Annotated in this window: 41 protein-coding genes and 1 tRNA gene (1 of these 42 running past the window's edge); 26 read left to right on the top strand and 16 right to left on the bottom strand. The window is 69.1% G+C overall.

Features of this window, described 5'->3' with window-relative positions; translation table 11 throughout:
• The first annotated feature begins 38 nt into the window (after positions 1–38).
• The 13 genes from E1161_RS13960 to E1161_RS13900 all read left to right on the top strand — a co-directional run bounded on the left by E1161_RS13960 (position 39) and on the right by E1161_RS13900 (position 14546).
• Positions 39–500, top strand: a complete 462-nt coding sequence (locus E1161_RS13960) for a DUF3180 domain-containing protein (RefSeq protein WP_132623431.1) — start codon at positions 39–41, stop codon at positions 498–500.
• A 118-nt stretch (positions 501–618) separates the two neighbouring features.
• Positions 619–1440: a DUF6779 domain-containing protein gene (locus E1161_RS13955; protein ID WP_235875013.1), complete on the top strand. Its 822-nt coding sequence runs from the start codon at positions 619–621 to the stop codon at positions 1438–1440.
• A gap of 81 nt (positions 1441–1521) precedes the next feature.
• Positions 1522–2754: a PrsW family intramembrane metalloprotease gene (locus E1161_RS13950; protein WP_132623397.1), complete on the top strand. Its 1233-nt coding sequence runs from the start codon at positions 1522–1524 to the stop codon at positions 2752–2754.
• 328 nt (positions 2755–3082) lie between these two features.
• Positions 3083–3976 carry a Rossmann-like and DUF2520 domain-containing protein gene (locus E1161_RS13945; RefSeq protein WP_132623395.1) on the top strand — a complete coding sequence of 298 codons (894 nt, stop codon included), beginning with the start codon at positions 3083–3085 and terminating at the stop codon, positions 3974–3976.
• 35 nt (positions 3977–4011) lie between these two features.
• Positions 4012–4884: a pantoate--beta-alanine ligase gene (gene panC / locus E1161_RS13940; RefSeq protein ID WP_132623393.1), complete on the top strand. Its 873-nt coding sequence runs from the start codon at positions 4012–4014 to the stop codon at positions 4882–4884.
• Positions 4885–4906: 22 nt separating this feature from the next.
• A complete protein-coding gene (panD, locus tag E1161_RS13935; RefSeq protein ID WP_132623391.1) occupies positions 4907–5371 on the top strand; it encodes an aspartate 1-decarboxylase in 465 nt (154 codons plus the stop codon).
• Positions 5372–5476: 105 nt separating this feature from the next.
• Positions 5477–6274 (top strand): type III pantothenate kinase, encoded by a 798-nt coding sequence (locus tag E1161_RS13930; RefSeq protein ID WP_132623389.1) that lies wholly within the window; start codon positions 5477–5479, stop codon positions 6272–6274.
• A 141-nt stretch (positions 6275–6415) separates the two neighbouring features.
• Entirely contained in the window at positions 6416–7870 is a 1455-nt protein-coding gene (lysS, locus tag E1161_RS13925) for a lysine--tRNA ligase (protein WP_132623429.1), read from the top strand.
• A gap of 208 nt (positions 7871–8078) precedes the next feature.
• A complete protein-coding gene (locus E1161_RS13920) occupies positions 8079–8432 on the top strand; it encodes a histone-like nucleoid-structuring protein Lsr2 (RefSeq protein WP_132623387.1) in 354 nt (117 codons plus the stop codon).
• 399 nt (positions 8433–8831) lie between these two features.
• Positions 8832–9797: a FecCD family ABC transporter permease gene (locus tag E1161_RS13915; protein WP_132623427.1), complete on the top strand. Its 966-nt coding sequence runs from the start codon at positions 8832–8834 to the stop codon at positions 9795–9797.
• Complete coding sequence (locus tag E1161_RS13910) at positions 9794–10888, top strand: FecCD family ABC transporter permease (protein WP_132623385.1); 1095 nt, start codon at positions 9794–9796, stop codon at positions 10886–10888. The genes E1161_RS13915 and E1161_RS13910 overlap by 4 nt, the downstream gene beginning before the upstream one ends.
• Positions 10885–11748 carry an ABC transporter ATP-binding protein gene (locus E1161_RS13905; protein ID WP_132623383.1) on the top strand — a complete coding sequence of 288 codons (864 nt, stop codon included), beginning with the start codon at positions 10885–10887 and terminating at the stop codon, positions 11746–11748. Before E1161_RS13910 ends, E1161_RS13905 begins: the two co-directional genes overlap by 4 nt.
• A 248-nt stretch (positions 11749–11996) precedes the next feature.
• A complete protein-coding gene (locus tag E1161_RS13900) occupies positions 11997–14546 on the top strand; it encodes an ATP-dependent Clp protease ATP-binding subunit (RefSeq protein ID WP_132623381.1) in 2550 nt (849 codons plus the stop codon).
• A gap of 146 nt (positions 14547–14692) precedes the next feature.
• Here E1161_RS13900 and E1161_RS13895 read toward each other — a convergent pair whose 3' ends face one another.
• A complete protein-coding gene (locus E1161_RS13895; RefSeq protein ID WP_132623379.1) occupies positions 14693–15418 on the bottom strand; it encodes a DedA family protein in 726 nt (241 codons plus the stop codon).
• Between the two features lie 190 nt (positions 15419–15608).
• Between E1161_RS13895 and E1161_RS13890 the strand changes: the two genes are divergently transcribed.
• A complete protein-coding gene (locus tag E1161_RS13890; protein WP_132623377.1) occupies positions 15609–16610 on the top strand; it encodes an endonuclease/exonuclease/phosphatase family protein in 1002 nt (333 codons plus the stop codon).
• A 1-nt stretch (position 16611) separates the two neighbouring features.
• Here the strand turns inward: E1161_RS13890 and E1161_RS13885 are convergent, their stop codons facing one another.
• The 5 genes from E1161_RS13885 to E1161_RS13865 all read right to left on the bottom strand — a co-directional run bounded on the left by E1161_RS13885 (position 16612) and on the right by E1161_RS13865 (position 21299).
• Complete coding sequence (locus tag E1161_RS13885) at positions 16612–16920, bottom strand: antibiotic biosynthesis monooxygenase family protein (protein ID WP_132623375.1); 309 nt, start codon at positions 16918–16920, stop codon at positions 16612–16614.
• Between the two features lie 78 nt (positions 16921–16998).
• Positions 16999–18939 (bottom strand): YhgE/Pip family protein, encoded by a 1941-nt coding sequence (locus E1161_RS13880; RefSeq protein WP_132623373.1) that lies wholly within the window; start codon positions 18937–18939, stop codon positions 16999–17001.
• A complete protein-coding gene (locus E1161_RS13875; protein ID WP_132623371.1) occupies positions 18936–19616 on the bottom strand; it encodes an ATP-binding cassette domain-containing protein in 681 nt (226 codons plus the stop codon). The genes E1161_RS13880 and E1161_RS13875 overlap by 4 nt, the downstream gene beginning before the upstream one ends.
• 268 nt (positions 19617–19884) lie before the next feature.
• Positions 19885–20397 carry a 2'-5' RNA ligase family protein gene (locus E1161_RS13870; protein WP_132623369.1) on the bottom strand — a complete coding sequence of 171 codons (513 nt, stop codon included), beginning with the start codon at positions 20395–20397 and terminating at the stop codon, positions 19885–19887.
• Entirely contained in the window at positions 20397–21299 is a 903-nt protein-coding gene (locus tag E1161_RS13865; protein ID WP_132623367.1) for an HhH-GPD family protein, read from the bottom strand. Before E1161_RS13865 ends, E1161_RS13870 begins: the two co-directional genes overlap by 1 nt.
• A gap of 135 nt (positions 21300–21434) precedes the next feature.
• Here E1161_RS13865 and E1161_RS13860 point away from each other — a divergent pair, with 135 nt between their 5' ends.
• Entirely contained in the window at positions 21435–22031 is a 597-nt protein-coding gene (locus tag E1161_RS13860; RefSeq protein WP_132623365.1) for a hypothetical protein, read from the top strand.
• Here E1161_RS13860 and radA read toward each other — a convergent pair.
• Positions 22028–23416 carry a DNA repair protein RadA gene (radA, locus tag E1161_RS13855; protein WP_132623363.1) on the bottom strand — a complete coding sequence of 463 codons (1389 nt, stop codon included), beginning with the start codon at positions 23414–23416 and terminating at the stop codon, positions 22028–22030. The two genes, E1161_RS13860 and radA, sit on opposite strands and share 4 nt — an antisense overlap.
• Positions 23417–23815: 399 nt before the next feature.
• Positions 23816–24397 (bottom strand): copper chaperone PCu(A)C, encoded by a 582-nt coding sequence (locus E1161_RS13850; protein ID WP_235875011.1) that lies wholly within the window; start codon positions 24395–24397, stop codon positions 23816–23818.
• A gap of 299 nt (positions 24398–24696) precedes the next feature.
• Here E1161_RS13850 and E1161_RS13845 point away from each other — a divergent pair, with 299 nt between their 5' ends.
• The 9 genes from E1161_RS13845 (at position 24697) to E1161_RS13805 (ending at position 32988) form a co-directional block, all read left to right on the top strand.
• Entirely contained in the window at positions 24697–25185 is a 489-nt protein-coding gene (locus E1161_RS13845) for a CarD family transcriptional regulator (RefSeq protein ID WP_132623361.1), read from the top strand.
• Positions 25186–25204: 19 nt separating this feature from the next.
• Complete coding sequence (gene ispD, locus E1161_RS13840; RefSeq protein WP_132623359.1) at positions 25205–25897, top strand: 2-C-methyl-D-erythritol 4-phosphate cytidylyltransferase; 693 nt, start codon at positions 25205–25207, stop codon at positions 25895–25897.
• On the top strand, positions 25894–26370 hold the full coding sequence (gene ispF / locus E1161_RS13835; RefSeq protein ID WP_207920237.1) for a 2-C-methyl-D-erythritol 2,4-cyclodiphosphate synthase: 477 nt from the start codon (positions 25894–25896) through the stop codon (positions 26368–26370). Before ispD ends, ispF begins: the two co-directional genes overlap by 4 nt.
• Positions 26371–26470: 100 nt before the next feature.
• Positions 26471–26707: a hypothetical protein gene (locus E1161_RS13830; RefSeq protein WP_132623357.1), complete on the top strand. Its 237-nt coding sequence runs from the start codon at positions 26471–26473 to the stop codon at positions 26705–26707.
• Positions 26708–26857: 150 nt separating this feature from the next.
• A complete protein-coding gene (locus E1161_RS13825; RefSeq protein WP_132623355.1) occupies positions 26858–27538 on the top strand; it encodes an HAD family hydrolase in 681 nt (226 codons plus the stop codon).
• Between the two features lie 82 nt (positions 27539–27620).
• Positions 27621–29009: a cysteine--tRNA ligase gene (gene cysS / locus E1161_RS13820; RefSeq protein WP_132623353.1), complete on the top strand. Its 1389-nt coding sequence runs from the start codon at positions 27621–27623 to the stop codon at positions 29007–29009.
• Positions 29010–29012: 3 nt separating this feature from the next.
• Positions 29013–29969: a 23S rRNA (guanosine(2251)-2'-O)-methyltransferase RlmB gene (gene rlmB / locus E1161_RS13815; RefSeq protein WP_132623351.1), complete on the top strand. Its 957-nt coding sequence runs from the start codon at positions 29013–29015 to the stop codon at positions 29967–29969.
• Positions 29970–30076: 107 nt separating this feature from the next.
• A complete protein-coding gene (locus E1161_RS13810) occupies positions 30077–31513 on the top strand; it encodes an MBOAT family O-acyltransferase (RefSeq protein WP_132623421.1) in 1437 nt (478 codons plus the stop codon).
• Positions 31514–31716: 203 nt separating this feature from the next.
• Positions 31717–32988 carry an alginate O-acetyltransferase AlgX-related protein gene (locus tag E1161_RS13805; RefSeq protein WP_235875010.1) on the top strand — a complete coding sequence of 424 codons (1272 nt, stop codon included), beginning with the start codon at positions 31717–31719 and terminating at the stop codon, positions 32986–32988.
• Positions 32989–33244: 256 nt separating this feature from the next.
• On the opposite strand, the gene thpD is transcribed toward E1161_RS13805, so the two are convergent.
• The 8 genes from thpD to E1161_RS13765 form a co-directional block, all read right to left on the bottom strand.
• Entirely contained in the window at positions 33245–34144 is a 900-nt protein-coding gene (thpD, locus tag E1161_RS13800) for an ectoine hydroxylase (RefSeq protein WP_132623349.1), read from the bottom strand.
• Positions 34145–34348: 204 nt separating this feature from the next.
• Complete coding sequence (locus tag E1161_RS13795; RefSeq protein WP_132623347.1) at positions 34349–34750, bottom strand: ectoine synthase; 402 nt, start codon at positions 34748–34750, stop codon at positions 34349–34351.
• Between the two features lie 147 nt (positions 34751–34897).
• Positions 34898–36145, bottom strand: coding sequence for a diaminobutyrate--2-oxoglutarate transaminase (ectB, locus tag E1161_RS13790; protein ID WP_132623345.1), 1248 nt, complete (start codon positions 36143–36145; stop codon positions 34898–34900).
• A gap of 67 nt (positions 36146–36212) precedes the next feature.
• A complete protein-coding gene (gene ectA, locus E1161_RS13785) occupies positions 36213–36692 on the bottom strand; it encodes a diaminobutyrate acetyltransferase (protein WP_235875009.1) in 480 nt (159 codons plus the stop codon).
• 434 nt (positions 36693–37126) lie between these two features.
• The gene (locus E1161_RS13780; RefSeq protein WP_132623341.1) at positions 37127–37864 is read right to left on the bottom strand and encodes a S1 family peptidase; all 738 of its coding nucleotides are present in this window, start codon (positions 37862–37864) and stop codon (positions 37127–37129) included.
• Positions 37865–38047: 183 nt separating this feature from the next.
• Positions 38048–38524, bottom strand: a complete 477-nt coding sequence (locus tag E1161_RS13775) for a DUF2127 domain-containing protein (RefSeq protein WP_132623339.1) — start codon at positions 38522–38524, stop codon at positions 38048–38050.
• Between the two features lie 107 nt (positions 38525–38631).
• Positions 38632–39087, bottom strand: coding sequence for a GNAT family N-acetyltransferase (locus E1161_RS13770; protein WP_132623337.1), 456 nt, complete (start codon positions 39085–39087; stop codon positions 38632–38634).
• 241 nt (positions 39088–39328) lie between these two features.
• A tRNA-Thr gene (locus tag E1161_RS13765) sits at positions 39329–39401 on the bottom strand.
• 200 nt (positions 39402–39601) lie between these two features.
• Between E1161_RS13765 and E1161_RS13760 the strand changes: the two genes are divergently transcribed.
• Both E1161_RS13760 and E1161_RS13755 read left to right on the top strand, forming a co-directional pair.
• Positions 39602–41050 carry a threonine/serine exporter family protein gene (locus E1161_RS13760; RefSeq protein ID WP_132623335.1) on the top strand — a complete coding sequence of 483 codons (1449 nt, stop codon included), beginning with the start codon at positions 39602–39604 and terminating at the stop codon, positions 41048–41050.
• 153 nt (positions 41051–41203) lie between these two features.
• On the top strand, positions 41204–41847 hold the 5' portion of the coding sequence (locus tag E1161_RS13755; protein ID WP_235875008.1) for an alpha,alpha-trehalose-phosphate synthase (UDP-forming). 808 nt of this gene lie beyond the right edge of the window; 644 of the gene's 1452 nt are visible here — the first part of the coding sequence; the start codon lies at positions 41204–41206; the stop codon falls past the right edge of the window.

The following is a 41847-nucleotide window of genomic DNA, read 5'->3' as shown; positions in this document are numbered from 1 at the left end:
GGGATGCTGGTGGGGTGTCGCCGCGAAGTACTGAGCAGATGACCTTCACCAAGCCCGGGCAGTTGGTGGCTGCGGGGTTGGTGGCGGCCGTAGTGGTGTACCTGCTTTCCCGGCTGATGTACGGGGAGCTGCCGCCGTTGCCGTTGCTGGCGGGGGCGACGTTGTCGCTGATCGCCGTGGTCGACGTGGTGCTGGCGGCGGTGTTGCGGCCTCGCGTGCAGCGCAAGCCCGGGGTGGAGCCCGTCGAGGCGTTGACGGCGGCGCGGGCCGTGGCGTTGGCGAAGGCGTCATCGCTGGCCGGGGCGATCATGGCAGGCGTCTGGATCGGACTCCTGGCCCACCTGCTGCCGATGATGAGCTCGGTGGAGGCCGCGCGGTCGGACACCTTCGCCGCAGTCGTCGGGATGATCAGCGCCGCAGCCCTGATCGGTGCGGGACTGTGGCTGGAGCACTGCCTGCGCAATCCCGATGAGCCGGATGATCCTCACGAGGACGAGTGAATCCGGCCACCCCATGGGCTGTTCGGAGCAGTGTCCGTACCGCTGTTGCGAGCAATGTGCGAACTGTTCGGCGCACCTTCAGGTCTCGAACTGATAACCGCCTTGTACGGTGGGCGCCATGTCCGAGCGCGGCACTACCGAAACCGACCCCGGCAACGGGCGATCCACCCTCCTGTGGGGCGGTGCGCTCGTGCTCGCGGCGGCCGCCACGTCGCTGCTGGTCCTCAGCAACGACGCCCGGATGCTCCGCCTCGGCCTGATCGCCGCGCTGTGGGCCGCGCTGCTGGGCGCGTTCGCGGTGGCGCGGTTGCGGCACCGGGTCCTGGAGGGCGAGCAGGCCGCCGCCGATCGGCAGCGGATCTACGAGCTGGAGCTGGAGCGCGAGATCGCCGCGCGGCGCGAGTACGAGCTGGAAGCCGAGGCGGAGGCCCGGCGTCAGGCCACTGAGGACTCCAACGGTCAGATCCGCGCGTTGCAGGCCGAGCTGGCGAAGTTGCGCACGACGCTGGAGCAGGTGATCGGCGGTGACGTGCTCTTCGAGCGGGTCGCGTTGCGCGCGGAGTCCACTCGGGTGCGTTCGCTGGGCGAGCGCCCGCAGGGCGAGGCTCAGCTCGTGCAGCACCGCCCGCAGCGGCCGAAGACGATCCAGCAGCCGGTCCAGCAGCAGCCCGCCCCAGCTCCGGCCGCGGCCAAGACGGAGGTGATGGCCCGGCTGTCCGGCGAGGTCCCGCTCGACCAGCCGAAGCAGCAGGCGCCGAAACCGCAGATGGCCCAGTCGTTCCCGAGCCGACCGGGACCCCAGCGCCCGGATCGCACGGCCTACGAGAAGCCGAGTCCCGACCCGGCGGGCGCGCACACGGCGGGCACTTCGGTCAACGACCTCCTCGCCGCCTACGGCGGCAGCGCCGACGCCCCGCCCCGCCGCCGTCGCCGTTCGTGAGTTCCGCGACGGACAACGGTCAGGAGAACAAAAGCAGAACCATCCGGTCAGTCGCGGATCGGGTTCTCTAGGGTCTGGGGCGTGTCGAGTCATGATCACGCGGAGCCGGTCGCTGACGTCTCCCGCGCGCGCCGGTTGCAGAGCCGCAAGCACCACGCCGTCGGTTGGCCGATCGCCGGCTTGATCCTGCTCGGGATGATCGGACTGGTCATGATCGGGATCACGACGTCGAAAGTCGGTGCGCTGCCCGCCGTGTTCGGCGCGGTGGCCGCGCTGCTGCCGGTCGGTGTCGTGGTTGCCGCGACGGTCTGGATCGACCGCTGGGAACCCGAGCCGCCGATGCTGATGGTCGGCGCGTTCCTGTGGGGCGCGGGCGGTGCGACGGCCTGCTCGCTGCTGCTCAACAACACCTCGCAGTCGGTGGCGAACCTGTTGCTGGGCCAGGCCGATCACAAGTTCTTCCTGACCGCGGTGATCGGGCCGCTGGTGGAGGAGGCTGCCAAGGCCGTGTTCGTGGTGGGCCTGTGGATGCGCCGCCGCGCAGAGTTCAACGGCCTGGTCGACGGCATCGTCTACGCGTCGCTGACCGCCGCCGGTTTCGCCTTCACCGAGAACATCCTGTACTTCGGCAAGGCATTCGCCGACGGCGGTGTGACCGGTGGAGCGGTCGTGGCCCTGTTCGTGCTGCGCGGTGTGCTGGCGCCGTTCTCGCACCCGCTGTTCACCGCGATGTTCGGCATCGCCGTCGGTTTCGCTTGGGGCGCTCGCACCCGGCTCAAGCAGCTGAGCTGGCTGATCGCCGGCTACCTGGTGGCGGTGCTGCTGCACGCGGTGTGGAACTCGGCGACGTTCCTCGGCGGGGCCGGTTTCATCAACGTCTACTTCTTGATCATGGTGCCGGTCTTCCTCGGCACGTTCGCGCTGATCGTGTGGCAGCGAAGGCGGGAGCAGCGCATCGTCATCGCGCAGCTGCCGAAGCTGGAGCGGGCCGGGCTGGTCGCGCACAGCGAGATCGACCTGCTGGCGAGCCTGACCGGAAGGCAGGGCTGGCTGCGCAAGGTCAAGCGGCACGCGGGCCCCCAGGCCGCGAAGTCGGTGCACGACTACCAGATCGCGGTCACCGAGCTGGCGTTCCTGCAGCACCGCTCGGAGGCGGGCCGCACCACCAGCGCCGCCCGCCGCGCTCGCCGGGAGAAGCTGATCGCCGACCTCAAGCATTCCCGACGCTCGGCGGCAGGGCGCCAGGAGGCCATCCAGACCGCCAGGATCAACATCGACGAGCTCACCCGCCGAGTCCCGAAGCCGCGCGGGTGAGCACCAGCAAGCGGCGAAGCCGCATCCGCAGTTCCCACCTGAGCACTCGGCACCGCCACGGGTTCTGAGCGCTCTCGTGGCGAGGACGCCGTGACGCCGTGACGCCGTGCAGTTGGCGTACCTCGGGAGCGGCGCCCGGAGTACGCGGAAGCGCTCAGGTCCGCTGCTGGCGCGCTTCGCGAGGTGATCGAACCGGGTATTGAAAGGGTGGTTCTCGCCACCTTTCGCGGTCGCGGAGTAGCCCCGGCACCGGGTGTTGGCGCTACTCTCGCGGCGCTGTCTGGTACCCGGTAGCGGGACTGGAACGGTATGGGAGGAACACGTGGCGATGTCTGCTGAACCCACGGGCCCACGGCTGCGCGTAGGGGTGATCTCCGCTGGTCGGGTCGGCGCCGTGCTGGGCGCCGCGCTGCAGCGGGTCGGGCACGAGGTCGTCGCGGTCTCCGCGGTCTCGGACGCGTCGCTGCGTCGCGCGGAAGAGCTGCTGCCCGGTGTGCCGGTCGAGCCGCCGGACGCGGTCGCGGGCACGGCCGAGCTGCTGGTCCTGGCGATCCCGGACGACGCGATCCCGGGCATGGTGCAGGGCCTGGTGACCGCCGACGCGCTGCACGGATCGCAGCTGGTCATGCACACCTCGGGCTCGCAGGGCGTGACCGCGCTGGAGCCGGCCGCCGCCATCGGCGCGTTGCCGATGGCCATGCACCCCGCGATGACCTTCACCGGACGTCCCGAGGACGTCGACCGGCTCTCCGACGCATGCATGGTCATCACCGCCGACGAGCTCACCGGCTGGAGCGTCGCGGAGAGCATCGCGATCGAGCTGGGCATGGAGCCGGTGCGCCTGCCCGAAGAGGCCCGTCCGCTCTACCACGCGGCCCTCACGCACGGTGCGAACCACCTGATCACGCTGGTCAACGAGTGCCAGCAGCTGCTGCGCGACGGCGGGGTGGAGGTCCCGGGCCGGGTGATGGCGCCGCTGCTGTCGGCCTCGCTGGACAACGCGCTGCGTCTCGGTGACCGGGCTTACACGGGTCCGGTGGTGCGCGGTGATTCGGGAACCGTTCGCGGGCACCTGCGCGCGTTGTCCGACGCCGACCCGGACGTCGTTCCCGGCTACCGGGAACTGGCTCGCCGCACGGCGGTCCGGGCCGAGCGGAGCGGCCTGCTGCGGCGTGACGTCGCCGCGCGGGTCCACGAGGCCCTCGACGAAGAACAGGCTTGATCCGCGATCTTCGCGGCGGAGACATGGAGTCGACGATGACCAACAACCCCGGCTACCAGCGCGGTGAGCTGACCGTGCACGCCGACCCGGCGGAGCTCGCGCGCGTCACCCGCGCCCTGCGGGCGACCGGACGCAAGGTGCACCTGGTGCCCACGATGGGCGCGCTGCACCGCGGTCACCTGGAGCTGATCAAGCGGGCGAAGCAGGACATCAACGCCGTCGTGGTGGTGTCGATCTTCGTGAACCCGCTCCAGTTCGGCCCGAACGAGGACTTCGACCGCTACCCGCGCACCTTCGACGCCGACGTCGAGGCGTGCCGCGAGGCCGGCGTGGGCCTGGTCTTCGCACCGACCGTGGACGCGATGTACGGCGGCGGACGTGAGCTGTCGGTGCACGCCGGGCCGCTGGGCGATGAGCTGGAGGGCGCGACCCGCAAGGGGCACTTCGACGGGATGCTGACCGTGGTGCTCAAGCTGCTCAACATCGTGCGCCCGGACCTGGCGTTCTTCGGCGAGAAGGACTACCAGCAGCTGGTCCTGATCCGGAAGATGGCGCGGCAGTTCGACCTGGATCCCGAGATCCAGGGCATCCCCACCGTCCGCGAGTCCGACGGCCTGGCCCTGTCCAGCCGCAACGTCTACCTCGACGAGGACCAGCGGCGTGCCGCTCTGGCCATCTCGGCGTCGCTGACCGCGGGCGCGCACGCGGCCGTCGGCGGCCCGGAGGCGGTGCTCAAGGCCGCGCAAGAGGTGCTGGACACCGAGCCCCTGGTGCGGCCGGACTACCTGGAGCTGCGGGATCCCGAGCTGGGTCCGGCCCCGGCCTCGGGTGAGGCACGACTGCTGGTGGCCGCGAAGGTCGGCGCCACCAGGCTGATCGACAACGCGATGGTCCTGCTCGGTGAGTGAACCGGCCCCTAGGAGGTCAGCGATGTTCCGCACGATGTTGAAGTCCAAGATCCACCGGGCGACCGTCACCCGAGCCGACCTGCACTACGTCGGCTCGGTGACCGTCGACGAGGACCTGATGGAGGCCGCCGACCTGCTCGAAGGGGAGCAGGTCGCGATCGTCGACGTCACCAACGGTGCCCGGCTGGAGACCTACGTGATCACCGGCGAGCGGGGTTCCGGGGTGATCGGGATCAACGGCGCCGCCGCGCACCTGGTCGAGCCCGGTGACATCGTCATCCTCATCGCCTACGGCGTGATGGACGAGCTCGAAGCCCGGAACTTCAAACCCAAGGTGATCTTCGTCGACGCCGACAACAAGCCGGTTGATCTGGGGGTCGATCCCGGTCGTGCGCCGGAGGGCTCTGGCCTCCTCTCCTCCCAGGCCGACGCTGAGACCGACGACGCCGCCAAGCTGGACGCCCTGCTCCAGCAGCCGGAGAACTGATCGAGGACGCCGCGTCCCCGTGCTCGGCGGTGCCCGAAGCGGAACCCGGGACGTCCTCCGGCTCCGGGAGTTGTGCATGTCTTCTGTGTGAAGGGATCCTTTTCCGTGCTGCTGGCCGTTGACGTCGGGAACACCAACATCGTCCTCGGGCTCTACGACGACGTCGATGACCCGCCGGATCTCGCCGCGACGCTGGTCCGGGACTGGCGGATGCGCACCGAGCCCCGGATGACGGCGGACGAGATGGCGCTGACCATGCGGGGCCTGATCGGGGGCTACGCCGAGCGGATCACCGGCATCGCCGCGCTCTCCACGGTCCCGGCGCTGCTGCGCGAGCTGCGGGTGATGCTGGAGCGCTACTGGACCGACGTGCCGCGCGTGGTGGTCGAGCCGGGCGTGCGCACTGGCGTGCCGCTGCTGGTGGACAACCCGAAGGAGGTCGGTGCGGACCGGGTGATCAACACCTTGGCCGCGCACCACTTGCACGCCACCAACTGCGTGGTCGTGGACTTCGGCACCTCGACGAACATCGACGTCATCTCGGCCAAGGGTGAGTTCCTCGGCGGCGCCTTCGCCCCAGGTGTGGAGATCTCGCTCGACGCGTTGGCCTCCCGGGCAGCGCAGCTGCGCAAGGTCGAGTTGGTCCGGCCGCGCTCGGTCATCGGGAAGAACACCGTTGAATGCCTCCAGTCCGGGATCCTCTTCGGATTCGCGGGTCAAGTCGACGGGCTCGTCCGCCGAATCGTGGACGAACTCGAAGCCACCCACGGCGGCCCCACCACGGTGCTGGCCACCGGAGGCCTCGCCCCGCTGGTGTTCTCCGAATCCACCACGATCACCCACCACGTCCCGGACCTCACCCTCCTGGGCCTGCGCCTCGTCTACGACCGGAACTTCCGCTGATCACCAGGAGCACCCACCGCACCGCAAAGCAGGCCGCCGGAAGCGGAAAGCACACCACTACGTACCCTGTTTCGCGTGACTGACCAGGACACTTCCAATCCTCCGGCAAGCGCTGACGGCGTCGAAGACCTGCCGGAACAGATGCGGATCCGGCGGGAGAAGCGGGAGCGCCTGCTCGACGCCGGAGTCGATCCGTACCCGGTGACGCTGCCCATCACGCACGGGCTGGCCGAGATCCGCTCCGCCCACGAGGGCCTGGAGCCGGACACCGCGACCGGCGAGCAGGTCGGCGTGGCAGGCCGCGTGATGTTCTTGCGCAACACCGGCAAGCTCTGCTTCGCCACGCTGCGCGCCGGCGACGGGACCGAACTGCAGGCGATGCTGAGCCTCAAGCAGGTCGGTGAGGAGTCGCTGACGTCCTGGAAGGGCGAAGTGGACCTCGGCGACCACGTCTTCGTGCATGGCGAGGTCATCACCTCCCGCCGAGGTGAGCTTTCGGTGATGGCCGATGAATGGCGGATGGCGGCGAAGTCGCTGCGCCCGCTCCCGGTCATGCACAAGGAGCTCGGCGAGGAAATGCGAGTCCGCCAGCGCTACGTCGACCTGATCGTGCGCAAGCAGGCCGCTGAAACGGTGCGCACCCGGGCCGCCGTGCAGCGCTCGCTGCGCGATTCGTTCGAACAGCGCGGATACATCGAGGTGGAAACCCCGATGCTGCAGACGTTGCAGGGCGGTGCCGCCGCGCGTCCGTTCACCACGCATTCCAACGCCTTCGACATCGACTTGTTCCTGCGCATCGCGCCGGAGTTGTACCTGAAGCGCTGCGTTGTCGGTGGGATCGAGAGGGTTTTCGAGATCAACCGGAACTTCAGGAACGAAGGCAGTGATTCTTCCCACTCGCCCGAGTTCGCAATGCTGGAGTTCTACCAGGCGTACGCCGATTACAACGACATGGCCGATCTGACCAGGTCGCTCATCCAGGAAGCGGCTGAACGGGTCTCCGGTTCCCAGGTCGTCACGTGGTTCGACGGAACCGAGTACGACCTCTCCGGCGAGTGGGCGACGCTGACGATGTACGAGTCGTTGTCGGAAGCGCTGGAATCCGAGGTGACACCGGAAACTCCGGTTGAAGCGCTGCGCAAGCACGCGGACGCGCTCGGTGTGCAGGTTGATCCGAAGATGGGTCACGGCAAGCTGGTTGAAGAGCTGTGGGAGCACACCGTCGGTGACCATTTGACGGCTCCCACCTTCGTCCGCGACTTCCCGGTGGAAACCTCACCGTTGACCCGTCAGCACCGCGAGAAGGCGGGTGTTGCGGAAAAGTGGGATCTCTACGTTCGTGGGTTCGAGCTGGCGACCGGTTACTCGGAACTCGTTGATCCGGTTGTGGAACGGCAGCGGCTGGAGGAGCAGGCCGAGCTCGCGGCGGCCGGAGATGACGAGGCCATGCCGGTCGACGAGGACTTCTTGCGCGCTCTGGAGTACGGAATGCCTCCCAGCGGTGGCGTGGGAATGGGTATCGACAGGTTGTTGATGGCGTTGACCGGTCTCGGTATCCGGGAGACGATCCTGTTCCCGTTGGTCCGCCCGGAATGACCCGATCAGGGTGGCTCAACAGAATTTTGTGGACCGGATGAGTGCATTATCGGAGTCCCTGCGCTAACCTGACCCCAGAATGTGTCGGCGACGGCTTTTGGCGTACTTGCCCAAGTGCGGCTGGCGTTCTGGCGAGGGGGTTTCCGCTCCCGGCAGATGGTTGCTGTCCCGCTAAAGCACAATTTTTTGCTCGGGGAGGACTTCGAAGATGGCGCAGAAGGTCACTGTCACCCTTGTCGACGATCTGGATGGTGGGCAGGCCGACGAAACCGTTGAGTTCGGATTGGACGGCGTGTCGTACCAGATCGACCTTTCCGCCGACAATGCCGGCGATCTGCGGGAGGCGCTGGCCAACTACGTCTCCAACGCGCGGCGCGCCGGTGGTCGGAAGAAGCCGGGTCCGCGCCCGGGTGCGGCCGCGCGTTCCACTGGTGGTTCCACCAGTGCGGACCGCGAGCAGAACCAGGCCATTCGCGAATGGGCGCGCAAGCGCGGCCTGAAGGTCTCGGACCGCGGTCGTATCCCGGCCGACATCGTGGAGCAGTACCACCAGGCGAACTGAAAGTCGCGTTCAAGAGGCGTTTGCCGGGTCGTCGGGGCCCGGTGAACGCCTTTTGTTGCGTTCGGATAACTCAATCGCGCGGTTCTCCGCGTTTGATCGAGCTTCCGGGAACCCACTGGCACAACGGCCCGGTGGCACGTGCGCAACAGCTCATCAACTCATCGTCCGAGGAGTCGAACAACTCCCTCCGCTCGCGGTTGTGATGGCGAACATCCGAACCCGCTCTGTCGGTGCGGCTTAGGTTGTCCTAACCTAGGCGACGTCCGGGTGAACACCGAAGGGGAGTGGGACGTGGCTCGAACGGAGGCTCTCACCGAGCCGCCCACGTCGGAAACCGCGTCCGCCACACCTGGTGAGCGCCTGAAGCGCAGACGCTCCCGCCGCCTCACCGGCATCGGGATGCTGCTGCTGGTGCTGCTGGCCAGCGTCGTGCTGAGCATCGCGGTCGGCGCCAAGACGATCCCGCTCGCCGAGGTCTGGAGCGGTCTGGCCGCGCCCGGCGGCACCGAGAACGACTTGATCATCCAGGAGCTGCGGGTTCCGCGCACCATCGCCGGCGTGCTGACCGGTGCCGCGCTCGGTCTGGCCGGTGCGCTGATGCAGGGCCACACGCGCAACCCGCTCGCCGACCCCGGCATCCTCGGCATCACCCAGGGCGCGGGGCTCGGCGTCGTGCTCGCCGTCTACACCTTCGGCATCACCACGCTGTTCGGCTTCATCTGGTTCGGCTTCGCCGGCTCGCTGGTCGGCGCGCTGGCGGTGTTCGCGATCGGCTCGATGGGCCGCGGCGGCGCGACTCCGGTGACGCTGGCACTGGCGGGCATGGCGATCAGCTCGCTGCTGCACGCGATCACCTCGGCCCTGGTGCTCACCGACCAGCAGACGATGGACACCTACCGGTTCTGGAAGGTCGGCTCGATCGCCATCACCGATCCCTCGGTGCTGCCGCAGGTCGCGCCCTTCCTGGTGGTCGGGCTCGTGCTGGGACTGGCCAACGCGACCAGCCTCAACGCGCTGTCGCTGGGCGAGGACGTGGCCAGCTCGCTGGGCCACCGGGTGGTCTGGGCGCGCCGCGCCGGGATCGCCGCGGTGAGCGTCCTGGTCGGAGGGGCGGTCGCGATCTGCGGGCCGATCGGTTTCGTCGGCCTGGTCGTGCCGCACGTCGCCCGCTACTTCACCGGCGCCGACTACCGCTGGCTGCTGCCCTTCGCCGCGCTGCTCGGCTCCTCGCTGGTGCTGCTGACCGACGTGCTCGGCCGCATCGTCGCCCGTCCGGCCGAGGTGCAGGTGGGCGTGATGCTGGCGGTGGTCGGCGCCCCGTTCTTCATCGCTCTCGTGCGACGCCGGAAGTTGGTGCGGCTATGACGGCGACCGTTCAGGACCGGCCGGTCGAGGAGGTCACCGGGCGGCGGCCGCTGCGCGTCGGCCCGTTCTCAGGCGTGTTCCGGCTCCGGCCGCTGCTGGCGTTGGTCGGCGGGCTCGTGGTGCTGCTGGCGGTGTTCGTCCTCGACGTCGGGATCGGCGAGTACCAGATCAGCCCGGCCGAGGTGCTCAGCACGCTGTTCGGCGGTGGTGACCGCGCGCAGTCGATCATCATCTGGGAGCTGCGGATGCCGCGCGGCCTGACCGCGCTGCTCGTGGGTGCCGCGCTGGGCCTGGCGGGCGCGATCATGCAGGCGCTGGCCCGCAACCCGCTGGCCAGCCCGGACATGCTCGGCATCACCTGGGGCGCCGGGTGCGCGGCCGTCGGGGTGATCGTGTTCGCGGGGACGGCGGGCAGCCTGTCCGGTGCGCTGTCCGACTACGGGCTGCCGGTGGTGGCGCTGGTCGGCGGACTGGTCACCGGCGTCGCGGTGTACCTGCTGGCCTATCGGCGAGGAGTGGATTCCTACCGGTTGGTGCTCGTCGGCGTGGGGGTCAGCGCGCTGGCGAGCAACGCCGTCTACTGGCTGCTGACCGTCGGCGACGTCAACGACGCCGGTCGCGCCATGGTGTGGCTGACCGGCAGCCTCAACGCTCGCGGCTGGGAGCACGTGGTGCCGTCCGGCATCGCGCTGGCCGTGCTGGTCCCGCTGGCCCTCGTCGGCGCCCACGTGCTGGGCGCGCTGCAGTTCGACGACGACACGGTGCGCGGCCTCGGCGTTCGGATGGACCTGGCGCGCGGCTTCCTGCTGTTCGCCTCGGTGGTGCTGGCCTCCATCGCGACCGCGGCGGCCGGTCCGATCCAGTTCGTCGCGCTCGCCACCCCGCAGATCGCGCTGCGGGTTTCGCGCACCTCCCGCCCACCGCTGCTGACCTCGGGCGTGCTCGGCGCGGCGTTGGTGGTCGGTTCGGACGTGATCGCCCGGACCGCGTTCGGCACCCTGGAACTGCCGGTCGGCATCGTGACCGCGATCCTGGGCGCCCCGTACCTGATCTACCTGCTCATCCGTCGGTACCGGGAGGTCCGAGCATGACCGCGTCCGCCTCTACCCGCCTCGAGCAGGACCAGGCCCAGGTCGTCACCGACCGCCTCCGGGCTCGAGACCTGAAGTTGGCCTACGGCGAGCGCGTCGTCGTCGACGGCCTCGACTTCGAGGTCGCGAGCGGCACGATCACGGCGGTGATCGGCCCCAACGGCTGCGGCAAGTCGACGCTGCTGCGCGCCCTCGGCCGCCTGCTGCAGCCGCAGCGCGGCGAAGTGCTGCTGGACGGCAAGAAGATCCACAAGATGTCGACCAAGGAGGTCGCCCGGGTCCTCGGCGTGCTGCCGCAGTCGCCTGCGGCGCCGGAGGGCCTGACGGTGGCCGACCTGGTCGCGCGCGGTCGTCACCCGCACCAGTCCTGGTACCGGCAGTGGTCCAGCGACGACGAGTCGGCGGTGGCCGAGGCGCTGGCCATGACCGGCATCGGCGACCTCGCCGAACGCACCCTCGACGAGCTCTCCGGCGGTCAGCGGCAGCGCGCCTGGCTGTCCATGGCGCTGGCGCAGGGCACCGACCTGCTGCTGCTCGACGAGCCCACCACCTACCTCGACCTCTCGCACCAGGTGGACGTGCTGGAGCTGGTCGGCAGGCTGCACGACGAGAGCGGCCGGACCGTGGTGATGGTGCTGCACGACCTCAACCTCGCCGCCCGCTACGCCGACCGGCTGGTCGCGATGAAGGACGGCGTGGTCGTCGCGTCGGGCGAACCCGGCGAGGTGCTCACCGAGGCGCTCCTGGCCGACGTCTTCGACCTCCGGGCCCGTGTGATTCCGGATCCCGTGGCGGGTACCCCCATGGTGGTCCCGATCGGCGGAAGGCGGATTGGAGAAGGGTTCGGCGCTCAGGCGTGAACACGGTGCGTCACGATTCGACGCGCGCTGTTCGCGCTCAGCGGAACGGTGCTGAGATCAGGAATCCTGCAGGCCAACGCGCCGTTGGGCACAGTGCCGGGCAAGAATGTGGCGTAGCGGGCACGGACCGCGACCGGGGTTGGCTACTAGAGTGGTCCCCAAGAGTGCTGAACCCGTCGTGGATCGCGGCGTAGCGCTAAAGCCGTGTCCCGGAACTAGACCGCCGGCGCAGCAGTCAGGGAGTGCGAATGTTCGAGAGGTTCACCGACCGCGCGAGGCGGGTGGTTGTCCTGGCCCAAGAAGAGGCCCGGATGCTCAACCACAACTACATCGGCACCGAGCACATTCTCCTGGGCTTGATCCACGAGGGTGAGGGTGTCGCCGCCAAGGCGCTGGAGTCGCTGGGTATCGCGCTTGAGGGCGTGCGCCAGCAGGTCGAGGAGATCATCGGCCAGGGGCAGCAGGCCCCCAGCGGACACATCCCGTTCACCCCACGGGCCAAGAAGGTGCTGGAGCTGTCGCTGCGGGAGGCGCTGCAGCTCGGCCACAACTACATCGGCACCGAGCACATCCTGCTTGGGCTGATCCGCGAGGGCGAGGGCGTCGCCGCCCAGGTGCTCGTCAAGCTCGGTGCGGACCTCAACCGGGTGCGCCAGCAGGTGCTGCAGCTGCTGTCCGGTTACCAGGGCAAGGAGCCGGCGGAGGCCGGTGGCCGCGGCGAAGGCACGCCGTCGTCGTCGCTGGTGCTGGACCAGTTCGGCCGCAACCTGACGCAGGCAGCGCGCGAGGGCAAGCTCGACCCGGTCATCGGCCGGGACAAGGAGATCGAGCGGATCATGCAGGTCCTCTCGCGCCGCACCAAGAACAACCCGGTGCTCATCGGTGAAGCCGGTGTCGGCAAGACCGCGGTCGTGGAGGGCCTCGCGTCGCAGGTCGTCAAGGGCGAGGTGCCCGAGACCCTCAAGGACAAGCAGCTCTACACCCTGGACCTGGGTTCGCTGGTCGCCGGTTCCCGCTACCGCGGTGACTTCGAGGAGCGCCTGAAGAAGGTGCTCAAGGAGATCAAGACCCGCGGCGACATCATCCTGTTCATCGACGAGATCCACACGCTCGTCGGTGCCGGTGCCGCCGAGGGCGCGATCGACGCCGCGAGCATCCTCAAGCCGATGCTGGCCCGTGGTGAGCTGCAGACCATCGGTGCCACCACGCTGGAGGAGTACCGCAAGTACGTCGAGAAGGACCCGGCTCTGGAGCGCCGCTTCCAGCCGATCCAGGTCGGCGAGCCGTCGCTGGAGCACACCGTGGAGATCCTCAAGGGTCTGCGGGACCGCTACGAGGCGCACCACCGCGTGTCGATCACCGATGGCGCCCTGGTGTCGGCGGCGAACCTGGCCGACCGCTACATCAACGACCGGTACCTGCCGGACAAGGCGATCGACCTGATCGACGAGGCCGGCGCACGGATGCGCATCCGACGCATGACCGCTCCGCCGGACCTGCGCGAGTTCGACGAGAAGATCGCCGAGGTCCGCCGCGAGAAGGAGTCCGCGATCGACGCGCAGGACTTCGAGCGGGCGGCCCGCCTGCGGGACGAGGAGAAGCAGCTCCTCGGCCAGAAGGAGGAGCGCGAGAAGCAGTGGAAGGCCGGTGACCTGGACGTCGTCGCGGAGGTCGACGACGAGCAGATCGCCGAGGTGCTGGCCAACTGGACCGGCATCCCCGTCTTCAAGCTCACCGAGGAGGAGACCACCCGTCTGCTCCGCATGGAGGACGAGCTGCACAAGCGGATCATCGGCCAGAACGATGCGGTCAAGGCCGTGTCCCAGGCGATCCGCCGCACTCGCGCCGGCCTGAAGGACCCGAAGCGCCCGTCCGGTTCGTTCATCTTCGCCGGCCCGTCCGGTGTCGGTAAGACCGAGCTGTCCAAGGCGCTCGCGGAGTTCCTCTTCGGCGACGACGACGCGCTCGTGCAGATCGACATGGGTGAGTTCCACGACCGCTACACCGCCTCGCGGCTGTTCGGCGCCCCGCCCGGGTACGTCGGCTACGAGGAGGGCGGCCAGCTCACCGAGAAGGTCCGCCGCAAGCCGTTCTCCGTGGTCTTGTTCGACGAGATCGAGAAGGCCCACCAGGAGATCTACAACACGCTGCTGCAGGTGTTGGAGGACGGCCGTCTCACCGACGGCCAGGGCCGCACGGTGGACTTCAAGAACACGGTGCTGATCTTCACCTCCAACCTCGGCACGCAGGACATCTCCAAGGCCGTCGGCCTGGGCTTCTCCAGTGGTCAGGGCGCTGAGTCCAACTACGAGCGGATGAAGTCCAAGGTCAACGAGGAGATGAAGAAGCACTTCCGACCGGAGTTCCTCAACCGGATCGACGACGTGATCGTCTTCCACCAGCTCACGGAGTCCGAGATCGTCCAGATGGTCGACCTGCTCTCCAACCGCGTGGAGAAGGCGCTCAAGGGCAAGGACATGGCCCTGGAGCTCACCGACACGGCGAAGAAGCTGCTGGCCAAGCGCGGGTTCGACCCGGTGCTGGGTGCGCGGCCGCTGCGCCGGACGATCCAGCGGGAGATCGAGGACAAGCTGTCCGAGAAGATCCTGTTCGGCGAGATCGAGCCGGGTCAGATCGTCATCGTCGACGTCGAGGGCTGGGAAGGCGAAGGGCCGGACGACAAGGCCCAGTTCACCTTCCGCGGTGAGCCCAAGCCGTCCGCGGTGCCGGACGCCCCGCCGGTCGGCGTCTCCGCCCACGGCGAGGACAAGCAGGACAACGGCAACACCGAGTCCTGATCAGGACGCGGCACGGCCCCCGCACCCACTCGGTGCGGGGGCCGTTCGCCGTCTCGGGCAAAGTTCCAGCGGTGTTCGGCGGCGGTGCTGACCGGGCCAGCAGACACCGGTCATGGACGGTTCGGACCGGAACCGCCGCGCGCAGATCAGCGGATCCGGCGGATCTCCTCGGTGGGGTGGTCGGTCTGGACGCGAGCGAACTGGACCGTGGGGGCCTCCGCGATCGCCTGGTCCCGGCGGTTGTTGCGGATCCGGAGGGCCACGAACACCACGACGGTCAGCACCGAGGTGATCACCACGGCCCGGGACAGCAGTCCCGCGTACTGCTCGACGAGGTACCAGTGCTGGCCGAGCAGGTAGCCGGCGAGCACGAAGATCGTGTTCCAGACCAGGCTGCCCAACGTCGTGAACAGCGCGAACGTGCTCAGCCGCATCTGCTCGACCCCGGCGGGCAGCGAGATGAAGCTGCGGAACAGCGGGATCATCCGGCCGAAGAACACGGCCTTCACGCCGTGCTTGGCGAACCACGCCTCGGTCTTGTCGACGTCGGAGAGCTTCACCAGCGGCAGCTTCGCCGCGATCGCGCGCGTCCGCTCCCGGCCCAGCTTCGCTCCGAGCCAGTGGAGCGCGAGAGCACCGACCAACGAGCCCAGCGTGGTCCACAGGATCGCCCCGATCAGCGACATGTCGCCGCGGCTCGCGGTGAACCCGGCCAGCGGCAGGATCAGCTCGGACGGGATCGGCGGGAACAGGTTCTCGAGCGCGATGATCATTCCAGCGCCGGGACCCCCGAGGGTTTCCATCACCCCGATCACCCAGGCCGTGAAGCCGGTGGGCTGGGCGGACGTGGCGGCTGTCGTCGTCAGATCCATGCGGGGCGAGCTCCGGGGGTCGTTTGTCCGTTCACCCCATGATTCCAGCGGATGTCGGCGTTTCTCCCCGAGCCCGTGTGACCTGTGGCACTCATCGGCGTGTCCGGTGATCTTTGGCAGGCTGGGGAGCAACCATCCTGGGGCGTCGGACGTCCGGATGGCCGGGGCCGGGGAGCAGACGGAGGCAGGGATGACGCGCACGGCGCGCGAGGTGGTCGACGAGCCGGTGGACGATGAGGTCGCCCGCAAACCCGGCGGTGGCTGCGCGACGGCGCTGCTGTCGCTGCTCACGCTGGCCTTCCTGGGGTGGGCGGCGCTGCCGATCGTCGAGCTCGACGTCGAGCGCTACACCGTGGCGCTGACCGCGCTGACCCCGTACGCGGTGGTCGCCGGATCGGTGCTGGTGCTGCTCGGTTCGCTGTTGCGGCGCTGGCTGAGCGTGCTCTTCGCACTGCTGGCGACGGCCGCGCTGATCTACACCGTCGTCCCGCGCGTGCTGCCGGACCAGGTGGCCGCCGAGGGCGAGCCGCTGCGCGTGCTGTCGGTGAACACCTACTTCGGCGGCGCCGACGCCGCCAAGATCGTCGAGGAGGTCCGGGGCAGGCGCGTGGACGTGCTCAGCCTCCAGGAGCTGACCCCGGAGGTGGTCGCCGAGCTGGATCGGGCGGGCCTGTTCGCGGAGCTGCCGAACCGGGTCCTGCAGCCGGGCCCGAAGGCCGACGGCACCGGGATCGTCTCCCGCTACCCGCTGCGCGAGCTCGCGCTGGTGCCGAGGACGACACTGGCGCAACCGTCAGCGCTGGTGGACGTGCCGGTGGGCCGGGACGTGGAGTTCGTCGCGGTGCACCCGCTCTACCCGATGGGGGCCGACACCGCGAAGATCTGGGCGCACGACCTGGTCGCGCTGCCCGAGCCCTCGCTGACCGGGCAGCCGCGGGTGATGGCGGGCGATTTCAACGCGACCCTCGACCACACGCGGCTCAAGGACCTCATCGGCCGGGGTTATCTCGACGCCGCCGCCACGGTGGGCGCGGGTCTGACGCCGACGTGGCCTGCGGGCTGGACCGCGCCACCGGTGACCATCGACCACGTGCTGTCCTCGGGCGGCGTTCGCGCGGAGGACTACGAGGTCATCGACATCCCAGGCAGCGACCACAGGGCCGTGTTCACGACCCTGCGCGTCGCCGGCTGATTCACTTCTCCGGGTGCGAGCCCAGCACGACCTCGAACTCGAGAAGGCTGGAGCCGGAGGCGACGGGGTTCTTCCGCTCGCCCGCGTGGGCTTCCTTGGCCGGGCCGTTGGCCCAGTTCTGGAAGTCCTCCTCGGTCTCCCACTTCGTGTAGACGAAGTACCGGTTGTCGCCCTTGACCGGGCGCAGCAGCTCGAATCCCAGGAAGCCAGGTGCGTCGTCGACCGAGCCGTGGCGGGAGGCGAAGCGCTTCTCCAGCTCCGGGCCGGAACCTTCGGGGACCTCGATCGCATTGATCTTCACAACAGCCATGGCTCAACCCTACGAGCGTTTCGCGCAGAGCACCGTGTCTCGTCGATCTCACTCCCGGTCGACCGCCCAGAGAACGGCTCACAGCTCGAACTGCGGGTGCAGGCGCCCCAGCGTCCACGTGCGCTGCCGGTGCAGCACGAGCGTCGTCAGCAGCACCACCACCAGCAGCACGCCTCCCAGCACGGCCACGTCCCGGTGCAGGTGCATCGCCAGACCGCCGGAGATCGTCACCCGCAACCCGTCGACCAGGTAGGTCATCGGCAGGAACGGGTGGATCGCCTGGAACGGGGCCGGTGTCGTCTCCATCGGGTACAGGCCGCCGCACGCGGTGACCTGCACGATCAGCAGCACCAGCGACAGCAGGTAGCCGATCGCGCCGAGCGCGGTGCGCAGCAGGTGGTCGATGGCCACGAACGTCACGGCCGCCAGCGACAGGATCCCGAGCGTCCAGGGCACGTGCACCGGATCGAGCCCGAGCCCGAAGTTGACCACCGCGAACAGCACCAGGCCGCCGATCACGCCCAGCACCGCAGCGGGCAGCAATCCGGCGACGGCGATCGAGAACGGGTTGATCCTGTCCGCCAGCGCCCGCAGGTTCACCGGCTTGAGCAGCAGGTACGCGAGCAGCCCGAACACCCACAGCGCGATCGCGAAGAAGAGCGGAGCCAGACCGCGCCCGTAGACGTGGGCGGGGTTGACGTTGGCGGTGTGGATCTCGGTCGGCGAACCCAGGACGTCGGCGGCGCGCGCGACCTGGGTCGGGTTGGTCGGCGGAATCCGCCCCAGCGTGTCGTTGATCATCATCTGCAGCTCCTTCGACCCGCCGTTGAGCTGACCCGCGCCCGTCTGGAGCACGTTGCTGCCCGCCACCAGCGAGTTCAAACCGCCGGTGATGCCCTGCGAGCCCGCCGCCACCTGCGTCGTCCCGGAGTGCAGGGTGTCCACCGGCGCGGTGATCGACCGGACGCGCTCTTGCAGCGGCCCCATGCTGGCCTGCAGCGCCTGCGCCCGGCGGCTGGCCTCCTCCGCGGTCCGCAGCGACTCCCGCGCCCGAGCGTCGGCCGCCGACGCGCCACCGGCGAGTCGGCGGGAGGTGTCCAGGGCCTGCTGGTAGGCCGGATCGCCGCGCAGCTCGGGGTGCGCAGAACCGAGCCTCTGCACGGCGGAGAGCCCGTCGGCGGCCTGCTGCTCCAGCATCCCCGTCGCGGTCGAGATCGACGTCAGCCCGCTGACCGCGACACCGCTGGCGTTGACGAGCGCGTTGACCGCACCGGGAAGCTCATCGGCGGTGAAGCCGGCGACGCTGTTGAGCTGCCTGTCCAGCTGCCCCGTCGCCTCCGAGATGTCCCGCACGCCGTTGGAGACCAGGCTCGTGCCGTCCCGCACCCCACCGAGCCCGCGGGTGAGCGCGGCCGCGCCCTGCTTGCTCAACTCGGTGCCGTCGACGAGCTTCTTCGACGCCTCCGAGGCGGCGTGCAGCTCCTCCCGCATCTGGCCGAGCTCACCGTAGAGGGCGCGGGCGTAGCTGGCGTGCGCGGCGGCGTTGATCTGGTTCTGCAGCTCGGTCTTGACGGTGTCGGCCATGATCCCAGCGATGTAGCCGTTGGCGTCGTTCTTCGTCAGCCTCACCGCCGCCCGCTTCGGGTTGCCGTCAGCGGCTGCCGCCAGCTTGGCGCTGAAATCGGACGGGACCTCGATGACGAAGTAGTAGCGTCCCTCGGCGAGCCCGCGCCGAGCCTCGGTGCCCCGGACGAACCGCCAGTCGAAGACGTCGTCGACCTTGAGCTGCTTGATGAACTGCACGCCGGCGTCGAGGTGCTCCCCCTCGCGGTCCACCGCCCGGTCGTTGTTGACCACCGCGACCGGAACCCGGTTGAGCTTGCCGTAGGGGTTCCAGTTCGACCACAGGTACAGCGCCCCGTACAGCAGCGGAACCAGGACCAGGACCAGCGGCACCAGCCGGAGCAGCCGGCCGCGAAAGCGCCGCAACTCCAGCCAGGCGAGCCGAACGGCCCTCACCTGCCGGCCTTTTCCGCCAGCTCGATCTCCGCGGTCGGCTCGTAGAACCGGCCCACGGGCAGGCGGACCACGTTGACGTCCCCGGGAGGGCGGTCGGTGGAGCTGGCGATCACCGTCATCCCGATCCGGGTGACCTCGCGCAGCGCCGCCCACACCCGCGCCCGGCCGGACTGGGTGAGTCCTGCGTCGACGTCGTCCACCACGATCCCGGCGGGCGCGGGGGCGGCGGCGAGAGCGACCGCGAGCAGCAGCTGCTCCTCCGCGGGCAGCTCGCCGATCAGCATCGACCGGTCCACGTCCAACCCGACGAGTTCCAAGCCCAGTTCGAGGGAAGCTTTGTTGGTGCCGCTGATCAGCCTGCGCTCGGTGATCGCCTCCCGGACCCGGTGCCGCTGCTCCAGCTCGCAGCCCGGTCGCAGCCGGGCCGGCCGGATCAGCTTGCGCACCTTGCGGGCCTTGCGCGGCAACGGGAACCCGTCGACCTCCAGCTCACCGGTGATGATCCGCAGCCGCCCGCACAGCACCAGCAGCAGCGACGTGCGCCCGGAGCCGCTCGGCCCGGTCACCACGGTCAGCGAACCGGGCTCGACGCGAAGATCCAGGTTGGCGAACACGACGCCTTCCGGTCCCTTCGCGGCGATCCCGTGCGCGAGGATTCCCGCGCCGAGGACGTACATGAACTCTCCTCCTGCAGTAGTGGAGGTCCTGCACGTCCAAAGTGGCCGTTCAGCCCAAGGTCGGCAACTTCAGCGGAGAGATCGTGGTCGGCTTGCTCAGCGGTGCGGGTGGGGGGTACCGCGGACGCCCTCTGGCTCCGGGATCGCGACTGGAGTGCGTCGATGCGCGGCGCTGCGGCTGTCCTCACCGGACAACGTCTGAGGCCCCCGGCGGTGCGAGTTGCTCAGGTGGGGCAAGGAGGAGGTGACTTCGTCGCTCACCCGACGGCTACCTGGTCGTCAGGAGGGTTTCCGCGTCTCCGGTGCGGGTGTCGACGACGCTGATCTCGCGAACCGCTGCTCGCACGGGTTCGGGTGGGAGCAGCGCGGAGAAGGCGGCGGCCAGCTGGTCGGTGTCGAGGCCCTTGGCGAGCGCGCAACAGGGGACCCAGGCACCTGGGAAGTAGTAGGCCGACGGGTCTTTCACCTTTCCCGCCAGCACGTCGTGCACGGCGGAGTGCACCGCCAGCAGCTCGGTGTCGACGACCGCGCCCAACAGCAGCATCCGCTCGTCACCGGGCAGCGTGCCCAGGGTGTTCAGCCACAGATCCGGTATCGACAGCAGCTCCAGCTCGCAGCGCAACGCCGTGCGCGCTGGGGGAGGGATGCTGCCCGCAACGGCGAGCGTCACCCTCGGACGGTCGCCCGCGCCGGGGATTCCGGCTTCGCCGAGCCGTTTCCGCAGGCCGCGAATGCGCGCCTGGGTCTCGTCGGCGAAGTGGAACACCAGCGCGTCGGCCATCAGCGCTCTCCGGGGAGCGAGAAGCGGCCGTCGTCGGTCTGCTCGACGAGCCCGTCCACCAGCAGGGAGTCCAGGCATCGATCGCGCTGACCGGCCTCGTTCCACGCCGCGTCGAGCTGATCGCGGGTGACCGGGCCGGTCGAACCGCGCAGCACGTCCAGCAGCCTGCCGCGCACCTGGCGGTCGGTTCCCGCGAACTTCTGAACCTTCTTCGGCGGGCCCGCGTAGGCCGGTCGGCCGTTGTGCTGCCAGGCGCAGTCGGCGGCGATCGGGCACCGCTCGCAGCTCGGCGAGCGGACCGTGCACACGACCTGCCCGAGCTCCATGAACGCCGCCGACAGCGTCGCCGCAGGCGCGTCCTCGGCGGGCAGCAGGGCGTCCACGTCGGCGAGGTCGCGGTTGGTCGACGGCGGTCCCGCGTCACCGGCGCCGTGCACCGCGCGGGCCACGACCCGGCGGACGTTGGTGTCGACGACCGGAGCGCGCCTGCCGTAGGCGAAGGCCGCCACGGCGCGGGCCGTGTAGGCGCCGATGCCGGGCAGCGCGAGCAGGGTTTCCACGTCGGAGGGCACCACGTCGCCGTGCTCGGCGGCGATCGTCGCGGCGGCCTCGTGCAGGCGCAGCGCGCGACGCGGGTAGCCGAGCTTGCCCCACGCGCGCAGCACCTCGCCCTGCGACTCGGCGGCCAGGTCGGAGGGACGCGGCCAACGGCGCATCCACTCCTCCCAGATCGGCTGCACGCGGTTGACCGGTGTCTGCTGCAGCATCGTCTCGCTGACCAGCACACCCCAGCCCGTCACGCCCGGGGCGCGCCAGGGCAGCGGGCGGGCGGTGGCGGTGAACCAGTCGGCCAGGGCGTCGAGGTCGAGCCGGGTGTCGGCTCCGGTGGCGGGAGTGTTCATGGCGTCTTCAGATACTGCCAGGCGATCGGTGATCGCCCGAAAGACGCCCTTTGGTCACTCGCCAGCAGCGGATACGCCCCATCGGGCGATCGTTGGGTGGATCATTCAGCGCAGCCTCCGGGTTACGGTCGGTTCGTGCTTGATCCGAACGGTCCGTTGCCCCCTGCGGTGTACTGGCGTCGCCGCGCCGTGGCGATGTCCGTCTCCGTGCTCGTGGCACTGCTCGGGTGGGGCTTGGTCGCCCTGTTCACCGGTACCGGAGAACGGGGCGCCACGACGCAGCAGCACGTGGCCAGACCGCCAGGACAGCCCGTGGCGGTCGCCGCCGACCACGGGCCGGAAGCATGCCCGGACCAGACGCTGCGCGTGGGCTCCGAAGTCGGGCGGCCCACGTTCCGGACGGGCGAGCGGATCGGACTGGCCGTCGTTGTCACCAACATCGGTCCCCGACCGTGCCTGCGCGACCTCAACCGGATGCTCCGCGAGATCGAGGTGACCACCCCGGCCGGACGCCAAGTGTGGTCCAGCAACGACTGCTACGCGGAATCGACCAACGAGCGGCCGGTCCTCGAACCCGGCAAACCCGTCCGCAACGACGTGCTGTGGCAGGGCCTGACCTCGGCCCCGGGCTGCGCCGCCCGTCAGGAAAGGGTGCCGCCCGGCGACTACTTGGCGGTCGCCCGGCTCACCTCGATCGCCAGCGCGCCCACCCCGTTCCGGGTGCTCCCCTAGTCCGAATCCTGCTTGCGGCGGCGGACCAGCTTCAGCGCGTCCTTGATGGTCGCGACCTCGGTGACCTTGATCCCCTTGGGGAGCGGTCCCGGATCCGGTGGCACCAGCGCCCGATCGAAACCGAGCCTCGCGGCCTCCGCCAAGCGCCGACCCACGCCGTTGACCCGGCGGATCTCGCCCGCCAGCCCGACCTCGCCGATCACCACCAGGTTCGGCGGCAGCGGACGACCCGTCTGGGAGGACGCGACGGCCATCGCGATCGCCAGATCGGCGGCCGGCTCACCGATCTTGGTGCCGCCCACCGTCGCGGCGAACACGTCGTGCGAGCCGGTCGGGATGTGCCCGTGCTTGCCCAGCACCGCCAGCATCATCGACACCCGCGCCGAGTCCAGCCCGCTCACCGACCGGCGCGGCATGGCCATCTCGGTCTTCATCAGCAGGGCCTGGATCTCCACCAGCAGCGGGCGCTTGCCCTCGACCATGACGGTCACCGCCGTTCCGTCCACGGCGGCTTCCTGCCGGTTGATGAACAGGCCCGACGGGTCCAGCACCTCGGCGATGCCGTCGTCGCGCTGCTCGAAGCAACCGACCTCGTCCGACGGGCCGAAGCGGTTCTTCACGCCGCGCAGCATCCGCAGCGAGGAGTGCCGGTCGCCCTCGAACTGCAGCACCACGTCCACCAGGTGCTCCAGCACGCGAGGCCCGGCGACCGCGCCGTCCTTGGTGACGTGCCCGACCAGCACGACCGGAAGCCCGCGCTCCTTGGCCAGCGCCACCAGCGCCGTGGTCACCGCGCGCACCTGCGTCACGCCGCCCGGACTGCCGTCGGCGTCGGGCGACTGGACGGTCTGCACGGAGTCGACGATGAGCAGTCCGGGCTTGACCGCGTCGACGTGCCCCAGGACGGCTGACAGGTCGCTCTCGGCACCCAGGAACAGCTCGGGGTGCACCGAGTCGGTTCGCTCGGCCCGGAGCCGGACCTGCCCCGCGGATTCCTCGCCGGTGACGTACAGGGACGCGCCGGGCGAGGACCCGGAGGCCCATCGGTGCGCGACCTCCAGCAGGAGAGTGCTCTTACCCACACCTGGCTCTCCGGCGAGCAGCACGACGGCTCCGGGCACGATCCCGCCGCCCAGCACCCGGTCCAGCTCGCCGATGCCGGTCGACACCGACCGCGCCGAGTCCAGGTCGACTTCGGCGATCGGCCGTGCCGGGGTGCTCGGCGCCCCGGCCGAAACCTTCGCCAGCGCAGGCCGGGCGGGCGCGGCCTCCTCGATGGTTCCCCACGCTTGGCACCCGGGGCACCGGCCGACCCACTTGGCGACCTCATGGCCGCAATCAGCGCAGCGGAACGCAGGGCGAGGAGAACGAGTCTTGGGCGGCACGCGCCGAGGCTATCCACCCACCCCGACCATCGCCCCGCCGACTCGCGAACACGAACCTCCCACGAGCGCGGACCCAGGTTGCCCCGGAACACCGGTGATCGGGGGTCCGATCACGGCGGTGAGCCGGGTCCAGGCTCGGGTGAACGGGTCACGGCGTGACAGGGCGATCGGGTCCTCGGCTCCCGGGCTCCTGGGGTGACCGAGGCAACCACGGTGATCTAGGTCACGTGGTCGCGGCGTGGTCGTGGCGGCTTGCCGCCGTGATCGGGTGCCGGGATGCGGCGGTGATCGGGGGTCTGATCACGGCAGGTCCGGGGCCTCGGGTGGCGGTCAGGAGCGGTGTGAACGCACTGAAGCCCGGGGCGTCCGAGGGCGCTCCGGGCTTCGTGGGGTTCTGGGTCAGTGACCGCCGCCGGACTGGTGGCCTCCTGGGACGGGGCTGCCGTGCTCCGGGCGCGGGTTGTGGTCCTCGCCGATCGGCACCTGCACGGTGATCTGACCGGCCTGCGCGAACACGAACGTCACCGGGATGGTCACACCGGGCGTGATGTCCTGCTTGAGCCCGTTCAGCGTGATCTGCACCGTGCGCTGGCCGGCGCTCGCCGACTGCGCCGACGGTCCGGTCGCGTGCACAGCGGTGTGGCTAGGCAGGTCGCTGGTGCCGCTGACCTGCGCCGATGCCGCGTACGGACTCGTGACCTGCACGAGCTTGTCGTTCGGTCCTTCGTTGCTCAGGACGAGCTCCAGCGGCGCCGACGAGCCGGCGCGGTAGAACGCGCCCCCGGTCGGGAAGGAGAGCGTGGCGTTGCGGACGGCGACCTGCTTCGCTTCACCGCTACCGCCGTTGACTGCGGCGACCTGCGTGTCGGTCTCGGTGATCTGACCGGCACTGCAGCCAGCGAGGGCGACGACGGCGCCGAGTCCGAGTGCGGCCGGGATCAACCGCAGGCGGACGGCCTTGAGGTGCTGAGGGCGGCTCACGGTTGCAGCGTCCCTTCCTGATTGCCGGACAACCACGTGGAGCTTAATCCCCACCCCCCGGTGGGCGTGCAGGGGCTTGCCGAACTACGTATCGCGGGGCTCCGACAGGCCCGGGGGACCACCCGACTGGGCGGTCCACAGTGGATGGTTTCACAGGGCCGAAAGGGGCTGCCTTGCACGTCGGAGCGGGTCTTGTCAAGTCCCACCCATGCTCTGACCTGCAAATACGGTTGGTGAGGTGGTCGAGGCCCAGTTGCCCTACGTGTTAAAGTGGGGGTAGCGAAAGGGGCAGAGGACACATGGTTTTCAAGGTCGGAGAGACCGTCGTCTACCCGCACCACGGTGCCGCGCTCATCGAAGCAATCGAGACTCGTGTGATCAAGGGCGAGGAGAAGCAGTACCTCGTCCTCAAGGTCGCGCAGGGCGACCTGACGGTGCGCGTTCCCGCTGACAACGCCGAGATCGTCGGTGTTCGGGACGTCGTCGGTCAAGAGGGTCTGGATCGAGTCTTCGACGTGTTGCGGGCCCCGCACACCGAAGAGCCCACGAACTGGTCTCGTCGGTACAAGGCCAACCTCGAGAAACTCGCCTCCGGCGATGTCAACAAGGTGGCTGAAGTGGTGCGCGACCTCTGGCGACGCGAGAAGGATCGTGGCCTGTCCGCAGGCGAGAAGCGAATGCTGGCGAAAGCCCGTCAGATCCTGGTCAGCGAATTGGCGCTGGCGGAGGGCACTGACGAAGGCAAGGCGGAAACACTGCTGGACGAAGTCCTCGCCGCCGCGGTTTGATCATCGGAACGGCTGAAGCGTGAGCGTTGTCGCGCTGGTCCCCGCAGCTGGTCGCGGGGTGCGCCTGGGGATGAACCGGCCCAAGGCGCTGGTTCCGGTGAAGGGTGAGTCCCTGCTGCTGCGCGCGGTTCGGGGCCTGCTGGGCTCGGGCTGCGTGCAGCACGTCGTGGTGGCTTCGCCGCCCGACCAGGTCGAGGTCGTGGCGGCCGAGCTCGCCACGCTGCCGAACGCGCACGTGGTGCCAGGCGGCGCCGAGCGAACCGACTCGGTGCGCCTGGCGCTGGGCGCTGTCGCGGAGGTGGCTCCGGATGCACGGGTCGTGCTGGTGCACGACGCCGCACGGTGCTTCACCCCGGCGACCATGATTCGCGATGTCGTGTCCGCGGTGGAGGCCGGTGCGCCCGCCGTGATCCCAGTGCTCCCCGTGACGGACACGATCAAGAGGGTCGACGAGTCGGGAACGGTCGTGGAGACCGTCGACCGCGCACCGCTGCGTGCGGTGCAAACTCCTCAGGGCTTCAACATCGACGTGCTGCGGCAGGCCTACGCCGCCGCGGGCGACATCGCCACCGACGACGCCGGGCTGGTCGAGCGCGTCGGGGGCAAGGTGCGCACCGTCGACGGACATCCCGACGCCCTGAAGATCACGACCGCTTTCGACCTGGCGATCGCCGAGGCCGTGCTGGCCACCGAGGAGAGTTCCCCCAAGTGACTGATCGTCTGCCGTTCGTCGGGCAGGGTGTCGACGTGCACCCGATCGAGGCCGGGCGCGAGTGCTGGATCGCCGGGTTGCAGTGGCCGGGTGTGGACGGCTGCGCCGGGCACTCGGACGGTGACGTGGCCTCGCACGCGTTGTGCGACGCGCTGCTGTCGGCGTCGGGCCTGGGTGACCTGGGCGCGGTGTTCGGGACCGGCGACGATCGCTGGGCCGGTGCGCACGGCGCGGAGCTGCTGGAGGAGGTCCGCGCCCGGATCGACGCCGCCGGTCATGCGATCGGCAACGCGGCGGTTCAGGTGATCGGCAACGCGCCGCGGATCGGCAAGCGTCGCGAGGAGGCGCAGCAGGTGCTGTCGAAGGCGGTCGGAGCTCCGGTGTCGGTCGCGGGCACGACCTCGGACGGATTGGGCCTGACCGGTCGTGGCGAGGGCATCGCGGCGGTGGCGACCGCGTTGGTTTTCCGCTGAGTAACGGGCAGGTACCCCGGTGTGTCGGGCAGTTGGAGTCGGGGAAAACTCAGGGGGCGCGCTCTTCTGATCAGGGGTCCGGGCGCGCGATGCTCGAACCATGTTGATCGAGCGGAACCGGTGGGTGCGTCGGCTGCTCGTTGTGCAGCCCTCGGTGATGTGGCCGGTGTCGGTCGTGCTCTGGTCGCTGGGCGACGAGCTCGACCTCGCGCTGGCAGTCGTGCTGCTGTGGCTGAGCGCCTCGGCGAGCGTTGCGGCCATAGTCCTCCCGATGAAGAACGACCAGAGCCGTCATTTCCACAATCCGGAATCTCGCGTCCGGTGCGGGCAGTTCTAGCCTGGCGAGGACGTCGATCCCGGGCGGTGTCGGGCCGGAACCGCCCGCTCCCGGAGCGCGACGCGGCGAACGGGGGAAATCCTCGCTCCTGGTCGTGAGGTTGGCCGCATGTTCATGTCGGGTTCGCCGAACCCGCATACCGTTGCCGGTGTGACTCTGCGAGCGGTGATCTTCGACTTCTCCGGCACCCTGTTCCGCCTGGAGGAGAACCCGTCCTGGTACTCCGACCTCACCGACGCCGACGGCAGCCCCTTCGACCTCTCCGCGCAGGCCGAGATCATGCGCCGGATGACCGCTCCGACAGGGCGGATCACCGAGCTCGGTGACGAGTTCATCGAAGCCTGGGAGAACCGCGACCTCGACCCCGCGCTGCACCGCAAGGTCTACGTCGAGGTGCTGCGCAGCTCCGGGATCCAGGACGCGCAGGCCCAGAGCCTCTACGCGCGGCTGATCGACCCCGATCAGTGGACCCCGTACCCGGACACCGCCGAGGTGCTGCGCCGACTGCACGAGCAGGGCGTGAAGGTCGGTGTGATCAGCAACATCGCCTTCGACATCCGCCCCGCCTTCGACCGCCTCGACGTCAGCAAGCACGTCGACGAGTTCCTGCTGTCCTACCTCGAAGAGGTGATCAAGCCGGACCCGAAGATCTTCCTGCGGGCCTGCGAACGCCTCGGCGTCGCGCCGGAGGAGGCGCTGATGGTCGGCGACAGCGAGGAAGCCGACGGCGGCGCGGCCGGTGTCGGGTGCCAGGTCGCGATCGTCGACCCCGCTCCCACCGCCGAGCGCCCGACCGGCTTGATCGACGCGGTCCGAGATCTGCTGAGCTGACCGGTCCCACGTTCAAGAGCGGCCTTGACGACAAACGGCCTGTCGTGATTGAGCCGGAGTGCTTCCCCGTACCATCGGGGGCGTGAGCCTGCACCTGCACGACACAGCGACCCGCACGACGCGCGAGTTCCACCCGCGCTGCGACGGAGTGGCGTCGATCTATGTCTGTGGTGCCACCGTGCAAGGCGTTCCGCACGTCGGTCACGTTCGCAGCGGGTTGAACTTCGACGTGCTGCGGCGCTGGTTGCAGCACTCCGGCTACGACGTGCGCCTGGTGCGCAACGTCACCGACATCGACGACAAGATCCTCACCAAGGCCGCCGACGCCGGTCGGCCATGGTGGGAGTGGGCGTCCACGCACGAGCGCGCTTTCGAGTCGGCCTACGACCGGCTGGGCTGCCTACCGCCGTCGGTGCTGCCGCGCGCCACCGGGCACGTCACGCAGATGATCGACCTGATCCAGCGTCTGATCGACAAGGGGCACGCCTACGCATCCGGCGGTGACGTCTACTTCGACGTCGCCTCCTACGGCGACGAGTACGGTCGGCTGTCCGGGCAGCGCCTCGACGAGGTGCAGCAGGGCGAGTCGCTGGCCTCCGGCAAGCGCGACCCGCGTGACTTCACCCTGTGGAAGGGCGCCAAGCCGGGTGAGCCGAGCTGGCCGACGCCGTGGGGTCACGGGCGTCCGGGCTGGCACTTGGAGTGCTCGGCGATGGCGACCTTCTACCTGGGCGGCGAGTTCGACATCCACGGCGGCGGCCTGGACCTGGTCTTCCCGCACCACGAGAACGAGCTGGCGCAGTCCCACGCGGCGGGCGATGGGTTCGCGCAGTACTGGATGCACAACGCGTGGGTCACCATGAGCGGCGAGAAGATGTCGAAGTCGCTCGGCAACGTGCTGTCCATCCCGGCGGTGCTGGAGCGCGCCCGCGCCGTCGAGCTGCGCTACTACCTGGTGACGCCGCACTACCGGTCGACGATCGAGTTCTCCGAAGCGGGCCTGAAGGAAGCGGCTTCGGCGTTCGGCCGGATCGAGAACTTCGTCCGCAAGGTCGTCGACCGAACCGGTTCGGTCGAGCCGAGCGAGGTCTCCGAGGACTTCGCCCAGGCCCTCGACGACGACCTGGGCACACCGCAGGCCACCGCCGCCGTGCACGCGGCGGTCCGCGAGGGCAACGCCGCGCTGGACCGCGGTGACGACGAGGCGGCTCGCGCCGCCGCCTCCGCGGTGCGCGCGATGACCGGCGTGCTCGGCCTGGATCCGCTGTCGCCGCAGTGGGCCGAGGACGGCGGCAACGCCGCTCACGAGGCGCTCGGCGAAGCCGTGCGGTTGGTGCTCGAACAGCGCCAGAAGGCGCGTGCGGAGCGCGACTTCGCCACCGCCGACCTGCTGCGGGACCGGTTGCAGGAGGGCGGGATCGCCGTCGAGGACACCCCCGACGGTCCGACGTGGACATTGAAAGACGGGTAACTCGTGGCCGGCAACGACAAACGCCGCGGCGGTGTGCGCAAGACCAACAAGAAGGGCATGGTCGTCGGCTCCGGTGGGCAGCGACGCCGCGGACTCAAGGGCAAGGGCCCGACGCCGAAGGCCGAGGAACGCGTCACGCACCCGGCCAAGAAGCGCGCCGACCAGCGCGCCAAGGCCGACCAGCAGCGCGCGAAGCGCCAGGCGTCGGCCGAGAACGCGCCTGAACTGGTCGCCGGGCGGAACCCGGTCGTGGAGTGCGTCCGCGCCGGTGTCCCGGCCACCGGCCTGTACGTGGCGCAGGGCATCGACGTCGACGATCGGGTCACCGAGGCGGTCCGCGAGGCCAAGGACCGGGGCATCCCGGTGCTCGACGTGCCGCGCGTGGAGCTCGACCGCCTGACCAGCAACGCGATGCACCAGGGCCTGGCCCTGCAGGTGCCGCCGTTCGAGTACGCGCACCCCGGTGAGGTGTTGACCGCCGCGCAGGACACCGGTCTGCCGCCGCTGATCGTGGCGTTGGACGGGGTCACCGACCCGCGCAACCTGGGCGCGGTGATCCGCTCGGCGTCCGCGTTCGGCGCGCACGGCGTGGTCGTGCCGCAGCGCCGGAGTGCGGGCATCACGGCGGTGGCGTGGCGGACCAGCGCGGGCACGGCGGCGAAGCTCCCGGTCGCCAAGGCCGTCAACTTGACGCGCACGCTCAAGGACTACAAGGAAGCCGGGCTGATGGTGATCGGCTTGGACGCCGATTCCGACATCACCTCCGACGAGCTGGAGCTGGCCACCGGTCCGCTGGTGGTCGTCGTCGGTTCGGAGGGCCGGGGCTTGTCCCGCCTGGTGCGGGAGACCTGCGACCAGACGGTGTCGATCCCGATGGCCGCTGGTGTCGAGTCGCTCAACGCCTCGGTCGCGGCCGGTGTGGTGCTGTCCGAGGTGGCAAGGCGGCGCCGGATCAGGTGACGGTGAAAGCCCGGTCCATTCCGGGCATGCGGCGTGCGGACCTCGGTTAGGCTCCTTCTCCGGTAACCGACCGAGGAGGCGTGGGCCTCCCGCAGCCGAGGCCCTTCATGTCGTTCGCTTCACCGCTGTTCCTGTGGTACTTCCTGCCGGCCGTGCTCGCGGTCGTGCTGGTGGCACCTCGAAGCGGGCGCAACGTCGTCATCGCGGTCGCCAGCCTCGTGTTCTACGCCAGCGGCGCGGGCGGCACGACGTTGTTGCTGCTGGCGTGCATCGCGGTGAACTTCCTGGCGGGGCGTCGCCTGGAACCGGGTGCCGAGTGGCCGGGCCAGCGGGAACGCCGCAGGTGGCTGCTGGTCGGCGTGGTCGCGATCAACCTGACCGTCCTGCTGATCTGGAAGTACGCGGGTTTCGCCACCGAGCAGCTGGCGGTGCTGGCGCACTGGTTCGGTGGCGACTACCCGGTGCTGCAGCTGGCGCTGCCGATCGGGATCTCGTTCTACACGTTCCACCACATCTCCTACGTGGTGGACATCTACCGGGGCGAGCGGCCCGCGCTGCGCGACCCGGTCTCGTTCATCACCTACATCGCGATGTTCCCGCAGTTGGTGGCGGGCCCGATCGTGCGCTACCGGGAGATCGCCGACCAGCTCCCGCAGCGCCGCACGCACCGGCTCGACGACATCGCGGCCGGTTTCCCGCGCTTCGCTTGGGGTCTGACGAAGAAGGTCGTCATCGCCGACACGTTGGCGCCGATGGTCGACGCCTGCTTCGCCACTCCCGCCCAGGACATGACGTTCGCGATCGCCTGGCTGGGCGCGATCGGCTACACGGTGCAGCTGTACTTCGACTTCTCCGGCTACTCGGACATGGCGATCGGGCTGGGTCGGATGCTGGGGTTCCGGCTGCCGGAGAACTTCGCGCGGCCCTACTCCTCGGTGACGATCACCGAGTTCTGGCGGCGCTGGCACATGTCGCTGTCGCGCTGGTTCCGCGACTACGTCTACATCCCGCTCGGCGGCAACCGGCTGGGCACCAGGAGGACCTACCGGAACCTGACGATCATATTCGTGCTCACCGGTTTTTGGCACGGCGCGGCCTGGACGTACCTGGTGTGGGGGCTCTTCCACGGTTCGCTGCTGGTGCTGGAACGCCGTTTCGGCTGGTCGACGGCACCCTCGGACTGGCGCTTGCGGCTGGTGCGGAGGGCGTCGACGATGCTGCTGGTGGTGATCGGCTGGGTGTTCTTCCGCGCCCCGGACCTGGGCAGCGCGCTGGGGGTGCTGGGGCACATGCTGGTGCCGGACCTGGCGGGGCTGACCGACATCGTCTCGGCGTCGGTGACCCACCAGCGGCTGTTCTTCCTGCTGGTCGCGCTGATCGTGGTGCTGTTGCCCGCGGGCTCGGGAACCGGTCCGTTCCTGGAGGCCGTCCGCACCCGCGAGGCGTACGCGGTGCGCGCGGCGGTGCTCACAGCGGGCCTGGGCTACTCGGGTCTGCTGGTGGCCACGGGCACGTTCAGCCCATTCCTGTACTACCAGTTCTAGGAGTTGTTCATGGTTGCGGCGGAGCCGCTGTTCCAGGTGCGGGACTCAGCTCGCACCGCCGCGGGTTCTTCAGCGGCTTCGTGGCGAGTGCGCCGCGACGCCGTGTACGTGCATCAGGTGTGGTGCGCGGAGCCGGTCAGGTTCCGCTACCCGAACCGCCAAGCGAGGCAACTCCGCAACGGGTTCAAGAGGGCGTGATTGACGTGAGGACTCCTGAGCTGCCGCCGGTGCACGAGGCGTGGTTGCCGCGGGAACACCCGCTGCACCGGCCTCGGCACGGCAGGCGTCAGCTGGTGGCGTTGATCTGCGCGCTGGCGTTCTTCAGCGCTCCGTTGAGCAGCTGGTTGTTCGGCGCGCGGCCGGAGCAGCTGGAGAACCGGCCGCTGGCCGAGTTCCCCAGCGTCACCGAGGGCCTCGATTTCTTCACCGGTCTGAACGGGTGGGCCACCGATCACCTGCCGTTCCGCAAGGGAGCGGTGCAGGCGGTCAACGGCATCAGCAGGGGGGTGTTCGGCGAACCGGCTCCGCTGGCGGGCGGCTCGCACAGCTCGCCGGTGGGCGCGGGGCAGGTGGACGCGAAGCCGCCGATCGACGAAAGCGTGTTCCCGCCGGTCATCGAGGGCGAGGACGGGTGGCTGTACCTGGGCCACGACGTGTCCTACCGCTGCGTCCCGTCCCGCTCGACGGAGGAGGTGATCGCCGGGCTGCGCGCCTGGCGGAAGGCCGTGGAGTCGTCCGGGCGCGAGTTCCAGTTGGTCATCGCCCCGGACAAGTCCACCGTGTACCCGGAGCACCTGCCGGAGACCTACCCGGGCGAGGACTGCTCCGTCGCCGGGCGGGAGGCGTTCTGGGGAGAGGTCCCGAAGGCGACCGGAGCGATCGACCTGCGCGCCCCGCTGCGGCAGACCGCCGAGCGCAACGGCCGCCCGATCTACCACGACATCGACACGCACTGGACCCACGAGGGCGGCGCGACGATGGTCTACCAGCTCGCGGAGCGGTTGTCGCCGGGAATCACCAGCACGTGGAAGATGGCACCGTCGCGGCAGTACTCGCACAGCGCCGACATCCCGGACCTGCTGGGGCAGGACCGCACGGTGCCGATCCAGGCGTATTCGCTGGCACCGGACGGGGGAGCCGACAACACGCAGTTCAAGCCCAGTGACTTCCACCAGCCGCTGCACCTGAAGTCCTCGCCCAAACCAGGCATGATCACCAAGCCGGTGCGCATGGTGGGCGATTCGTTCACCCAGTTCGCCAGCCCGTACCTCGCCGCGACCCACACCGACATCGCCATCACGCATCCCGACAACGTCACGACGAACGCCCAGGCCACGGCGAACTTCCTGGCAGAGGGCGAGACGATCACCTTCGAGCTCTCGGAGCGCTTCGTCGCCGGAGGCAGGTACCCCCTCCTGGACCCGGCGGCTGCGGCGGAGGCCGGCAGGGTTCTCGCCGCTCACCCCGTGAGGTGAGGGAAGTGGGCAGTTCCGGTCCGAACTGACGGGGCGGAACGGAGGTCGATCACGGGCGGGCCAGAACCTCCGTTGGCGACCACTGGTGGCACCGTGAAGTTCGCTTCGTGGTCCGGCTCCACCACCGAGGAAGAGGAGCCCCTCGGGTCGCCGAAGCTCCCCTTACGCCGACGTCCCCAGGGCCGGTGGGGTTCCGCCGCAACGCACCGGCCGGCCCGCTCCCCGCCATCGAGGAACGGGCCGCTCCGGGCCGGAATCAACGCCTCAGGGGGGTGAAGTCCCTGGACGCTACGTAATCCGGTCGTGGGGACTTCGCTGCGAAGGGCTCTACCAGTGCGTTGTCCACGCTGTTAAACACGATGAAGATGTTCGAGCGCGGGTAGGGCGTGATGTTGTTGCCCGAGCCGTGCATGCAGTTGGAGTCGAACCACAAGGCCGAACCCGCCTGGCCGGTGAACTGCTCGATCCCGTGCTCGTAGGCGAGCTTGGTGATGTTGTCCTCGGACGGGACGCCGACCTTCTGCTGCTTGAGCGAGGACTTGTAGTTGTCCTCCGGAGTCTCACCAGCGCAGGACACGAACGTGCGATGCGCACCCGGCATGAGCATCAGACCGCCGTTGAACGGGTAGTTGTCGGTCAGCGCGATGGAGATGCTGACCGCGCGCATGGCCGGCATGCCGTCCTCGGCGTGCCACGTCTCGAAGTCCGAGTGCCAGTAGAAACCCGTACCGCGGTAGCCGGGCATGAAGTTGATCCGGCTCTGGTGCACGTACACGTCCGAGCCCAGGATCTGCCGGGCGCGGTCCAGCACTCGCGGATCGCGAGCCAGCGCTCCGATCTGCTCGCTGATCTCGTGGACCTCGAAGATGGAGCGGACTTCGTTCGACGAACGTTCGACGACGGTGCGTTCGTCGTTGCGGACCCTCTCATCGCGCATCAGCCTCTCCAGCTCCTGCCAGTGAGCCTGCACTTCCGCGGGGGACAGCAGTCCCTCCACCACGTGGAAGCCCTTGGCGTCGTGAGCGGCCAGCTCGTCGCGCGCGGCCGGGCCGGTGCGAACACCGGACCAGACGGTCGGATCGGTCCGATCGAGCAACGTCGAATCGGAGCCCCGGGTGGGGTAGCGGTCCGTGGTGCTCAGATCAGCGAGGGTCATGGGTTGCGCCTCCTTCGCGAATTCCCGCCGGAGCGGGCCGATGCCCTGGTCGACACCGCCCGCCGTTCTCGGTTCCTCGGTAAGAAGCGGCACACGTCAAGTGCCCGCGTTCCCCCACGTCAACGCGTGGGGAAAACCCTGGTGGTTCAAAGACAGCGCGGCGGGTCCGTTTTCTCCGGGTACCCGCCGCGCGCGTCGCTTAACTCAGCTGGCGACCTCGTCCTCGACGATCAGCGGGTAGACCCCGTTCTCGTCGTGGACCTCACGACCTGTGACCGGCGGGTTGAACACGCACACGGTCTTCATGGTCGTCTTGGGGCGGACCTGGTGCTTGTCCGCATCGTTGAGCACGTAGATCGAGCCCGGCTTGAGCTGGTGGACCTCGCCGGTCGCCTTGTTCTCGACCTCGCCCTCACCCTCGGTGATGAACACGGCCTCGATGTGGTTGGCGTACCAGAAGTCGTTCACCGTGCCGGCGTAGAGCGTGGTCTCGTGCACCGAGAAGCCCAGCTTGTCCTTGGCCAGGACAATGCGCTTGCTGCGCCAGTTCTCGGTCTTGATGTCGGCGTCGGTGTCCTCGATGTCCGAGAGGTGCCGGACGATCACGTTTCCTCCTGCGAATCTTTACCAGTGGTGCACTGCGCGGGTACTCGCCCACACGTAGCTTGCCGCACGACGTGCAGGGGCCGGGAGGGGCGAGAGCCGATCGACGGCCCTTTTCACCCTCCCGACCCCGTGAGCGCTACGCCGGAATCAGGCGAGAACGGACTTGACGGAGTCGCGGACGATCGCCAGTCCCTTCTCCAGCTCCTCGTTGGAGATGGTCAGCGGCGGCATGATCTTCAGGACCTCGCTGGAGGGACCGGAGGTCTCCATCAGGAGCTTCCGGTCGAACGCGGCCTTGGAGACCTTGCCCGCCACGTTCGTGTCCTCGAAGCCCAAACCACGAGCCAGACCGCGGCCCTTGGCGATCGCGCCACCGTGCTCTGCGGCGATCTCCTCCAGCACCTGGCCGACCCGCTCGCCCTTGGCGATGGTGGACTTCTCCAGCTGGTCGTCGGACCAGTACAGCCGGAACGCCTCGCTGGCGGTCACGAACGCCGGGTTGTTCCCGCGGAAGGTGCCGTTGTGCTCGCCCGGCTCCCACACGTCGTGCTCCGGCTTGATCAGCGTCACCGCCAGGGGCATGCCGTAGCCGCCGATGGACTTGGACAGGCAGACGATGTCGGGCTGGATGCCGGCCTCCTCGAAGGAGAAGAACGGACCGGTACGGCCGCAGCCCATCTGCACGTCGTCGACGATCATGAGGATCCCGTGCTTCTGGCACAGGTCGTAGAGACCGCGCAGCCACTCGGGGCGGGACGAGTTGATGCCGCCCTCGCCCTGCAGCGTCTCGACGATGACCGCCGCCGGCTCGTTGAGGCCCGAACCGCTGTCCTCCAGCATGCGCTCGAAGTACAGGAAGTCGGGCACCCGGCCGTCGAAGTAGTCGTCGTAGGGCATCGGGGTGGCGTGCACCAGCGGGATGCCCGCGCCGCCGCGCTTCATCGAGTTGCCGGTGACCGACAGCGAGCCCAGCGTCATGCCGTGGAAGGCGTTGGTGAAGTTGATGATCGACTCGCGGCCGGTGATCTTGCGGGCCAGTTTCAGCGCCGACTCGACCGAGTTGGTGCCCGTCGGGCCGGGGAACTGGACCTTGTAGTTGAGGCCGCGCGGCTGGAGCACGTTGGAGTTGAAGCTCTCCAGGAACTCGGCCTTGGCCTTGGTGGCCTGGTCGAGTCCGTGGACCACGCCGTCGCGCGCGATGTAGTCGAGCAGCTTCTCCTTCAGGGCCGGGTTGTTGTGGCCGTAGTTGAGCGCGCCGGCGCCTGCGAAGAAGTCGAGGTAGCCGGTGCCGTCCAAGTCGTAGAGGTAACTTCCGACCGCGCGGTCGAACGTGGTCGGCCACGTTCGGCTGTAGCTGCGGACTTCCGATTCAAGGGTGGCGAAGATGTCGTTCACGGATCCTCCGTTCGGCCGACGGCGCGCGGGCGCCCGGCGCTTCAGGGACGAACAAGATTGGGTGTAGTCAGGCGGCGTCGAGCGGCCCGATGCGGTACAGGTCTTCCCCCAGGTGCGAGTCGGGGAACAGATCAGCGGTGAACAACTCGCTGCTGTTGATCTCTGCGGCTCGGTCGCGCGCCAGTGCGCTGAATAGCTTGATCGACGCGGTGTTGTCCGGGGTGATCGTGGTCTCCAGGAACCGCACTCCGCGCCCCTGCACGCGGTCGAGCAGGTGGTTCAGCAGCTTGCCTGCCACGCCACCCCCGCGCTGGGAGGCATCGACGGCGATCTGCCACACCACGATGGTGTCCGGGGCTTCGGGCCGGATGAACCCGGTCACGAAGCCCACGACCGCACCGTCGACACGCGCCACCGCGGAGGTCTGCGAGAAATCACGACACCACAGCAAATATGCGTAGGACGAGTTCACATCGAGCACTGCCGAATCGCGGGTGATCCGGTAGAGCTCTGGGCCGTCCGCGACGACCGGAGCGTCGATCTCCAACCGTCCGGCTGAACCGCTTCCGCCATTTCGATCTTCGTGCTTATGGCTCGGTTTATCGCCGGTCATGCTTTGCCAACTTAACAGAACATCCGTGTTGAGTCAGGTTCTGGCGCCTTTCTTCCGGCATCTACCAGGCGATTCGCAATTTTACACGTGAGAAGCACTACAGAAACGTTGATCCGTCGTCTCGGCCGGTGCTAGCCCCCATCTTCGGGGTTTTGCAGGACAATTTCCGGCATATCCTGACCTGCGAAAACGCTGAATTCAAGACTGATCGGTGAACGTCGGGCAGGAAATCTTCCGGTGTTGCGAATACCGTCGGATCCGGTGGAAATGGCAGCGGGCGCACTCGCCCGGGGCCGGCACGCCCCGGGCGAGTGCGCCCGCGTGTGGGAGCCCGTGCCTGCGTCCGGGTTCCCGTGGAGAGGGGTCGATCAGACTCCGGCCAGCGACGAGATCCAGTCGCGGTACTCGGTGATGTTGACGTAGGCGGTCGAGGTCGCGCGGTCGCTCGTGGAGGCCACGCCGACCTGCTTGTCACCTGCGAACATCGGGCCGCCGGAGTCGCCACCGGCCGGGATGCCGTCACCGCGCGACGCGCAGATGGCCTGGCCGCCGCGGTAGTCGGTGCAGTCGCCGTTGACGCCGGTCACGTTGACGTCGGCGACCTTCAGGATCGGTGCCTGGCACTCGATCTCGGGCTTGTCGGTGCAGGTCGCGCCCCAGCCGTAGGCCTGGACGGTGTCGCCGGTGTTGACTGTGCCCGCATCGCCCAGCGGTGCGTAGTCGGTCTGCACCGCGTGGTCGATCTTGACCAGCGCGATGTCGGCGGTGTCGTGGATGTGCACCTCGCCCGGGATGGCGTTGGCGTGCTCACCCTTGGTCTGGTCGACGTCCCCGATGTTGAAGCTCAGTCCGTTGCCGTCAGCCGCGTCGGCGACGCAGTGCTGAGCGGTGAGCACCCACTCGGGGGCGATGATCGAAGCGGTGCAGGTCTCCTGGTCGTTGACGAACAGGCGGGCCGCCCAAGGTGCGCTGTCCACCTCGCGGCCATCGATGATGTACGGCTGGACGTCCTGCGGAGTGGTATCTGCTGCCTGAGCGGGCACTGCCAGCAGGCCACCGGCGATCACGGCACCGGCGAGTCCGGCGAAATTGCGGACGAGCGACACGTTGGTCTCCTTCGGTTCGCGGATTGGGCGAGGACCGAAATCGACCTTCACTCGACCGAGTGACGCTGTCCATTGATTGAGCACAAATCGCCAATTGCTGGGAATTACCCGCGTGACCAATTCCACGGATTTCCCAACGGAATTCCTGCTCCGCCGGTGTCCGGCGGCGCGGAGATCGTTCCGTCAGGCGGAGTCTCGGCGCAACTCCCGGTACTCCTTGATCACCAGCACGATGATGACGACGTCCAGCGCGGTCAGCACCGGCAGCACCCACGAGTGCGTCTGCACGCCGCGGACGAGCTCGAAGAGCACGAACACCCCGAGCGCGGTGATCGCGGCCGGGTACCAGCGGACGGCCTTGCGGAGCAGCGCGATGACCAGGACGAGCTTGATCAGCCCGTGCACCAGCAGGTAGCCGATCACGAACGCGCGGGCGCCACCGGTGAAGTGGCGCACGGCCTCCTCGAAGTGCCCGGCCAGCGGACCGGTCGGCGGACCTAGGAGGTCCCGGGTCACCACCCCGTGCGCCATCCGCGTCAGCGCGCGCGGCGGGAAGAAGATCAGCAGGACGCCACCGGTCAGCTGGCTCACGGCGTCCAGCCCCTTGAGCCACACGGCCGCGCGGAACAGCCGATCGGTCACCGTCGCCTCAGCACCCACGTCCCCATGATGCGCCGCATCGCCCGAGGGCCGACGCGCGGAGTCGTCGGGGCCCGGGACCTCGGCAGTTGCCGAGGATCCGCGCCCAGGGGCCGTTGCTCGGTGGCTCAGAGGAACTTGGTCATGAAGACGCTGCAGGGGTCCTTGCGGTATTCGGCGAACGGCTCGCAGTAGGCGAAGCCGTGTTTGAGGTAGAGCTTGCGCGCCGGCTCGAAGAATTCGGCGGAACCGGTTTCGAGGCTCAACCGGGTGTAGCCCATGAGTTTCGATTCGCTGATGATGTGCTTCAGCAGTTGCGATGCGATTCCGCGATTCGTGTGCCCTGGGTCGGTTCTCATCGATTTGACCTCGGCATGTTCAAGATCGATTTCTTTGATCGCTCCGCAACCCAGCACCGCGTCGCCCTCGCGCGCCGACCAGAACGTCACCCCAGGTCGGCGCAGGGAGCTGAGCTCCAGCGCGTGCGTGCTCTCGGGAGGGGAGATCGCCCGCATCTCGCTGAGGTGGCCGTGCAGGAAAGCCTCGATCTCCGGACCTGTCAGATCGTCAACGACAATGCGCACGAGCAAACCCCACCAGTATTCACGATCGACATCCGCTAGGACGGTATAGGGCGAGGTCGTCCGATGTCCAGCGCCCTTGTGGAAGTGATCGTCGACCCGTCGAAAAGAGGATCGTGATCGCGAGCGGGAGGCCGGGCGTTACATTCTTGCTGGTCTCGGGACCAAATTTCACCCCGATGGCTGTGGCGGAACGGGCACAGCCGTACCTGGTCAGTTAAAATGCCTGGTCAGGTACGCTCGGAGCCGCTGAGGGGACTCGAACCCCTGACCATCCGCTTACAAGGCGGGCGCTCTACCAGCTGAGCTACAGCGGCGACGCACGAACGATGTGTGCGCGAACATCGTAAGCGCCGCTGCGCGCGGGCTGGGAAGCGGCCACGCTCGCCTCGACGACCAGGTGATGGAAGCCACAGATGCCGAGTGCAACGGTCCGCTCATGACAGGCGATCCCCGAGGGGAAGATCAGCCACGGCGGCGCCCCGTTCGCGGGGCGCGGCAGGAAGGAAAGTCCGCGGTGGGAATCACGCAGCGCGCGCGTGGTGTGCTGCGGCGGCGCGACCCCGAGCAGACGACCGTCCCGGGTTCTCGCAACGTCGTCTTCGGGCCCTCGCTGCCCGACGAGTCAACCGTCCACCTGGTCCTGGACCTCGGCCTGCGCATCGGTGAGGTGCAGATGGCCAGCGGTGCGGGCGCCTCCGACGTCACCGCGACCATCATCGGCGTGGTCAGCGCCTACGGTCTGCCGCACTGCGAGGTCGACGTGATCTACACGTCGATCACCGTCTCCTGCTACCGGGGCACCGAGCAGCCGCCGATCACCTCGCTGCGCGTGGTCCGCAACCGCTCCATCGACTACACGCGGCTCGCCGACGTCGAGAAGCTGCTGCGGCGGATCACCTCGGGCGAGATCAGCGCCAGCGACGCCTACGCCGATCTGGACCGGATCACCACCGCGCCGCACCCGTTCCCGCGCTGGGTCGCCACCCTGGCCTGGGCGGGCATGGCCGCGTCGCTGGCCGTGCTGCTCGGCGGCGGCGAGGACCCTTTCCTGCCGCTGGTCGCCGCGGGCACCAGCGCGCTGGTCGACCGCATCGGGAGGTTGCTCAACAAGCGCGCCCTGCCGTTCTTCTTCCAGCAAGCCGTCGGCGGCGCGATCGCCACCAGCCTCGCGCTGGGCGCCTACGCCGCAGGGATGCTGCACGACCCGCCGCTGGCGATCGCCGCGAGCATCATCGTCCTGCTGTCCGGTATGACCGTCGTCGGTTCCATGCAGGACGCCATCACCGGCTACAACGTCACGGCGGCGGGCCGGATGGCCGAACTGGCGATGATGACCGCCGGGCTGATCGCGGGCGTGGTCCTGGCGCTCTACGTGGGCCTGCGCATCGGCGGCGAGAACGTGGCCGGGTTGGACGCCCAGTCGCTGGGCAGAGCCCAGGTGAGCACGCCGGCGCTGCTGCTGTCGGTGCAGGTCCTCGCCGGTGCCTCCACCTCGGCGTGCTTCGCGCTGGCCAGTTACGCGCCACCGCGGCCGCTGCTGATCGCGGGCATCGCTGGTGGTGTGGCGGCCGGGGTGCACGCGACGCTGATCGTGCAGGGCGGCGTGGAGCTCAACCCGGTGCTGGCCGGGGCGGTGGCCACCACCGTCGTCGGTTTCGCTGGCGGCATCGTCGCCCGCCGGCTGGAGATCCCCGCGCTGGTCGTCGCGGTCTCCGCCGTGTCGCCGCTGCTGCCCGGTCTGGCGACGTACCGGGGCCTGTTCGAGCTGTCGGTGCTCCGCAGCCCGGCCGGTGTGGCGACGCTGATGCTGGCGGTGGCCACCGGGCTCGCCCTCGGTGCGGGCGTGGTGCTCGGTGAGTACCTGGCGCAACCGGTGCGCAGCAGGCTGGGCCGGCTGGAGCGGCGGATCTCCGGGCCGAGGCTGTCCGGTCCGCTGCGCCCCAGCAAGCGGCGCCTGGACTGACCGCCGTTTTGCCGCGTTCCGCAACGGGAACGAAGTTAAGGCCCCATCCGGACCGAAACACGCGGGTGTGTTTGGTCCACACGAAGCACGCGGTGGCGGTGTGGGTTAAGTAGCCTCACAACTACAGGTGGATACATGGCAGGAGGGTTTCCGGTGAGCGAGGGCGACGGGCCCAACAGGAGTTCCGACCGGGCGGACTTCGTCGTGGTCGCCAATCGGCTTCCCGTCGACCTGGAGAAGCTGGAGGACGGCACCGAGCGCTGGAAGCACAGCCCGGGTGGGCTGGTCACCGCGCTGGAGCCGTTCCTGCGCGCGCGTCGCGGAGCTTGGGTCGGCTGGCCGGGCGTCGCCGACGTCGACGTCGAGCGCTTCGACGATGACGAGATGCAGCTGTACCCGGTCCGGCTGTCGGCCGACGAGTTCGCCGAGTACTACGAGGGTTTCTCGAACGCCACGCTGTGGCCGCTCTACCACGACGTGGTCGTGCCGCCGGTGTTCGACCGCTCCTGGTGGCACGCCTACCAGCGGGTGAACCGCCGCTTCGCCGAAGCCGCCGCCGAGGTCAGCGCCGAAGGCGCCACCGTGTGGGTGCAGGACTACCAGCTCCAGCTGGTGCCCGCGATGCTGCGCGACCTGCGGCCCGACCTGCGGATCGGTTTCTTCCTGCACATCCCGTTCCCGCCGGTCGAGCTGTTCATGCAGCTGCCGTGGCGGACCGAGATCGTGCGCGGCCTGCTCGGCGCCGACCTGGTCGGGTTCCACCGGCCCGGCGGCGCGCAGAACTTCCTCTGGCTTGC

It is taken from the genome of Saccharopolyspora aridisoli, assembly GCF_004348445.1.
In the GTDB taxonomy this organism is placed as follows: domain Bacteria; phylum Actinomycetota; class Actinomycetes; order Mycobacteriales; family Pseudonocardiaceae; genus Saccharopolyspora; species Saccharopolyspora aridisoli.
Note: the sequence above shows the minus strand (reverse complement) of the source record. Positions and strands in the feature narration are given on the sequence as shown.

What these genes read in the sequence shown, in the direction of transcription:
- E1161_RS13885 (WP_132623375.1), bottom strand. Translation starts at nt 16,920, where the DNA reads ATGGCTGTTGTGAAGATCAATGCGATCGAGGTCCCCGAAGGTTCCGGC.
- E1161_RS13845 (WP_132623361.1), top strand. Translation starts at nt 24,697, where the DNA reads ATGGTTTTCAAGGTCGGAGAGACCGTCGTCTACCCGCACCACGGTGCC.
- E1161_RS13900 (WP_132623381.1), top strand. Translation starts at nt 11,997, where the DNA reads ATGTTCGAGAGGTTCACCGACCGCGCGAGGCGGGTGGTTGTCCTGGCC.
- E1161_RS13920 (WP_132623387.1), top strand. Translation starts at nt 8,079, where the DNA reads ATGGCGCAGAAGGTCACTGTCACCCTTGTCGACGATCTGGATGGTGGG.
- panC (WP_132623393.1), top strand. Translation starts at nt 4,012, where the DNA reads ATGACCAACAACCCCGGCTACCAGCGCGGTGAGCTGACCGTGCACGCC.
- E1161_RS13945 (WP_132623395.1), top strand. Translation starts at nt 3,083, where the DNA reads ATGTCTGCTGAACCCACGGGCCCACGGCTGCGCGTAGGGGTGATCTCC.
- E1161_RS13960 (WP_132623431.1), top strand. Translation starts at nt 39, where the DNA reads ATGACCTTCACCAAGCCCGGGCAGTTGGTGGCTGCGGGGTTGGTGGCG.
- E1161_RS13895 (WP_132623379.1), bottom strand. Translation starts at nt 15,418, where the DNA reads ATGGATCTGACGACGACAGCCGCCACGTCCGCCCAGCCCACCGGCTTC.
- panD (WP_132623391.1), top strand. Translation starts at nt 4,907, where the DNA reads ATGTTCCGCACGATGTTGAAGTCCAAGATCCACCGGGCGACCGTCACC.
- E1161_RS13875 (WP_132623371.1), bottom strand. Translation starts at nt 19,616, where the DNA reads ATGTACGTCCTCGGCGCGGGAATCCTCGCGCACGGGATCGCCGCGAAG.
- E1161_RS13870 (WP_132623369.1), bottom strand. Translation starts at nt 20,397, where the DNA reads ATGGCCGACGCGCTGGTGTTCCACTTCGCCGACGAGACCCAGGCGCGC.
- E1161_RS13955 (WP_235875013.1), top strand. Translation starts at nt 619, where the DNA reads ATGTCCGAGCGCGGCACTACCGAAACCGACCCCGGCAACGGGCGATCC.
- E1161_RS13830 (WP_132623357.1), top strand. Translation starts at nt 26,471, where the DNA reads ATGTTGATCGAGCGGAACCGGTGGGTGCGTCGGCTGCTCGTTGTGCAG.
- E1161_RS13915 (WP_132623427.1), top strand. Translation starts at nt 8,832, where the DNA reads ATGCTGCTGCTGGTGCTGCTGGCCAGCGTCGTGCTGAGCATCGCGGTC.
- E1161_RS13905 (WP_132623383.1), top strand. Translation starts at nt 10,885, where the DNA reads ATGACCGCGTCCGCCTCTACCCGCCTCGAGCAGGACCAGGCCCAGGTC.
- thpD (WP_132623349.1), bottom strand. Translation starts at nt 34,144, where the DNA reads ATGACCCTCGCTGATCTGAGCACCACGGACCGCTACCCCACCCGGGGC.
- E1161_RS13810 (WP_132623421.1), top strand. Translation starts at nt 30,077, where the DNA reads ATGTCGTTCGCTTCACCGCTGTTCCTGTGGTACTTCCTGCCGGCCGTG.
- lysS (WP_132623429.1), top strand. Translation starts at nt 6,416, where the DNA reads ATGCGGATCCGGCGGGAGAAGCGGGAGCGCCTGCTCGACGCCGGAGTC.
- E1161_RS13890 (WP_132623377.1), top strand. Translation starts at nt 15,609, where the DNA reads ATGACGCGCACGGCGCGCGAGGTGGTCGACGAGCCGGTGGACGATGAG.
- E1161_RS13865 (WP_132623367.1), bottom strand. Translation starts at nt 21,299, where the DNA reads ATGAACACTCCCGCCACCGGAGCCGACACCCGGCTCGACCTCGACGCC.
- E1161_RS13910 (WP_132623385.1), top strand. Translation starts at nt 9,794, where the DNA reads ATGACGGCGACCGTTCAGGACCGGCCGGTCGAGGAGGTCACCGGGCGG.